This window comes from Paenibacillus sp. FSL A5-0031, assembly GCF_001956295.1.
GTDB lineage: Bacteria > Bacillota > Bacilli > Paenibacillales > Paenibacillaceae > Pristimantibacillus.
This window is the reverse complement of record NZ_MRTD01000003.1, coordinates 346,030-403,700: the sequence shown is the minus strand read 5'-3', so window position 1 is coordinate 403,700 and position 57,671 is coordinate 346,030. Positions and strand designations below refer to the sequence as shown.

63 protein-coding genes (2 of these 63 only partly in view) are annotated in these 57,671 nt (G+C 45.0%); 13 read left to right on the top strand and 50 right to left on the bottom strand.

All coding sequences use genetic code 11. The features are described from left to right. The 25 genes from spoIVB to BK120_RS08010 form a co-directional block, all read right to left on the bottom strand. Positions 1-761 carry the 5' portion of a SpoIVB peptidase gene (gene spoIVB, locus BK120_RS08130; RefSeq protein ID WP_076266964.1) on the bottom strand. 568 nt of this gene lie to the left of the window's left edge, so only the first 761 of its 1,329 coding nucleotides appear in the window; it begins with the start codon at positions 759-761; its stop codon lies off the left edge, out of view. Positions 762-884: 123 nt separating this feature from the next. Next, entirely contained in the window at positions 885-2,597 is a 1,713-nt protein-coding gene (recN, locus tag BK120_RS08125) for a DNA repair protein RecN (RefSeq protein ID WP_076266963.1), read from the bottom strand. A 16-nt stretch (positions 2,598-2,613) separates the two neighbouring features. After that, complete coding sequence (ahrC, locus tag BK120_RS08120) at positions 2,614-3,066, bottom strand: transcriptional regulator AhrC/ArgR (RefSeq protein ID WP_076266962.1); 453 nt, start codon at positions 3,064-3,066, stop codon at positions 2,614-2,616. A 16-nt stretch (positions 3,067-3,082) separates the two neighbouring features. Then, positions 3,083-3,550 (bottom strand): hypothetical protein, encoded by a 468-nt coding sequence (locus tag BK120_RS08115; RefSeq protein WP_076266961.1) that lies wholly within the window; start codon positions 3,548-3,550, stop codon positions 3,083-3,085. 179 nt (positions 3,551-3,729) lie between these two features. Next, complete coding sequence (locus BK120_RS08110) at positions 3,730-4,563, bottom strand: TlyA family RNA methyltransferase (RefSeq protein WP_076266960.1); 834 nt, start codon at positions 4,561-4,563, stop codon at positions 3,730-3,732. 16 nt (positions 4,564-4,579) lie between these two features. Continuing rightward, positions 4,580-6,478, bottom strand: a complete 1,899-nt coding sequence (gene dxs, locus BK120_RS08105; protein ID WP_076267073.1) for a 1-deoxy-D-xylulose-5-phosphate synthase — start codon at positions 6,476-6,478, stop codon at positions 4,580-4,582. Between the two features lie 117 nt (positions 6,479-6,595). Then, on the bottom strand, positions 6,596-7,510 hold the full coding sequence (locus BK120_RS08100; RefSeq protein ID WP_076266959.1) for a polyprenyl synthetase family protein: 915 nt from the start codon (positions 7,508-7,510) through the stop codon (positions 6,596-6,598). Between the two features lie 2 nt (positions 7,511-7,512). Continuing rightward, positions 7,513-7,767, bottom strand: a complete 255-nt coding sequence (xseB, locus tag BK120_RS08095; protein ID WP_076266958.1) for an exodeoxyribonuclease VII small subunit — start codon at positions 7,765-7,767, stop codon at positions 7,513-7,515. Beyond that, entirely contained in the window at positions 7,745-9,121 is a 1,377-nt protein-coding gene (gene xseA / locus BK120_RS08090; protein WP_076266957.1) for an exodeoxyribonuclease VII large subunit, read from the bottom strand. Before xseA ends, xseB begins: the two co-directional genes overlap by 23 nt. A gap of 8 nt (positions 9,122-9,129) precedes the next feature. Beyond that, complete coding sequence (gene folD / locus BK120_RS08085; RefSeq protein ID WP_076266956.1) at positions 9,130-9,990, bottom strand: bifunctional methylenetetrahydrofolate dehydrogenase/methenyltetrahydrofolate cyclohydrolase FolD; 861 nt, start codon at positions 9,988-9,990, stop codon at positions 9,130-9,132. Between the two features lie 50 nt (positions 9,991-10,040). Further along, positions 10,041-10,484: a transcription antitermination factor NusB gene (gene nusB, locus BK120_RS08080; protein ID WP_054024290.1), complete on the bottom strand. Its 444-nt coding sequence runs from the start codon at positions 10,482-10,484 to the stop codon at positions 10,041-10,043. Positions 10,485-10,634: 150 nt separating this feature from the next. After that, positions 10,635-10,865, bottom strand: a complete 231-nt coding sequence (locus tag BK120_RS08075) for a DUF2273 domain-containing protein (RefSeq protein ID WP_076266955.1) — start codon at positions 10,863-10,865, stop codon at positions 10,635-10,637. A 14-nt stretch (positions 10,866-10,879) separates the two neighbouring features. Continuing rightward, positions 10,880-11,437: an alkaline shock response membrane anchor protein AmaP gene (gene amaP / locus BK120_RS08070; RefSeq protein ID WP_076266954.1), complete on the bottom strand. Its 558-nt coding sequence runs from the start codon at positions 11,435-11,437 to the stop codon at positions 10,880-10,882. Positions 11,438-11,539: 102 nt separating this feature from the next. Further along, a complete protein-coding gene (locus BK120_RS08065; protein WP_076266953.1) occupies positions 11,540-11,947 on the bottom strand; it encodes an Asp23/Gls24 family envelope stress response protein in 408 nt (135 codons plus the stop codon). 136 nt (positions 11,948-12,083) lie between these two features. Next, positions 12,084-13,439 carry an acetyl-CoA carboxylase biotin carboxylase subunit gene (gene accC, locus BK120_RS08060; protein WP_076266952.1) on the bottom strand — a complete coding sequence of 452 codons (1,356 nt, stop codon included), beginning with the start codon at positions 13,437-13,439 and terminating at the stop codon, positions 12,084-12,086. 53 nt (positions 13,440-13,492) lie between these two features. Next, positions 13,493-13,984 (bottom strand): acetyl-CoA carboxylase biotin carboxyl carrier protein, encoded by a 492-nt coding sequence (gene accB / locus BK120_RS08055; protein WP_076266951.1) that lies wholly within the window; start codon positions 13,982-13,984, stop codon positions 13,493-13,495. Positions 13,985-14,215: 231 nt separating this feature from the next. Beyond that, positions 14,216-14,848: a SpoIIIAH-like family protein gene (locus BK120_RS08050; protein ID WP_076266950.1), complete on the bottom strand. Its 633-nt coding sequence runs from the start codon at positions 14,846-14,848 to the stop codon at positions 14,216-14,218. 32 nt (positions 14,849-14,880) lie between these two features. Further along, positions 14,881-15,513 carry a stage III sporulation protein AG gene (spoIIIAG, locus tag BK120_RS08045; protein WP_076266949.1) on the bottom strand — a complete coding sequence of 211 codons (633 nt, stop codon included), beginning with the start codon at positions 15,511-15,513 and terminating at the stop codon, positions 14,881-14,883. A 32-nt stretch (positions 15,514-15,545) separates the two neighbouring features. After that, positions 15,546-16,301, bottom strand: a complete 756-nt coding sequence (gene spoIIIAF / locus BK120_RS08040) for a stage III sporulation protein AF (RefSeq protein WP_076266948.1) — start codon at positions 16,299-16,301, stop codon at positions 15,546-15,548. A 17-nt stretch (positions 16,302-16,318) separates the two neighbouring features. After that, positions 16,319-17,563: a stage III sporulation protein AE gene (spoIIIAE, locus tag BK120_RS08035; RefSeq protein WP_076267072.1), complete on the bottom strand. Its 1,245-nt coding sequence runs from the start codon at positions 17,561-17,563 to the stop codon at positions 16,319-16,321. Between the two features lie 8 nt (positions 17,564-17,571). Then, a complete protein-coding gene (spoIIIAD, locus tag BK120_RS08030; protein WP_054024281.1) occupies positions 17,572-17,967 on the bottom strand; it encodes a stage III sporulation protein AD in 396 nt (131 codons plus the stop codon). 39 nt (positions 17,968-18,006) lie between these two features. Beyond that, positions 18,007-18,210: a stage III sporulation protein AC gene (gene spoIIIAC, locus BK120_RS08025; RefSeq protein ID WP_054024280.1), complete on the bottom strand. Its 204-nt coding sequence runs from the start codon at positions 18,208-18,210 to the stop codon at positions 18,007-18,009. 15 nt (positions 18,211-18,225) lie between these two features. Then, complete coding sequence (gene spoIIIAB, locus BK120_RS08020; protein WP_076266947.1) at positions 18,226-18,744, bottom strand: stage III sporulation protein SpoIIIAB; 519 nt, start codon at positions 18,742-18,744, stop codon at positions 18,226-18,228. Next, complete coding sequence (gene spoIIIAA, locus BK120_RS08015; protein WP_076266946.1) at positions 18,741-19,790, bottom strand: stage III sporulation protein AA; 1,050 nt, start codon at positions 19,788-19,790, stop codon at positions 18,741-18,743. Before spoIIIAA ends, spoIIIAB begins: the two co-directional genes overlap by 4 nt. Positions 19,791-19,892: 102 nt before the next feature. Continuing rightward, positions 19,893-20,159 (bottom strand): YqhV family protein, encoded by a 267-nt coding sequence (locus BK120_RS08010; RefSeq protein WP_076266945.1) that lies wholly within the window; start codon positions 20,157-20,159, stop codon positions 19,893-19,895. 136 nt (positions 20,160-20,295) lie between these two features. Between BK120_RS08010 and BK120_RS08005 the strand changes: the two genes are divergently transcribed. Then, on the top strand, positions 20,296-21,009 hold the full coding sequence (locus BK120_RS08005) for a 2-phosphosulfolactate phosphatase (protein WP_076266944.1): 714 nt from the start codon (positions 20,296-20,298) through the stop codon (positions 21,007-21,009). Between the two features lie 72 nt (positions 21,010-21,081). On the opposite strand, the gene BK120_RS08000 is transcribed toward BK120_RS08005, so the two are convergent. From BK120_RS08000 to BK120_RS07980, 5 genes are all read right to left on the bottom strand, one after another. Further along, positions 21,082-22,335 carry an aspartate kinase gene (locus tag BK120_RS08000; protein WP_076266943.1) on the bottom strand — a complete coding sequence of 418 codons (1,254 nt, stop codon included), beginning with the start codon at positions 22,333-22,335 and terminating at the stop codon, positions 21,082-21,084. A gap of 228 nt (positions 22,336-22,563) precedes the next feature. After that, positions 22,564-23,121 (bottom strand): elongation factor P, encoded by a 558-nt coding sequence (gene efp / locus BK120_RS07995; RefSeq protein WP_076266942.1) that lies wholly within the window; start codon positions 23,119-23,121, stop codon positions 22,564-22,566. Positions 23,122-23,149: 28 nt separating this feature from the next. Beyond that, a complete protein-coding gene (locus BK120_RS07990; protein WP_076266941.1) occupies positions 23,150-24,223 on the bottom strand; it encodes a M24 family metallopeptidase in 1,074 nt (357 codons plus the stop codon). Positions 24,224-24,248: 25 nt separating this feature from the next. Further along, positions 24,249-24,689, bottom strand: coding sequence for a type II 3-dehydroquinate dehydratase (gene aroQ / locus BK120_RS07985; protein ID WP_076266940.1), 441 nt, complete (start codon positions 24,687-24,689; stop codon positions 24,249-24,251). Between the two features lie 92 nt (positions 24,690-24,781). Beyond that, entirely contained in the window at positions 24,782-25,288 is a 507-nt protein-coding gene (locus tag BK120_RS07980) for a YqhR family membrane protein (protein ID WP_076266939.1), read from the bottom strand. A 219-nt stretch (positions 25,289-25,507) separates the two neighbouring features. Between BK120_RS07980 and BK120_RS07975 the strand changes: the two genes are divergently transcribed. Continuing rightward, positions 25,508-26,470, top strand: a complete 963-nt coding sequence (locus tag BK120_RS07975; protein ID WP_076266938.1) for a DUF1385 domain-containing protein — start codon at positions 25,508-25,510, stop codon at positions 26,468-26,470. Between the two features lie 31 nt (positions 26,471-26,501). Further along, positions 26,502-26,819: a hypothetical protein gene (locus BK120_RS07970; RefSeq protein WP_076266937.1), complete on the top strand. Its 318-nt coding sequence runs from the start codon at positions 26,502-26,504 to the stop codon at positions 26,817-26,819. A 68-nt stretch (positions 26,820-26,887) separates the two neighbouring features. On the opposite strand, the gene mntR is transcribed toward BK120_RS07970, so the two are convergent. Further along, complete coding sequence (gene mntR, locus BK120_RS07965) at positions 26,888-27,310, bottom strand: transcriptional regulator MntR (protein ID WP_053376766.1); 423 nt, start codon at positions 27,308-27,310, stop codon at positions 26,888-26,890. Between the two features lie 210 nt (positions 27,311-27,520). On the opposite strand from mntR, the gene splB reads away from it, so the two are divergent. Continuing rightward, entirely contained in the window at positions 27,521-28,588 is a 1,068-nt protein-coding gene (gene splB, locus BK120_RS07960) for a spore photoproduct lyase (RefSeq protein WP_076266936.1), read from the top strand. Positions 28,589-28,603: 15 nt separating this feature from the next. Here splB and BK120_RS07955 read toward each other — a convergent pair whose 3' ends face one another. The 10 genes from BK120_RS07955 to BK120_RS07910 all read right to left on the bottom strand — a co-directional run bounded on the left by BK120_RS07955 (position 28,604) and on the right by BK120_RS07910 (position 36,623). Further along, positions 28,604-29,317: a cytochrome c biogenesis CcdA family protein gene (locus tag BK120_RS07955; protein WP_076266935.1), complete on the bottom strand. Its 714-nt coding sequence runs from the start codon at positions 29,315-29,317 to the stop codon at positions 28,604-28,606. Between the two features lie 21 nt (positions 29,318-29,338). After that, positions 29,339-30,148 carry a metal ABC transporter permease gene (locus tag BK120_RS07950; RefSeq protein WP_076266934.1) on the bottom strand — a complete coding sequence of 270 codons (810 nt, stop codon included), beginning with the start codon at positions 30,146-30,148 and terminating at the stop codon, positions 29,339-29,341. After that, complete coding sequence (locus BK120_RS07945; protein ID WP_076267071.1) at positions 30,132-30,938, bottom strand: metal ABC transporter ATP-binding protein; 807 nt, start codon at positions 30,936-30,938, stop codon at positions 30,132-30,134. Before BK120_RS07945 ends, BK120_RS07950 begins: the two co-directional genes overlap by 17 nt. A 77-nt stretch (positions 30,939-31,015) precedes the next feature. Beyond that, positions 31,016-32,038, bottom strand: coding sequence for a metal ABC transporter solute-binding protein, Zn/Mn family (locus tag BK120_RS07940; protein ID WP_076266933.1), 1,023 nt, complete (start codon positions 32,036-32,038; stop codon positions 31,016-31,018). A gap of 285 nt (positions 32,039-32,323) precedes the next feature. Beyond that, positions 32,324-34,315, bottom strand: coding sequence for a methionine--tRNA ligase (gene metG, locus BK120_RS07935; RefSeq protein ID WP_076266932.1), 1,992 nt, complete (start codon positions 34,313-34,315; stop codon positions 32,324-32,326). Between the two features lie 113 nt (positions 34,316-34,428). Beyond that, positions 34,429-34,563: a hypothetical protein gene (locus BK120_RS36510; RefSeq protein ID WP_483874404.1), complete on the bottom strand. Its 135-nt coding sequence runs from the start codon at positions 34,561-34,563 to the stop codon at positions 34,429-34,431. 147 nt (positions 34,564-34,710) lie between these two features. Beyond that, entirely contained in the window at positions 34,711-34,950 is a 240-nt protein-coding gene (gene yidD / locus BK120_RS07930; protein ID WP_076267070.1) for a membrane protein insertion efficiency factor YidD, read from the bottom strand. Between the two features lie 17 nt (positions 34,951-34,967). Further along, complete coding sequence (locus BK120_RS07925) at positions 34,968-35,405, bottom strand: Fur family transcriptional regulator (RefSeq protein ID WP_076266931.1); 438 nt, start codon at positions 35,403-35,405, stop codon at positions 34,968-34,970. Positions 35,406-35,585: 180 nt separating this feature from the next. Then, on the bottom strand, positions 35,586-35,810 hold the full coding sequence (locus tag BK120_RS07920; RefSeq protein WP_076266930.1) for a hypothetical protein: 225 nt from the start codon (positions 35,808-35,810) through the stop codon (positions 35,586-35,588). Between the two features lie 387 nt (positions 35,811-36,197). Further along, on the bottom strand, positions 36,198-36,623 hold the full coding sequence (locus tag BK120_RS07910; protein WP_076266928.1) for an Hsp20/alpha crystallin family protein: 426 nt from the start codon (positions 36,621-36,623) through the stop codon (positions 36,198-36,200). Positions 36,624-36,775: 152 nt separating this feature from the next. Here BK120_RS07910 and BK120_RS07905 point away from each other — a divergent pair, with 152 nt between their 5' ends. The 5 genes from BK120_RS07905 to BK120_RS07885 are packed head-to-tail and all read left to right on the top strand — an operon-like array spanning position 36,776 to position 38,571. Further along, the gene (locus BK120_RS07905) at positions 36,776-37,003 is read left to right on the top strand and encodes a spore germination protein (RefSeq protein WP_054024261.1); all 228 of its coding nucleotides are present in this window, start codon (positions 36,776-36,778) and stop codon (positions 37,001-37,003) included. Further along, entirely contained in the window at positions 37,000-37,203 is a 204-nt protein-coding gene (locus tag BK120_RS07900; RefSeq protein ID WP_076266927.1) for a spore germination protein GerPB, read from the top strand. Before BK120_RS07905 ends, BK120_RS07900 begins: the two co-directional genes overlap by 4 nt. A gap of 41 nt (positions 37,204-37,244) precedes the next feature. After that, positions 37,245-37,913 carry a spore germination protein GerPC gene (gene gerPC, locus BK120_RS07895; protein WP_076266926.1) on the top strand — a complete coding sequence of 223 codons (669 nt, stop codon included), beginning with the start codon at positions 37,245-37,247 and terminating at the stop codon, positions 37,911-37,913. Continuing rightward, the gene (locus BK120_RS07890; RefSeq protein ID WP_144376705.1) at positions 37,913-38,125 is read left to right on the top strand and encodes a spore gernimation protein GerPD; all 213 of its coding nucleotides are present in this window, start codon (positions 37,913-37,915) and stop codon (positions 38,123-38,125) included. Before gerPC ends, BK120_RS07890 begins: the two co-directional genes overlap by 1 nt. Before the next feature lie 8 nt (positions 38,126-38,133). After that, complete coding sequence (locus BK120_RS07885) at positions 38,134-38,571, top strand: spore germination protein GerPE (RefSeq protein ID WP_076266924.1); 438 nt, start codon at positions 38,134-38,136, stop codon at positions 38,569-38,571. A gap of 53 nt (positions 38,572-38,624) precedes the next feature. Here the strand turns inward: BK120_RS07885 and BK120_RS07880 are convergent, their stop codons facing one another. Then, positions 38,625-39,647, bottom strand: a complete 1,023-nt coding sequence (locus BK120_RS07880; RefSeq protein WP_372238965.1) for a YeiH family protein — start codon at positions 39,645-39,647, stop codon at positions 38,625-38,627. Between the two features lie 200 nt (positions 39,648-39,847). Here BK120_RS07880 and BK120_RS07875 point away from each other — a divergent pair, with 200 nt between their 5' ends. Together BK120_RS07875 and BK120_RS07870 are read left to right on the top strand one after the other, a co-directional pair. Continuing rightward, on the top strand, positions 39,848-40,732 hold the full coding sequence (locus tag BK120_RS07875) for a LysR family transcriptional regulator (RefSeq protein ID WP_076266922.1): 885 nt from the start codon (positions 39,848-39,850) through the stop codon (positions 40,730-40,732). A 105-nt stretch (positions 40,733-40,837) separates the two neighbouring features. Then, positions 40,838-42,706, top strand: coding sequence for a prenyltransferase/squalene oxidase repeat-containing protein (locus BK120_RS07870; RefSeq protein WP_256710822.1), 1,869 nt, complete (start codon positions 40,838-40,840; stop codon positions 42,704-42,706). A 56-nt stretch (positions 42,707-42,762) separates the two neighbouring features. On the opposite strand, the gene gntK is transcribed toward BK120_RS07870, so the two are convergent. From gntK to glgB, 6 genes are all read right to left on the bottom strand, one after another. Next, positions 42,763-44,301 (bottom strand): gluconokinase, encoded by a 1,539-nt coding sequence (gene gntK / locus BK120_RS07865; protein WP_076266921.1) that lies wholly within the window; start codon positions 44,299-44,301, stop codon positions 42,763-42,765. 258 nt (positions 44,302-44,559) lie between these two features. Then, positions 44,560-46,545 (bottom strand): glycoside hydrolase family 15 protein, encoded by a 1,986-nt coding sequence (locus BK120_RS07860; protein ID WP_076266920.1) that lies wholly within the window; start codon positions 46,543-46,545, stop codon positions 44,560-44,562. Beyond that, a complete protein-coding gene (gene glgA / locus BK120_RS07855) occupies positions 46,527-47,993 on the bottom strand; it encodes a glycogen synthase GlgA (protein ID WP_076266919.1) in 1,467 nt (488 codons plus the stop codon). The genes BK120_RS07860 and glgA overlap by 19 nt, the downstream gene beginning before the upstream one ends. Positions 47,994-48,133: 140 nt before the next feature. Next, complete coding sequence (glgD, locus tag BK120_RS07850; protein WP_076266918.1) at positions 48,134-49,246, bottom strand: glucose-1-phosphate adenylyltransferase subunit GlgD; 1,113 nt, start codon at positions 49,244-49,246, stop codon at positions 48,134-48,136. Next, positions 49,243-50,409, bottom strand: coding sequence for a glucose-1-phosphate adenylyltransferase (locus BK120_RS07845; protein ID WP_076266917.1), 1,167 nt, complete (start codon positions 50,407-50,409; stop codon positions 49,243-49,245). The genes glgD and BK120_RS07845 overlap by 4 nt, the downstream gene beginning before the upstream one ends. Before the next feature lie 16 nt (positions 50,410-50,425). Continuing rightward, positions 50,426-52,333: a 1,4-alpha-glucan branching protein GlgB gene (gene glgB, locus BK120_RS07840; RefSeq protein ID WP_076266916.1), complete on the bottom strand. Its 1,908-nt coding sequence runs from the start codon at positions 52,331-52,333 to the stop codon at positions 50,426-50,428. A gap of 698 nt (positions 52,334-53,031) precedes the next feature. Between glgB and BK120_RS07830 the strand changes: the two genes are divergently transcribed. Further along, on the top strand, positions 53,032-53,925 hold the full coding sequence (locus BK120_RS07830; protein ID WP_076266914.1) for a helix-turn-helix domain-containing protein: 894 nt from the start codon (positions 53,032-53,034) through the stop codon (positions 53,923-53,925). Between the two features lie 2 nt (positions 53,926-53,927). On the opposite strand, the gene helD is transcribed toward BK120_RS07830, so the two are convergent. Next, a complete protein-coding gene (gene helD / locus BK120_RS07825; RefSeq protein WP_076266913.1) occupies positions 53,928-56,255 on the bottom strand; it encodes an RNA polymerase recycling motor HelD in 2,328 nt (775 codons plus the stop codon). Between the two features lie 240 nt (positions 56,256-56,495). On the opposite strand from helD, the gene BK120_RS07820 reads away from it, so the two are divergent. Then, the gene (locus tag BK120_RS07820) at positions 56,496-57,221 is read left to right on the top strand and encodes a queuosine precursor transporter (protein WP_076266912.1); all 726 of its coding nucleotides are present in this window, start codon (positions 56,496-56,498) and stop codon (positions 57,219-57,221) included. 91 nt (positions 57,222-57,312) lie between these two features. Here BK120_RS07820 and BK120_RS07815 read toward each other — a convergent pair whose 3' ends face one another. Continuing rightward, positions 57,313-57,671: the final stretch of a poly(ethylene terephthalate) hydrolase family protein gene (locus BK120_RS07815; RefSeq protein ID WP_083681722.1), read on the bottom strand. Its footprint extends 1,966 nt past the window's final position; 359 of the gene's 2,325 nt are visible here — the last part of the coding sequence; its start codon lies beyond the right edge, outside the window; its stop codon occupies positions 57,313-57,315.

The window sequence follows — 57,671 nt, the reverse complement described above, 5'->3', positions numbered from 1 at the left end:
TCCATATCCGTGATAACATGGCCTAATGCTCCATAAACACCCTGATCTGGGGCATAAAACGTTAATGTGCCTACGCCGGCTGCTGAATCACGGATATATAAACCTAACCGCCATGCCTTATCTTCCGCATCAAATACTGGATTTAAAAGCGTCTTGCCTAATTGCCCATCTCGCTTATAGGTTACTTCAAGCGGCTTCTTCTCATTGCCAGCCTTCTCACTTAGCTCCGCAATCCTGTTTACTTGATTAATGCTTGTACCATCAATCTTCACAATTAAATCGCCTAAACGCAGTCCTGCGGCCTCACCAGGGGATTGTTTCATGCCGTTGCTGCCAGCTACCTGATGATGTCCTACAACTAAGATGCCCGATGATTTAACTTTGACTCCAATCGTTTGACCGCCTGGAATGACACGGAGATCAGGTACAACATTAACCTTTACAGTCTTGAATGGAATTTTACCAAATAATTTCACTTTCATTTTCGTTTGACCGCTTTGACTCGACTGCAGTGACAGTGGTTCATTCAAATTTACGGATAAAGAATGACTGGTTGATCCGTTAATCTGAAGCATTTGAGGGTCGACCGTTACTTCAGCATGAACGGGCACTCCATATTGTAAACGTTTCAGTTGCCCGGAGAATAAACGAAGTTCATTCGGGATTGCGGCAAAATGTTGAAACGGGGTGGAGCTTCCGATCATGCAAATGAAGAAAACGAGAACCAGGCCAAACCATCGCTTCCTTTGACTGGAGTTCAATGATTTCACGCTCCCTGTATTTCCATCGCATGACGAAGAAGGATAAGTCGCCAATGGCGTACCTTTAAGTTACCCTCACCCGTTCGTTTTATGTCCACAAAAACATTCCCTAATTGGCTTCCATTACGCTCCTTTCTGTCTATGTGCCAAATCAAGCATTTCTTGTGCATGATTCCGTGTTTTTTCCGTTACTTCCACTCCGCCGAGCATACGAGCAAGCTCTTCGATACGTACAGCTTCAAGCAATTCCGATACAGATGTAGAGGTACGCGAACCAATGACTTGTTTTCTTATTTCATAATGATGATCTGCCATGCAAGCAACCTGAGGCAAATGGGTTATAGAGAATACTTGGCACTTCAATGCAAGCTGTGACATTTTCTCTGCGATAGCCTGAGCAGCACGTCCGCTAACGCCAGTATCGACCTCATCAAAAATAAGTACAGGCACTTGATCAATTTCTGCGAAAATGCTCTTAAGGGCGAGCATAATTCGCGACATTTCTCCCCCAGAAGCAATCTTGCTTAACTGCTTCAACGGCTCTCCTGGGTTTGTAGAGAGCATAAAGATCGCTTCATCCATACCGTTACTATGCAAGCGAATCTGCTTTGTTTCACCTGCTCCTCCGACTGTCGTATCGATTTGCACACGAAACTTAGCCGCTGGCATTTGAAGCTGTCCTAGCTCATTCTCGATCGCTTCAGACAGCTTTGTCGCTGCATGCTCCCGAAGCTGCGACAATTCCTGTGCCAAAATCAGCGCTTGATCATAAAGCTTAATTTCCTCTGCTTTAAGCTCTTCAAGAAGTTGATCACGGTTCTCGATCTTGTCACGATCTACAATTGTCCTCTCTAAATAAGCAAGTATATCGGGTATTGTTTCCCCGTATTTGCGCTTCATACTATTTATTAAATCAAGTCTGTCTTCAACCTGCGAGAGCTGATCAGGATCAGACTCAATTCCATCTCGATAATCACGAAGCTGGAATGCAGCATCTTCAGCTTGATAAAAGGCAGATTGAAGTTGTTCAAGAAGTGGATTTAGTTTCGCTGCATCATAAGTTTGAATATCTATCAGCTTAGCTACTGCTTTGCTAACCATATCAAGCCCTTTGCCTCCATACAAAAGCGAATAGGCCTCCGACACGGCGTCCATTCTCTTCCCTGCATACAATAGCTTGCGCCTCTGCTCTGTTAGAAGCTCATCTTCCAACGGCTTAAGCTGCGCATTCGTAATTTCTTCAATTTGAAAACGATATAAATCAAGCATTTGCACATTGTGTCTAGTCGAATTTTCCAGCTCGCGCAAAGATGCTCTTGCCTGCTGCAGCTGTGAAAATATGGTCCGATATATTTGCTTCCGTTCAATTAGCAAATCTCCAGCGAATAGATCTAGCCACTCTAAATGCTGTTCTGTTCGAAGGAGTGATTGATGCTCATGCTGACCATGAATATTGACAAGGCATTCGCCAATTTCTCTTAGCATCGTCATTGTAACGAGCTGGCCATTCACACGGCTGCTGCTCTTACCATTTGCAGACAGCTCTCTTCTTATTACTAACATCTCTTCACAGGATGCATGTACACCAAGCTTGTTCAGAACGATCCATACAGGATGATTTCGTGGAAGGTCAAATAAAGCTTCCATTTCAGCTTTATCACAACCATACCGTACCATGTCTGCGGAGCCTCTACCGCCGACCAGCAAGCTTAGCGCATCAATAAGAATCGATTTGCCTGCACCTGTCTCTCCTGTCAATACATGAAATCCATGATGAAATGTAACGTTTACTTCTTCAATTACCGCTAAATTCCTTATCGACAACTCACGCAGCATGGCTCTGACATCCTCCTTAGTTCAACAGCTCAAGTAATCGTTCTACTACTTCATTGCTTTGCTTCTTGGTTCTGCAAATCATCAAGATCGTATCGTCTCCGCAGATAGTACCCATTACTTCAGTCCATTCCATATTATCAACCAATGCACAAATGGTGTTCGCCGTCCCTGGCAAACATTTCATAACAACAAGATTATCTGTAAAGTCAATATGTACAAAATGGTCAAGCAACGCACGCTTGAGCTTATGAATAGGATTTTGCTTCTGATGCTCTTGCGGAATGGAATATTTATATTTCCCTTCACCTGCCGGCACTTTAATTAGCATTAATTCCTTCATATCACGTGATACGGTCGCTTGCGTTACTTGCATACCTGTTGTGCGAAGCGCTTCAACAAGCTCCTCTTGTGTCTCAATCACACTATTGCTAATAATTTCTTTGATTCGATATTGACGAAGCCCCTTCATAAAAAACCTCCATGAGTTATTGGTCTGCGATGTGAAACGTGACTTTGCGAATCAACTTCTCCCTTGCGTCCACGAATAAAATTCCATCGCATTCGGGCAAAAGCAGCGAATACACAAGCAAACGATCTCTTACACCGCTCGGCGACCAGTCAATTGGCATCCGGTCACGAGCTGTTTTCACTATATACGTGCAATTATTCATTTCCGCAATATAATCAATGTATAACCGGCTTCCCTTTCCAAGCGGCACATCATCAAGCTTGATTGGAATCGGAACTAAATGTTTTCCTGAAATTACTTCGTACCCAGCTTGCTCCAGCAACAATATATTCTCATCATCTACTGAAAGAGTACCGCCCTTGCCGAGCGTAAGCCGACTAACGCTTGCAGGCTCATGCAGCCAGCGGTGAAACACTCTGAACAGCCACAATACGAACAAACATCCAGCAACCAGCATGATCGCCCAATCACCATAGGTTCCCATCAGCATCCCCCATTCGCAAATGGATTGTATACTTATTCGTTCGCTATGCTGGGGGCATTTTCCTGTTTATGTCGATTGCCGAACGTTTGTTTGCTTTTCTATAGTTTAACAAATGGAGCACTATGCTGTAAAGTAAAAAAGATGCCGGCAGTTATGACGCTGCCAGGCACCTTTCTCATTTATTTATTGGTTGTAAAGGTTTCATTTGCTTGTTTCACTAGCTCCGCTAATGCGTTGTCATCGGGTACAGCTGAATTTGGTTCAGCTAACCAATGCCAATAAGCTAAAAATTCGATATTGCCTTCTCCACCCGTAATTGGAGAGAACGTAATATCCTGCAATGAAAAACCAATCTCAGCTGCTCCAGTCAAAACGGTCCGAAGTACATCTCTGTGTACGCCAGAGTCACGTACAACTCCAGATTTACCTACTTTCTCCCGCCCAGCCTCGAATTGCGGCTTAATTAAAGCTACAATACCGGAACCAACCGTTAATAACGTAGATAAAGCAGGCAATATATGTTTTAACGAAATAAACGATACATCAATTGTTGCAAATGTCGGCGGTGGTCCAACTAAATCTGCTGGCTGCGTATAACGAAAATTAGTTCGCTCCATAACATGAACGCGTTCATCTTGTCTTAGCGACCAATCAAGTTGGTTATATCCAACATCAATAGCATATACATATGATGCCCCATTTTGTAATGCGCAGTCGGTAAAGCCACCGGTTGATGCACCGATATCGAGCATAACGCGTTCGCGCAAATCAATATTAAACACTCGAATCGCTTTTTCAAGCTTTAGCCCGCCTCGGCTAACATAAGGATGAAGTGCGCCCTTTACCTTAATGTCTGCCGAACGTGCCACCTTCATACCGCTTTTGTCAACAGGCTCGTCATTTACTAGCACAAGACCCGCCATCAAAGCCGCTTTTGCCTTTTCTCTGCTTTCATAAAAGCCGCGCTCAACAAGCAATACGTCTATTCGCTCTTTAGCTGTTGTTGTTGTCATCTTTCACCCTCAGACGTTACTGTTTGCCAGTAACTCGTTTCATGCGCCTTGGCTGCATCGTTTTTAATTCAGTTGCAACTCTCTCAGCCGTTAATCCAATTTCTTTGCGTTGTTCTTTAATGGATCCGTGTTCAACGAATACATCAGGTACTCCAATGATCCGAATAGTTAATCCATAAATGCCTTTGAGTGAAAAGAACTCAAGCACTGAGCTGCCAAAACCGCCAAGCTCTGCATTTTCCTCAAGTACAATCATATGCCTGCCTTCTGCAGCAAACGATAATAACATCTTTTCATCAAGCGGCTTAATAAACCGAGCATTTACAATTTGAACATTGATGCCTTCACGCTTGAGAAGGTCTGCAGCTTCTTCAGCAACCTGCAGCATCGGTCCAATGGCCATAATGACGGTGGAGTCGCCTTCGCGTACGGTTTCCCACTTGCCTATAGGCAATACTTGCGGATCTGCTTCCATCTCTACGCCTAATCCTGCAATTCGCGGATAACGAACGGCTATTGGTCCATCATTATATTCTACGGCGGTCTTGAGCATTCGTCTTAGCTCATTCTCATCCTTAGGCATCATAATGACCAAATTCGGTATATGTCTTAAGAATGAAATATCATAAACACCATGATGTGTTTCACCATCCGGGCCAACGAATCCAGCACGGTCTATGGCAAATATAACATTCAGGTTCTGACGGCAAATATCATGAACGACTTGATCATATGCTCGTTGCAAGAAAGTCGAATACACTGCAAACACAGGTTTCATGCCTTCAATCGCTAAAGCAGCAGACATGGTAGCTGCATGTTGTTCTGCAATGCCCACATCGATCATTCGATTCGGGAATCTTGCTGCGAATGGCAGCAAACCAGAACCGCCCGGCATTGCTGGAGTAACAGCAACGATGCGCTCATCCTTTTCAGCAAGCTCAATTAGCATCTGACCAAAAACGTCAGTATATACTGGCGGGCCAACTGCTTTGACTACTTGGCCTGATTCAATTTTGTATGGCGTGATGCCATGCCATTTGAACGAATCTGCTTCGGCAGGTGAATAACCTTTACCTTTCACAGTCAATACATGGACTAAAACAGGTCCTGGCATTGCATCCGCTTGACGCATAATATCAATCACTTGCTCGATATCATGTCCGTCTACAGGACCCAGGTAAGTAAATCCAAATTGCTCGAACAAAATGCCGCTAACGAGCAAATATTTTAAGCTGTCTTTGAAACGTTCAGCCGTCTTAGCAAGCTTCCCGCCGATTGCCGGGATTTTGTTGAGCAGCTGTTGAAGCTCATCCTTAGCTTTATGATAATGACGATCTGTACGAATTTTCCCTAAATAGTGATGCAATGCACCCACATTTGGAGCAATCGACATCTCATTATCATTCAAGACAACGATTAGGTTCTTGTTCTCGTGTCCGATATGATTAAGCGCTTCTAAGGCCATACCGCCAGTTAAAGCACCATCGCCAATAACTGCAACTACACGATTGCTCTCACCCTTAAGATCACGAGCAAGCGCCATACCCATAGCGGCAGACAATGATGTACTGCTATGTCCAGCTTCCCAAACATCATGTTCGCTTTCTGAACGTTTGACGAAACCGCATAAACCTTTATATTGTCGCAGTGTATCAAACCGATCCATACGACCAGTTAAAATTTTATGAACGTAGGATTGATGGCCTACATCAAAAATAAACTTATCTTCTGGACTATTAAATAAATAATGCATGGCTAGGGTCAGCTCAACGACTCCTAAGTTAGGAGCGAGATGACCACCCGTAACGGAAAGCTTCTCAATAAGGAACTGACGGATTTCAGCGGCCAGTTGCTCTAGCTGAGCAGTTGTCAAAGCTTTCAAATCTTGAGGTCCGTTAATCTGGTCAAGCAGCACGTTACTTTCCTCGCTTTCGCGGACAGCATTTATTGCTGTCCCATGTACATCTACATTTTTCCTATTATAGCATACCGAGCTTTTTTTCCCAACCAAAATGGAAAAAGCATCACATACTCAATGATCGCGCCCAACAAGATAATCTGCAATTTCAAGCAGTCGATCTGGAGCTATGAACTCCGCTTCCAGCACGGCAGACTTCGCTTCCTGGGTAAGCCGTTCAACTTGAGCTTTGCTTTCTTCTATTCCGATAAGGAACGGATAGGTTACTTTATTTTGCTGAACATCACTGTTCGTCTTCTTACCCAGCTTCTTCTCGTCCCCAATCAAATCCAAAATATCATCCTGAATTTGAAAAGCTAGACCGATGTTGCGTCCGTAAATCGCGAGCAGTTCAAGCTGCTTTTCTGTTGCTCCGCCAATACGGCCGCCAGCCATAACCGAGAAAGCAATAAGATCACTTGTTTTATGAAGATGAATATACTCTAGTTCATGAATTGACGTAATGCCTTGCTCACCTAGCATATCGGCAACTTGACCGCCTACCATCCCCGGAGCTCCTGCTAATTTAGCCAAATCTTCGACAATGGCAAGCGCAACATCTGCTGCGACACCGCCTTGACGAGCTGCTTGTGGAATTAAATGAAAGGCATGCGTCAGAAGCGCATCCCCGGCTAATATTGCCATTGCTTCACCAAAAACCTTGTGGTTGGTTGGCTTGCCTCTGCGGAAATCATCATCATCCATAGCTGGCAAATCATCATGCACTAACGAATAGGTGTGTATAAACTCTACGGCACAAGCAACAGGCATAGCAGCATTCAATGTTTCCGGCTTATTGAAAACAGCTTCGGCGGCTGCAATAACGAGTGCTGGTCTTAAGCGTTTCCCACCTGCTTCAAGGGAATAGAGCATTGCTTCCCTCAAACGTAGGGGAACATCCCATGAGCTTGGTAACGATTGTTTTAGCGAAGCTTCAATAAGCTCCGTGGTTTGCGATAAATATGCTTTTATTGCTGCCCTCTCGCTCAAGCTTATTCCCCTTTATTCTCGATTGCATCTGCAAACGTTTTTTTCTGGAAGCCTTGCTCTGTTTCAATCAATAGTTCGATTTTTTGCTCAACTTGCTCAAGTTTACCTCCGCAAAGCTGCGAAAGCTTCATTCCTTCCTGGAATAACTCAATCGCTGTCTCAAGAGGAACATCGCCATTCTCAAGCTTAGATACAATAGAATCTAGTCGTTCCATTGCTTGCTCAAATGTGAGCTCACTTTGATTCGTTGCTGCCATCCATTTGATCTCCTCTCAATGAACCTACATGACAATCTAGCTGACCGTCCGCTACTTTCACCTTTACGATGTCGCCTACTTTCACATCGCGAATCGATTTGATTAATCGTTGCTCTTGCTCATCATACACAAGGCTGTAACCTCTAGACATAACTTTTAAAGGACTTAAGGCATCAAGCTGCTTCATAGAGGTAAAAAGCTTGTTTTTCCTGTCTTTAACAGAATTATTCATAGCACTCTCTAGCTGCTTCGTCGCTGTCTGCCACCGTTTGGCTGCGAAAGCTACCCGCTCGCCGGGATGATGGGCAGAAAGTGTAGCTTGCTGCCTTGCCAATCTTATATGACTTCGTTCTGTAATACGTTTTGTTCGCTGAACGAGCTGCTCTGACAATCGATCGAGCCGTTCTGCCTGTTCAAGCAAATACCTGCGCGGAAACAAGAAAAAAGGTGAACGTCTTATGCGCTGCAGCTTCTCCTTCTCATCGCTTACACGGTAACGAATTCCTTGTACTAGACGCTGCTGCTGGCGATTCAGCTGCTGCTTCAATTCGGAAATGCTCGGAACAGCGAGCTCTGCTGCAGCTGTAGGTGTGGCAGCACGCAAATCAGCGACAAAATCAGCAATCGTGAAATCTGTCTCATGGCCTACCGCACTGATTATCGGAATCTGCGAGTTCGAGATGCTTCGAGCAACGGATTCTTCATTGAAAGCCCACAGTTCTTCTAATGATCCGCCGCCGCGCCCTACAATTAATACGTCGGCTTCGCCGAAACGGTTCATTGCTTCTATCGCTTTTACAATAGCAGGTGCTGCCCCAGTCCCTTGAACGAGCACAGGATAAACATATATCGGTATTAATGGGTAACGGCGCTGCAAAGTAATAATAATATCACGTACAGCTGCACCCGTTGGCGATGTGATAACTCCAATAGCCTTTGGAAAAAGAGGAATCGCCCGTTTGCGCGACTCTGCGAAGAGTCCTTCATTGCTCAGCTTGCTCTTAAGCTGTTCAAACGCAAGATACAAGCTCCCAATACCGTCAGGCTGCATCGAATTAACATAAAATTGATAATTGCCGTCGCGCTCATAAACCGTTATATTCCCTCTAGCAATTACCTTTGTACCTTCCTTAGGTATAAACGGAAGCCGCTGGTTATGGGATGCGAACATAATGGATTTGATCCGGCTATCGCTATCTTTCAGCGTAAAATACATATGTCCGCTTGAATGATGTGTAAAATTGGAAATTTCACCGCGCAGCCAAATATCGCCAAGCAGTGTATCCGACTCCATTTTCATGCGAATATACCGATTAAGCTCTTTTATGGAATAAATTCGAGGCTGATCAGCCATGCCCGCCATCACTCCTTAATTCCGTTAGCCCTTTTTGCTGCTGTAATCGTATTTTTCATTAAGAGCGTAATCGTCATAGGACCAACTCCGCCTGGTACCGGTGTAATAAAGCCGGCTGTATCCAAACAATCGTCAAAATCAACATCACCCGCGAGCTTGCCGCTCTCCAAACGGTTAATGCCGACATCAATAACAATTGCCCCTGGCTTAACAAATTTACTGTCAATAGCCTTTGCCTTCCCGATGGCAACAACAAGAATATCTGCTTGTTTAGCGATTTCCTCCATGTTTGCGGTACGAGAATGACAGATGGTAACTGTAGCATTCTCACGAAGCAGCAGCATGGCAACAGGCTTGCCCACAATATTGCTTCTTCCGATAACAACGGCATGTTTCCCCGAAATGTCGACGCCGCTGCGCTTAATAAGCTCAATGACTCCTGCAGGCGTACAAGGCAGCAGGCTGTCGTCGCCAATAACCAAATTGCCAACACTTTCCGGATGGAAGCCGTCAACATCTTTTTCAACGGCAATCGCATCAATAACAGCCTTCTCGTTAATATGCTTCGGAAGAGGCAGTTGAACTAGAATCCCGTTAATCGTAGACTGATTGTTCAAACGTTCAATAACAGCAAGTAAATCCTCTTCACTTGTGTCTGCGTCTAAACGATGTACCTCTGAATAAAAACCAAGCTGCTGGCAAGCTTTTTCCTTAGAGCCAACGTAAACTTTTGAGGCAGGATCTTCGCCTACGAGTACGACTGCCAAACCTGGGATAATTCCCTTTTCTTTCAAGGCTGCAGTTTCCGTAATCATCTCCTCACGGATAAGGTCGGATATTTTCTTTCCTTCAATGATTTGTGCACACATAGCTCCAGTCTCCTTTTACATCGATGAATGTTTGATTAATTTCATATCCATTATGATTTTAATTCTTCGATTTCCAAAAGCAATTTTCCAAGTACGCCGTTTACAAACTTGCCGGATTCCTCTGTGCCAAAATGCTTGGCAAGCTCAATCGCTTCATTGATCGTTGCTTTCGGCGGAACATCGTCGCGGAATACCATCTCGTACGTAGCAAGTCTTAGAACCTGGCGATCTACGCGGGATAAACGATCAATATGCCAGCCTGTCAAAAACTGCTGAAGCATCCCGTCAATGGCTTGCTTATGCTCCATCACGCCAGCTACAATCTCACGTGCGAACGCATCTGTGCTGCCTATCTCAGCAGGATCGGCACCCATTTCATTATCTAAACTCATTTCTTCCACAAGCATGTCCACTGCATCTGAAGCCGTAACTTCATTCATTTCCATCTGGTATAAGCTTGAAATCGCTATTTCTCGTGCTAATCTACGTTTCATGTGACCTCCGCGGCAGTTTCATGCCGATAAAATGGTTTTATTCTTGTAAACTCAATTGTTCAAGCCAATATTCCAAAAAAAACCTATGATCTCCTCCCTGCCCCGAATAAGCGGCTTTCCGAAATCCGGAGTACGGAGGAGACCACAGGATCATTTAAACGGTCGAAATCTTTCCAACAACGAATACCAAAGCCGCTGCCATGGAAAAATAGGTCCGTCGCTTGTTTCCTTTTGTAAGCCGATCCAATAACCGATTGAGACGAGCAGCCCTACAAAAAGCATGTCCCAAAAACCGACAAACAAATATAGCAATCCGAAAAACAGCCCTATCGCTGCGCCAATCATACGCTTTTGATAGATGTTCCAGAATTCCCTCCACATGAGCAAACTCACCTCTATTCCACGCGACTCTTAAATGTCCCCGTTTGAATGATGTTCGCAACATATACCGCAACGTTCGTTACGGGTATACCGGCAATATCCTCTACATGCTCTTTCACCGTACGTTGAATCTCTTCCGTAAGCACCGGTATGGAACTTTCTCCATCTACTACAGCACGTATTACGATATCAAGTCCAGCATCCGTTGCCCGAATGCGAGCTCGCAAGTCCTTAACGCCGCGCTGGCGCGATGCTGCTTTCAATGTCAAATTTTCAATGGTTTCAAGAGAGATGCGAATATCTCCGAAATCAGTTCTTTGATCAATTGACGGAGCTGTAGCTGATCCGCGATAAAGAGATACGACAAAAAACCTTAGGCTAAGAATGAATAGGATGACTCCGACAACTGCGAGCGTAATTTGAATGGAGTCGATACGATATAAATCGCCTATTAAATCGTTTAATAAATCTCGCGATATCCAGCCAAATCCTATGGATAGCAGAAAAACGGATAAACATCCAATCACGATGCTATACAAAAACAAAAGCAGCTTGTCCACGACCTTAATCATGCGTAGCGCCTCCTCCTGCCAAGCCGAATGAAAACCCCCTTGCGCCGAGCGGCATGCCCATTCACGAGGGGGTTGTACGGGATTTAATTAAAACATCTTTATTTATTTAACTCGGTGCAGCACTTCTTCTTCTTCCGGTTTATCAGGCGTCTTGAAATGTACATCGTGAATATGTACGTTCACTTCAACAACGTGGAGTCCCGTCATCATCTCGATAGAACGTTTCACATTGCGTTGAATTTCCGAAGCGATCTCCGGAATACGGTTGCCGTACTCAACGATAATGGATACATCTACCGCAGCTTCGCGCTGACCCACTTCAACTTTAACACCTTTGGATAAATTTTTGCGTCCAAGAAGCTCTACGATGCCTCCTGCAAATCCGCCGCTCATTCCAGCGACTCCATCCACTTCAATCGTAGCTAATCCAGCGATAACTTCGATGACTTCAGGTGCAATTTGAATCGTGCCAATGTCCGTTTTCTCATACTCCGCAGCTATCGTACTCATGATGGCTGTACACCTCCTTAAAGTTGCGCGTACTCGGCGTCAAGGCCAAGCAATAAACCGCATCTTGTTAATATACTATAACATTCGGTAAGAAATATGACAAACGATACTACTTGTTCACATCTTTGTCGTATCTTCATTCAGGAGCGTTAATATCGTGCTCCTCAAGAAACTTAATGTCGAAGTTTCCGCTTACGAATTTCGGGTGATTCAGCAGCTTCAAATGGAAAGGAATTGTTGTCCGAATGCCATCAATAGCAAATTCAGACAATGCCCGTTTCATTCTTGCAATGGCTTCTTCGCGGGTAGAGCCCCAAACGATAAGCTTAGCAATCATCGAATCGTAATGCGGTGAAATCGTATAGCCAGGGTAAACTGCGCTATCCACACGTACACCCGCGCCGCCCGGCGGCAAGTAAAAAGGGATCAGGCCAGGAGAAGGCATAAAGTTCCTTTCGGAATCCTCTGCGTTAATCCGGCACTCGATGGACCAGCCAGTAATTTTCAAATCACTTTGTGAGAACGAAAGTGGATTGCCCTCTGCTACAGAAATCATTTCTTTAATTAAATCCACGTTAGTGATCATCTCCGTTACGGGATGCTCAACTTGGATACGCGTATTCATTTCCATAAAGTAGAACTTCTCATCAGGGCCAAGTAGAAACTCTAATGTTCCTGCACCTGAGTAATTTACAGCTAAAGCTGCGCGAACAGCTGCTTGTCCCATCTTATCCCGTAGTTCAGGAGTAAGAACAGAACAAGGTGCCTCTTCGACGAGCTTCTGGCGTCTGCGCTGCACAGAGCAATCACGTTCGAACAAATGAACAGCATTGCCATGCTTGTCAGCCATAATTTGAATTTCAACGTGCTTCATGCCCGTCAAATATTTTTCAAGATAAACGCCCGCATTTCCGAAAGCCTTTTGAGCTTCCTGTTGTGCAGTCGTAATTTGCGCTACTAGCGTTGTCTCGTCATCCGCAATTCGGATGCCTTTGCCTCCGCCGCCCGCTGTTGCTTTAATAATAACGGGGTAGCCGATTTCACGAGCGACACGGATAGCTTCATCCATATTCTCAACAAGACCGTCAGAACCCGGAATGATTGGCACATCAGCTGTTCTCATCGTCAGCTTAGCAACCGCTTTGTCGCCCATTTTATTAATGGCTTCCGGCGATGGCCCGATGAAGGTGATATTGCATGATTCGCATATTTCAGCAAAGTCAGCGTTTTCAGCTAGAAAACCATAGCCTGGATGGATAGCATCACACTCGGTTATTGTAGCTACGCTCATAATATTCGTTAAGTTTAAATAGCTGTCTTTGGATGCCGTGGGCCCGATACAATAGGCTTCATCGGCTAACCGTACATGAAGCGAATCACGATCCGCTTCGGAATAAACGGCAACAGTGCTAATACCTAATTCGCGGCAAGCGCGAATGATACGTACAGCAATCTCACCGCGGTTTGCAATTAATATTTTGTGAAATTTCACGTAGGAACCCCTTTCAAACGACAGTTTCCCTGTTCGGACGTCAACTCACTACATTATTCAGGCTTTACAAGGAATAGTGGCTGGCCGTACTCAACGAGCTGACCATTAGAAACCAAAATTTCTACGATTTCGCCTTTAACTTCTGCTTCAAGTTCATTCATCAGCTTCATAGCTTCCAATATACATACGACGCTCTTATCATTTACGCGATCGCCTACTTTTACGAAAGCTCCCGCTTCCGGAGTAGGTGAGCTATAGAACGTTCCTACCATTGGAGATACGATTTGGTGCAAATGATCCGTTGAAGGACGAGCTGGCGCCGTTTCTTGTACGGCTTGAGGCTGCGCTGCTGGAGCGGCTGGCTGAGCTTGTAATGGTGCAGGCGCGTATGTATGCGTAATTGGGGCCGCTTGCACATTCACCACTTCTGTTTTGCCAGGCTTGCGGATGAGCAGGCGAGTCCCTTCGTTTTCAATTTCCAGCTCATGAACGGAAGTTTGATCAACCAATTTGATCAACTCTTTGATCTCGCTCAATTTGAACATGAATATTTTCACTCCTTAAATTTGCGATAGCAAGATTGCTTCCATAGCTTGTACACCTAAATGGTGTCCATGCCATTATAACCAATTCTTTCACATAACGTTTAACATTATATCATAAACAAGCCTGAACACGAATCATTTTTTGTATATTCGAGCATGACAGCCAAAAAAAAGGTCTTGCCCCCTCCAGCTAATATGCCGAAGGGACAAGGCCTTTTCTTGATGGTAGAGCTATTGAGGCTGCTTAACCGCTACATATTGTACGGATACTTGGTCAGCATCGACATCAAGCGTGCTCATGACCAGCTTAATAATGTCTGCTGCTTGCTTTTTCTCAAGCTTATCGCTAGAAACCACTACATTGTATTTATCGCTTTGCTCGTCGATAACTACATTTTCGTATTGTTTCAGCAGCTCTGCTTCAATGCCTGTGAGCTTCGTGTGCTTCTCCTCCAGCATGTCAAGCTCAGCTATAGCGGCTGATGCTTCCTCCGGTTTTTTTAGCGTATCATTAACTGCTGCCATCACCCGGTTATCTACCTCGTTGTATTTCATTTCCCGTTTGGCTAGCAGTTCACTAAAAACGCCGCCTGCTGCTAATCCTTGCGCATCAATCTGTTTCAAAGTTTCTTTATCAGCTTCGCTCAAAACCGCTCCATCAACTGGCTTCTCTACCTCGTTTAAAACGATACCATTGCCGCTTGTTGCAGCTTCTGTCGCATTTTGCGCCGCTTGCTCTGTTTGCGAGCCATCCGTCAACACATCAGGCGTATCCACATCTTGCGTGAATAAATAATACGCTGATAATACCACCATTAAACTGAGCATTGATACAAGCCATACCGTTTGTCTTTTCGTGTTCATGAGAACACCCTCCCCATCATTTCAATTTGGTTTTATTGTTTGCTTGGTACAACAGAAATTCGATTAACCGGTACGTTGATGCCCTTCTCCACCGCATTGGTAATGAGACGTCTGACTGTTACGTTTTCAGCACCTTTGGCAACTATGAGAATACCGCGTATACGCGGGTTAATCGTTTTAGTTATAATTGGCTTTTGGTCTCCGGACACTTCGTACAATACGACCTGTCCGTCTTTTGTGATTGATGTAATGTGCCTCTTGCCGCCGTTCGGATCATTCTCATCCGTAATTTGCTGCGATTCTTGTGTATTTCGTTCTAGGATGCTTTCTTCTGTAGAATCGAGAGTTACAAGCACATCAACCGTTCCAACGCCTACAATTTTCTCTAATATTTCCTTCAGCCTTACTTCTAAGGAATTTTCGAGAGTGGCGAACACTGAACTTCCTGAGGTAACCGAATTGCCCCAAGCTGCCTCCGACTGAGGCGGCGGATTAGGTTCTTGCACAGATGGCTCAACTCCTTTATAGGGTAAAAATGAATTTAGAATCATTAGTGCTGCACCAATCCCCCCAATGATTAGTAAAATTCGCAGTGTCCGCACTCGCTTTGGACCGCCAGGACCGCCGCCAACCGCTGATTCTATGCCATCAAGCCATTTGGCCACCGCGCCTTACCCCCTCTCCATCTTCGAACCTTTCACTTCGCCTTTTGTTGATCCGCAGGTTGTCTTACGATGATTTGATCCTCAGCAAGCCCCCACCCCTTCGAAATCAAGCTGCTTATTGCAGCTGAAGTCGCTGGATCAGCTCTTGACCAATTCCCTTCCGTCTTTTCCGTTTCCGTAGATGCTTTCAGAACAGCTTGATCATCTATCCCGTTTGGAACTGTGCTTCCGCCTTCAATAGGCGCTATTTCAACATCTACAACAACGGGCTGTACTGCTTCCACGGAAGCCTCTTCCTTAAACGAGCTTTTTTTGTTATCTGCTGCTTTGAGTGTCACGGTTACTTCACTAATATAGGGTGTTGCTTTGCCGGAAACGGTAGTCCATTTCAATACGGCATCAACCTCTGCTATAGGTGCTTTTGTCCGCTCGACGAGCTCATTTCGAATGGAAGCTTCCAATGTTCGTTCCGTTAATTTTGCAGCCTCCAGGCTGCGTTTATCGCTCATCGCCTGAGCATCTCGCTTAATTTGGTTTAATCCGCTCATTTGCGATTCAACCTTCATGGCAGATTTGCTCCAATTATCCATTCCTTCATCCAGCTTGGCTCCAATGTCGCTTTGTATAAGTTTCAATATGGGTGAGAGTATCGTCAGAAGGATGAACAAGCCGACTACTAGCCGAGCGTAGCGCTGCATTGCTTTGTTCGGGAGCAGAAGTTCGACGAACACTGCCAGAAGAATGACTGCAATAATATCTCTCAGCCAGTCGCTTAACCAAGCAATCACAGCTCTCGTCTCCTTCCTTACCTGACCATCATCGCCGCATTGCCTGCAGTCAAAATGATCGTAACCGCAAGAAAAAACATAAGACTGACGGCAGCCAAAGCCGCAAATACGTAAATCATCGTCTTGCCGATCGTCTCTAGGCAGGTGACGATCGGTGATTCTCCCAGCGGCTGCATGACAGCAGCAGCAATGTTATAAATGAGCGCTAGCGTCAAAATTTTGATTGCAGGAAATGCGCTGATGAAGAGCAGAATAATGACACCTGCTAAGCCAATTGCATTTTTCGCAAGCATGGAAGCAGAGATGACTGTATCCGCCGCATCTGAAAACATTCTCCCTACAACAGGGACGAAATTCCCTGTTACGAACTTTGCCGTTCGCAGTGTAACGCCATCTGTAACCGCTCCTGTCGCCCCTTGTACGGAGATGACTCCTAGAAAAACGGTCAGCAGCACTCCCATCACACCTACTCCAATGTTTCGCAGCAGATTAGCTAGTTGGGTAACCTTGAATTTTTCTGATAAAGCACTTGCTATATGAAGCACGGCCGAAAAGAACAATAATGGAAACACTAGCGTGTAAATAAGTGTTCCTACGGCATGAATCATGAAAATGATCAATGGATGTAAAACCGATACGGTGACTACGTTGCCCATTGAAGCAAGCAGCGTTAGCAGCAGCGGGACCATCGCAAGCATAAATTGAATCATGCTTTCAATTGCTCCTTTTGCATAACCCATTGCGACATGGAAACTGTTTACCGCTATAATGATAAGCACCATGTACGTAATCGAGTAAGCTACCTTGCTGACCGCGTTTCGTTCAAAAGCATTTTGCAGCGTTTCAAGCACCATACTGAACACCGTCAGCATCACTATTGTCACAAGGAGCTTGCCATTATAGAGCACCTCATGCCACAAATACTTCAGCAGGCCGCTCAGCATATCCGTTAGCTTTAGGCCATCACCTCCTGGAAGAATCATCTCCATGAAACTTGGAATATGCTGCTCTGGGAAAAAACCGCCATACTCGCTTCGGAGATTGTTCCAGTAAGATTCAACAGCCCCCGTTTCCAATCCGCCAATCTGCTGAGTTGTCAGCTCCTTTGCAAGCTCATCCGCGTTAGCTTGATTATCCAAAACCGGCGCTGCGCTCTCACCGCTAATGGCATAGGTAACTGTCGGGGCGATTGATAAAATGACCATGGATACAAAGATGAACAGCAACAGCTTGGCCCGTTCACGTGCAGGAGTCAGCTTCATCATCCGCTTCAGCCCCCATCCGGCAGCAGCCCGATTACTGTCTCGACAATGACGCTGATAATAGGGACAGCCATAACAAGAATAAACACTTTGCCGGCAAATTCGATTTTTGAGGCAATTCCTTCTTGCCCTGCATCTCTGACGATCTGTGCTCCAAACTCAGCAATATATGCGATTCCGATTATTTTCAAGATCGTCTTCAAGTAAATGGAAGGGATACCTGATCGATTAGCCAGATCCTCAAGCACGGAAATGACAATTTCGATTTTGCCGATCAAATACAGGAATATAAACAATCCCGTAAACGCGGCGAGCAAAAAGGAGAACATCGGTTTTTGCTCTCGAACGACAATAATGAGTACCGAAGCCATCAGACCAAGACCAACGATTTGAATCATTTCCATTTGGCTCACCTGCTTGCAATCACTTCTAAATGATGACGTCTACTGGAACAAAAAAATTGATTTAATTTCTTGGAATAATTCATTAAGCATTCGTACAACCATAAACAAAACGACAACAAATCCGATTAGCGTTACCCAGTGCGCCATATCTTCTTTTCCCATTTGCTTCAGCACCGAATGTATCATTGCGATAACAATTCCGATTCCAGCAATTTGGAAAATGGCGCTCACATCCATATTCATCAATGCGGCACCCCACTACACCATCAAAATGACGACCAGAACGGCGATCAAAATTCCGAGACTTTTCCACATTTTCTCGTAACGCCCCTGATCGTCTCTCGCAGCGTCCTCCTCAGCCTTCAGCTGCAATAACGCAAGATGTATATGCTTCATTTGATCTTCCTTATCGCTTATACCAAGCGTCGTTCCTAAACGTATAAGTACGGCTTGTTCGTTTTTTCGCATCGAAGTTGCATCCCATTGCGACTTTATCGCTTGCTCCCAGCTATCGCTGAAGGTAAAGCTTTCGGTTTCCCAAACCCCGTTTGCTGCCTTGCGAAAAATGGTTGCTAACGGCTCCGGAGTAGCGGAAGCTGTCCTCTCCAGTGCTTCTGGCAATGGAGTATGACCATAACCGATTTCTGTCTCCAGCCTTTGCAGTGCATGTGCCAGCTGTCTTAGCTGCCTTGGACGTTCGGCGAATTTCGCTGCTTGCTGGAAGCCTATCATCGTGCCTGCAAACAGGACCAAAACCGCACCTAACAGCTTTATCACGGGTCACCAGCTCGAAATCGGCCAGAGAAGGAAGGTGCAGTATCCGCAAGTTGCCGATTAGGCGGCTTTGGCTCGCGTGCAGGAGCTCGTTCGGCGACTGCCTCAGCAGGAACGACGCGGTGCATGATACCTTGATCTGTGCGCTTCAGCTCCACCACGTAGGTGAACGCTCCTTCTTCCAGCAGCTTCAGCAGCACCGGCCTGCCTCTAGCATCCTGCAAATCGTAGGCGTGCGCGGTTGCGACTACACTAATTCCCGCGTGGCTTGCTTCTCGGATGGCTTCCGCATCCTCAGGCCGTCCAATCTCATCAATAATCATAACCTCTGGTGACATTGAGCGAAGCAGCATCATCATGCCTTCTGCCTTCGGACAAGCGTCCATAACATCGGTTCTAGGGCCAACATCAAACGTTGGAATACCGCGAACACAGGCTGCAATCTCTGAACGCTCATCAACGATTCCTACCTTTCGGCCCTGCCATCCGCTTGCTTCTAGACTTGGCCATAACCCATAGCTGACTGATCTCGCAATGTCACGCACGAGTGTTGTTTTACCTTGCTGCGGCGGAGCTAGAATGAGAGTGGAATGCAGCGTTTTTCTCGTCCGATCGATTAGTTTGGGCAGCAGAAGCGCACTCGCTCCGATCACTTCTCTAGCAACTCGAATATTGAATGCGCCAATATCGCGAATACCCCTCACAACGCCGCTGTCGAGTATCGTCCTGCCCGCTAGTCCAATGCGATGTCCGCCTGAAACCGTTATGAAGCCCCTTCTCAGTTCCTCCTCCATCGCATACAAGGAATAGTTGGTAATGCGTTCGAGCAGCTTGCGACATGTGTCTGCCGAAGGCTTGTATGCTCCGTCGGCAGCCTGACGCAGCGTCCCGTCAATCATCATAAATCGAGACTGTCCGCGGAACCCTATTTCTAGCGGTCGTCCCTCTCGAATCCGAATTTCCTCCAGCTGCTCCTGCATTTGTTCAGGAAGGCGCTCCAGCAGCGTCTTCAGCTCCAAAGGCAATAAATGTGATACGCGTGCCAGCATATGATTATCACTCCCGGATGTTTGTCCTTCGTAGTTCCTATTTGTATGCTTGTATTGCGAAAATATGTCTGCCCCATTTCATAAATGCTAGAGTTGAATCTATTATTTTTTCAAAATACCGATCATCAAGCAAATGACGCCCGCTCCTACCCAAAGAAACTTGCCTGGCGACAGCTTATCGGACATCCCGACGAGCCCCACCGTTGTTGTAGCTATTAGAATAAGCGGGCCTACTAAAGCAAGTGATGAGTTTACTACTAGCGCCTTGTCAATTTGGTTTAAACGAAGCATAAGCAGTGCAGCGCAGATCTCAATTGTTCCAGACGTCAGCCGCAGTGAAGCCATCGTTAATACGATTTTATTTAGCATGAATGGATAACCTCCCTTCAATGAAACGACTATTCCTTAATCATATGCTGGCTTGTCTGTCTTTCATGCCGGGCACAGGCACGTTGTTAGGCGCATATCATAAAGAATTGAGTTTGAGAAAGGCGGAGAAACAACGATGCAAGTGCAGGTTATATCCAGTGTGAACGAAGCGAGCTCGGCAAGATTTCATCATAAAACGGCAATTATTATTGATGTTTTGCGAGCTACAAGCACAATCGTTACCGCTATTGCTGCGGGAGCTTCATGCATCATTCCTGCTGAGACGGTAATGGAAGCGCGAGCACTTCAGCGACCGGGAGATTTGCTTGGAGGAGAACGCTTTTGCCGGAAGATCGCGGGTTTTGATATTGGCAATTCGCCAGAGGAATACACCGAGTCGGCCGTCGCTGGCAAACGAATTATTTTGACGACTACGAACGGAACAAGGGCAATCCATAAATCAATGAGGGCGGATCATGTGTTGACTGCATCGCTTCTAAATGCGGAGGCTTGCGCTCGCGCAGCGATCGAGCTGCGGAGAGATGTCGTTATTTTGTGCGCGGGGAGTCACGATGAATTTGCTATTGAGGATGGCTTGTGTGCCGGCCTTGTACTTGATAGACTTCAAGGCTTAAGCCACTTTGCTATAGAGATGGATGACTTTGGCTGTGCGATGCTCGCTTTGTACCGAAATCGCTCCACTCAAGTGAAAGAAACGATCATGAACGGAATGACCGGAAAAAAACTGATAAAGCTAGGAATGAAAAAAGACATAGAGGCATGCTCCGCTATCGATATCTATCATGAAGTACCTAGACTGAACGGTGATCAATTAACGAGGAATGGTTGAAATTCCAAGTTATTAAAAACAAAAAAAGCGTGCTCCCTAACGAGGAAGCACGCTTTTATTATTTCTATTAGATTAACGGCGATCCTGAGGGCCGCCTACAAATGCCTGCTCTGCTGTATCAAGACCATACGCAGTATGAAGCGCGCGTACAACTTCGCTGAGCGGCTCTGCATTAATAACGCAAGAACATTTAATTTCAGAAGTGCTTACCATCTTAATGCTTACACCTAGTGAAGATATGGTTGCGAACATTTTCGCTGCTACGCCTGGATTGCTGACCATGCCAGCACCTACGATCGATATTTTAACAAGATCGGATTCCGATGTCGTTTCACGGAAAGGAACAGTGCCGCGAATTCCCTCGATAACGGAGATCGCTTTATCTTTATCATCGCCTGAAAGCGTGAAGGAGAAATCGGCTTTGCCGTCCTGAACACCGCTTTGTACGATAATGTCCACATCGATGCCGTTGTTTGCTAATGCGCCGAACACATTTGCAAGCACGCCAGGAACATCCTCAACTCCCATAATGCTGATTCTTGCTACATTTTTGTCAAACGCGATGCCGCGAACGACCACGCCTTGCTCCATGACCGCTTCCTCCTTCACACTTGTACCTTCGTTTTGAGTAAAGCTTGAACGCACAACTAGCTTTACATTGTTATGCTTAGCGTATTCCACCGCACGCGGATGCAATACAGCAGCGCCTAAATTAGCTAGCTCTAGCATCTCGTCATAAGAGATTTCATTTAGCTTGCGCGCATTTTTGACTACGCGAGGATCCGTTGAGTAAATTCCGTCAACATCGGTATAAATCTCGCAAACGTCTGCGTTCATCGCAGCTGCCATTGCAACTGCAGTCGTGTCAGAACCGCCGCGGCCGAGTGTTGTAATTTCTCCCTCTTCCGTCATCCCCTGAAAACCTGCAATAATTGCTACATTACCCTCTTCAAGCGCTTTGAACACGCGCTCTGGATGGATATTAGTCATCTTCGCTTTACCATGCACCGCTTCTGTACGAATGCCTGCTTGCCAACCCGTGAAGGAAACGGCCTTTGCACCAAGCTGATGTACGGTCATCGATAACAAGGCTATCGAAATTTGCTCTCCAACTGTTAAAAGCATATCCATTTCCCGCGCCGGCGGATTTGGATTTAGCTGTTTCGACTGATCGATTAAATCGTCTGTCGTATCTCCCATGGCAGAAACAACAACAACGATATCGTTGCCTTCTTGCTGCCTCTCAATAATACGTTTTGCTACACGCTGCATCCGCTCCGGCGTTCCAACGGAGCTGCCGCCAAACTTCATCACGATTAACGACAAAGCCGATTCACTCCTAAACCTGACATATACATACAAGTCAATATTATAACACATTGCGCTTACCTATGGGTATATTCTCTTACAAAAAAACCGTCCGAAATCCTTCGGACGGTTTTAAATATAAGAATTTATAAGCTAGCACACTTATAAACAGCTTATATTTCTCCGCGAAACGAAAGCTAAGCCTCCAAGGATGGCTTTAGCCGTTTACACTAGTCAAGCTGCTTACTAAGCGCGCGAGATGTATTTGCCTTCACGAGTATCGATCAGCAAAACATCGCCTTCGTTAATGAACAGTGGAACTTGAACGTTAAGGCCAGTTTCAACCTTAGCTGTTTTTGTTGCGCCTTGCGCTGTGTTGCCCTTCACGCCCGGCTCTGTTTCAATAACTTTCAGCTCTACGCTGTTTTGCATTTGAATACCAAGGATTTCACCTTGATAGCTCGAAATGTTAACGTTCATGTTTTCTTTCAGGAAGTTAAGCTCCCACTCAAGCTGTTTCTTGTCCAAGTTAAATTGGTCAAACGTCTCGTTATCCATGAAGGTATACTCCGAACCTGAGTTATACAAATATTGCACTTCACGGTTTTCGATGATCGCGCGGCCAATGCTCTCGCCAGCACGGAACGTTTTCTCAACAACGTTGCCGTTGCGAAGGTTTTTCAGCTTAGAGCGTACGAATGCAGCGCCTTTACCAGGTTTTACGTGCTGAAAGTCTAGAACTGTAAAAATATCGGAGTCTACTTGCACGGTCAAGCCTGTTTTAAAATCGTTTACTGAAATCATTGCTGATTCCCTCCTGAATGAATAGTCCTTAACCCAGAGTGATTAAATCCTTCGGGGATGAGGTTAATATTTTAATACCGGTTTCCGTAATAACGATGTCATCCTCAATGCGTACGCCGCCGAAGCCTGGTACGTAAATGCCGGGTTCTACCGTAACCGTCATGCCGGGGGTTAAAATCGTTTCACTGAATTTGGACAACCTAGGGGCCTCATGAATTTCCATGCCTAGACCGTGTCCGGTACCGTGTCCAAATAGATCGCCATAACCGTATTTCGTAATAATATCGCGAGTTAGCGCATCCGCTTCACGACCGGTCATGCCTGGCTTAATATGCTCAAGTGCATGCAACTGCGCTTCAAGCACGATATTGTAAATCTCGAGATGCTTAGCTGTCGGAGTGCCGACCACGACTGTGCGTGTCAAATCGGAGCAATAACCGTTGTAATAAGCGCCGAAATCAAGCTTTACAAACTCATTATTCCCAATAATGCGATCGCTAGCTACTCCATGCGGCAACGCAGAGCGCTCGCCTGAGGCTACGATCGTATCGAAGGAAGAAGAAGTCGCGCCATGGCTGCGCATATAAACTTCCATTTCAAGTGCGATATCCGTTTCACGAACTCCTGGGCGAATGAGCTTCAAAATGTGATTGAAGGTGCTGTCCGCAAGATCGGCAGCTTCCTGCATAATTTGAAGTTCTGCCTCGTCCTTAATGTAGCGAAGCTGTTCCACTAATCCTGAGGCAGGCTCAAGCGTGATACCGTCTAATGTTTTCGACCAAGCTGTAAATTCACTGTATACGACATGGTCTTGTTCAAAAGCCAGCTTCGACAACTTATGTTGTCTTAGCAGCTCAAGCACATCCGCAAGCGGGTTCGAACCATGCTCAACAATTTGAAAATTGACCGCCTGCTGCGGCGCTTGTGTGCGGTAGCGGAAATCCGTCAGCAAATAGCTTTCGCTTAGCGTAATCAACACCATGCCTGACGAACCAGTGAATCCGCTTATGTAGCGACGGTTATACTCGCTTCCAATCAGTATCGCTTCAAAGCGATGTTCTTCCATCAGCTGCCGAAGTCGTTTTACTCTATCGTTTGCCATAACCGCTTCACCCTCTCTTAACTTATTACTGTTTGTTCAAGTGACGCACGAGCGCAGTTAGACCAAGCTCATAGCTGTCAGACCCGAAGCCGGCAATTTGACCGACTGCAATCGCAGCAACGACGGACGTATGACGGAACGCTTCTCTCTTGTGAATGTTCGACATATGCACCTCGATAATCGGCAAATCAACGGTGCTAAGCGCATCGCGAAGCGCGTAGCTGTAATGGGTCCAAGCACCAGGATTGATGACAATGCCGTCTGCTTTGCCGTACGCACTATGTATTCGATCAATCATATCGCCCTCATGATTCGTTTGGAAAAATTCAACGGAGACGCCAAGCGCCTCAGCTTTATCCTTCAAGAGCGATTCGATGTCTGCAAGTGTTTCTGTCCCGTATACGCTAGGCTCACGAATGCCGAGCATATTTAAGTTCGGTCCGTTTAAAACAACAATTTTGTGCATGAATGCACCTCCCAAGCAACCGAATCCATCATAGGTTCAAAGATCATTAGCCATTTTACCACAAATGTCTGCCGCTTGAGAAGTAGAACTCGCTACTGAGCTTTCGCAGGCTCCCTCGATGCTTCATCCGTGAACTCAAAAGCAATCGAATAACCAATGAATACGCCCCATAGAAGAAAGACACACAACTCTGTGTAAAGCGTATTCCAGCCCGCTTTAGTGATACCTGGCATAACGCCGAGCAGCGGTCCCACCGCAATAAACAAAATCGCCCACCAAACCAAACCGTATATGATACCCGGCCAAGGTCCTCGCAGCTTCCCAAGTATAACTTTATATAGAAAGGCAGCCACAATTGAAAAAATAATAAACGCACCAATACTTACAACTTCTCCCCATCCCGTTTTTAGAAAAGAAGCTTTAAAAAAAGGATCTGCCACAAATCCGGGAAGCACCTTCGTAAAATTCATCTCAAAGAACATCCAGCGTACTACGCCCCATATTAAGCCAGCAAAAAAACCGATTTTGATTGCGTAAAGCCACGGGTTTGTTACATGATCCTGTTTATCATATTGGTTTCGTTGTTTATTGTTAGCCATTACGCTAAGCCTCCACTCTTATTTCCATAGTTGTCCGAATTAGTATGTGAAATAATAGCGATGGATAACCATACTTTACCGTCAACTTGCCTATCCCTTCCTTTATGTACGCTGACGTTGGCAATTGACTGATAGATCAAGTACAATAGACATACAAAGATAAGGTACATTCGTCGCAACAGCTAAGGCGATATTCCAATCAAGGAAGGTGACAAGCACTTGCCGCAAGACTCCCGAAGCATATATGGCGGACAAGCGGTTATTGAAGGCGTTATGTTTGCTGGCAAACACGTTAACGTAACAGCTGTCCGACGCAAAAATGATGAAATCGTATTTTATGAAGTACCTCGCACAACGAAGAATTGGATTCAAGCATTGAAAAAAATCCCTCTCGTTCGAGGCGTTGTCGGTATTCTTGAATCAAGCGCCAAAGGCTCCCAGCATTTGAACTTCTCTATGGAAGCCTACGCTGAGGATGAAGCCGGTGAGGGTAAAGAAACAGACAGCAATCAACAACCCGCTGCAGTAAAGGAAGAGAAAAAGCAAGGCTGGAGTCTCAGCATGATTGTTGGCGTGGCTGTCGCCGGCGTGCTTTCCTTTATTTTCGGCAAACTTATTTTCACTGCTGCACCCGCAGCGCTCGAGGAACTTCTTTTCTCAGGGGTATTTGAAAATAAAATCGGTCATAACTTATTAGAAGGACTTATCAAAATTATTTTGCTGCTTTCTTATTTGTATTTCATTTCTATGACACCGTTAATTAAGCGGTTGTTCCAATATCATGGAGCTGAGCATAAAGTAATTAGTACTTATGAAGCTGGTGAAGAGCTTACGATTCAAAATGTACAGAAGTACAGCCGCCTTCACTACCGCTGCGGTTCAAGCTTTATCGTGTTCACCGTTATTGTAGGAGTTGTTGTCTACTCCTTGCCTTTCTTTACTTGGGACACCATTTGGGAACGCGTCTACATCCGTATCTTACTGCTTCCACTCGTTCTTGGCCTCTCCTACGAAGTGCTTCGCTGGACAAATGCTTTGCGTGAAATTCCAGTGCTGCGCTACCTCGGATATCCGGGACTATGGCTGCAGCTTCTAACGACCAAAGAACCGCGTGATGAGCAAGTTGCGGTATCCATTGCTTCCTTCAAGCGCATGCTTGAACTAGACAAACAAATGAAATAATTTCTATTGAAAAGGGAAAGGCGGAATTACAATGAGCAGAATACCAAGCAAATGGAATGTTTGGTCCATATCGTTTTTGGCGCTGCTGTTGATCGGTCTCGTTTACAGCGTTATCCAAAGCCCAATAACCTTTCTAATTCCCATTGTGGTGCTTGGCGGCATTTTCTTGCTATATAAATATCCGCCTTCTTTCTTAAGAGGTTACAATACGCGGCAAGGAGGAGTCCATGTCACACAAAGACGTGCTCCTGCAAGCAAAACGAGGACGAACAAAAACCGCTCCAAGACCGTGCCGTTTCGTGTCATTGAAGGCGGCAAGGAAGATGACGAAACACCTAAATATCATTAAAATCAAAGAAAAGGACCGAGGCATAATTGCCTCGGTCCTTTTTGCTTTCTCGTACGTATCGATATGTATTACTCGCTGTCCATTTCCGCACGCACGGCACGAAGCTCGTCCATACGCTGAGAATCTCTTCGGAAATATTCAACTAAAGTTTCAATACAGGTTATAGAGTCCCAGCTAAGATGATGCTCGATTCCTTCAACATCCTGATAAATATTCTCGTCCTGTACGCCAATCGTCGTTAGGAATGACTCTAACAATTGATGCCGATCAACAAGCCTTTTGCCCATTTTTTTCCCTTTATTGGTCAGGACCAGCCCGCGATACTTCTCATAGATCAAATAATTATCTTTATCAAGCTTTTGAATCATCTTGGTGACCGATGAAGGATGCACCTCTAGTCCTTCTGCAATGTCCGAGACACGCGCATAACCTTTTTCATCAATCAACTTATAAATTCTTTCCAAGTAGTCTTCCATGCTCGGTGTCGGCACTGAAGAACCCCCTAACCATACTTCTTCACCTATTTCACAGGCGTTACTTATTGTATCATACACTGTTCATTGTGTTCACTGCAACCCAAGCTCATCTCCAAAATAGATAAAGAAGCGCAAATAACACTTGAACTTACCAGTTTCAGCTTCGCTCATCCTTCACACAATAAGATGATGTTGATTGTGATGAATCTACAGGAGGAATGAGCTATGAGCACTGCAATTATTGATCGTCCTAAACCAGATCGCTCCACCCTCTCCTTTGTTCCCGAGCTTGTTTATTTTGAACCATCTGCGCTCGATTATCCCAAAGGGCAGCGTATTTTTGAATGGGTCAAAAAAGAAGGCATTCCTTATCGAATGACAACCTCACATAACCGAATTACGAACTTACCTGGCGATACCGAGCTTGAACAATACAAGATCGCCAAAAGAACGCTTGTCGTCGGCATACGCAAAACCTTGAAATTTGATACTTCGAAGCCTTCAGCGGAATACGCCATTCCGATAGCAACCGGTTGTATGGCTCATTGTCATTATTGTTATTTGCAAACAACGTTAGGAGCAAAACCTTATATCCGTGTATATGTGAATATAGACGATATTCTAGAGGCAGCTCAGGGGTACATCGACGAGAGAAAACCGGAAATTACCCGCTTTGAAGCCGCATGTACATCCGATCCCGTTGGACTGGAGCCCATTACAGGCAGCCTTCGCGAGCTTATTGATTTTATGGGGGAACAAGAACATGGACGACTTCGGTTTGTGACCAAGTTTCACCATGTGGATTCCCTTCTTGATGCAAAGCACAATGGACATACCCGTATCCGATTTAGCGTAAATGCCAAATATGTAATCAAGCATTTCGAGCCTGCTACATCTAGCTTTGATCAACGCATTGAGGCCGCCGCAAAGGTCGCTAGGGCAGGTTATCCAATGGGCTTTATCATTGCCCCTATTATTTGGCATGAAGGCTGGGAGGAAGGCTATGGCGAGCTTATAGCCTCACTTGCAGACAAACTCCCGCAGGATGTGACCAAAGACCTTACATTTGAACTCATTCAGCATCGTTTTACAAAAACGGCAAAAGCAGTTATTGAAAAGCGGTATCCGCGGACGAAGCTTGAGATGGATATTGAAAAACGCAAATATAAATGGGGACGCTGGGGTCAAGGGAAATACGTCTATCCCGATGAACAAGCAAATGCGCTCCGCATGTATTTATCGGAGCGCATCTTTGAACATTTTCCCGAAGCAAAAATTGAATATTTTACGTAAGAGATCCATATCAGCTTAAAATTTCAACCATTCCGGCGTAATCATATTAAGCCAGATCGTAATTTTGGTCATTTGATCGGTAAACAATAATACACCCATCAAAATCATAACAGCTCCGCCAACCTTCATTACGCTAGCTGAATATTTCAGTATCCATCTTGCCGTACCAAGGAAAAAGGCTAGTACAAAAAAAGGTATCGCAAAGCCTAATGAATAGGCAGTCGTTAGCTGAAACCATGTGCCAGGTTCCGATGCTGCAAGACCTAAAATCGCAGTAAGCGCGGGACCTGTACATGGAGTCCAGCCTGCGGAGAAGCCGATTCCAAAAATAAAGGAGCTGACATAGTTCGCTTTTTTCGGAATAAGATTCATTCTTCGTTCCTTCATCAGGAGCTGCGGCTGAAATAATCCAATTAGAAATAGTCCCATTAAAATAATCAATATCGCTGATAATTGCCTAATCAGATCTCGATATTCACTGAAAAATTCAGCAAATACATTCGTTCCGTAGCCTAATGCATAATACACGGTGCAGAAGCCCAAAATGAAAAACAGCGTGTGTGACATCGTTCGCATGCGTTTTTGTTTGGCATGTGTATTGCCCTTCAAATCCGCTACCGATATTCCCGTTATGTATGATAAATACGAAGGATAAAGCGGTAAGCAGCAAGGTGATATGAACGATGCAAAGCCAGCCCCTAAGGCCAGCCAAATGTTAATGTCGGACAAACCCTCTCACTCCAATCCTCATTAACTGCCTGGTCGCATGCCACGGCGGAAAACGAGCAGCAACAGCAGCACAGCAATTAGCAATAATACAATAGTACCGCCTGGTGCCAAATTCCATACACCCGCGATTAGTAAGCCTAATACAACGGCAATTTCGCCAATAATGACGACCGTTATAACGCTTTGACGGAAACTGCGGGCAATGATCAAGCTGCATGCGGCTGGTATAGTCAGCAAGGCCGATACAAGCAGCGCACCTACAATTTTGATAGAAACACTAATAACTAGAGCAGTAAGCACGCTAATCATAACATTATAAAATTTGACGGGCAAGCCGCTCACTGCTGCCGCGTCCTCATCGAACGTAAGCAGGAATAGCTCCTTTACTTGAAGCCTAATCGCAATAAGAACAATTAGTGTAACGACGCCTATTACGTAAAGATCAGTGGTGCTCAAAGTATAAATACTTCCAAATAAGTAACTATTCACATTGCTGTTGAATCCTTTGCCCATTGTGAATAATAATGATGCGAGCGCGACTCCGCCTGACATGATAATGGCAATGGACAGCTCTGCATATGATTTATATGCTTTCCGAAGCTTCTCTATAGCAAATGAGGCAATAATCGCAAACACAAATCCCATAGCAATTGGATACACGCCAATCAAGAAACCTAGCGCTACTCCAGCAATAGATACATGCGATAATGTATCTCCAATCATTGAAAGCCTGCGCAGCACAAGAAATAAGCCGATTAGCGGTGCCGTTACCCCGATTAGAAGTCCGCCAATAAGAGCCCTTTGAAAAAATTCACTAGTTACGATCTCCAACCAAAACAACCTCTTTCCTGCTCTCCATTTGTTCCCTTAGCCCTTTCAAGCTGTGTGCAAGATCATTTTCTACACAATCCTGCGTTTCGTGCGAATGTTTAATATGAAACTTGAGCTTTCCGTTTCCACTGGCTGGCTCTTGTCCTAAATAAGAGCGAATCATGTCAAGGTCATGAGAAACCATTAGAAATGTAATGTTATGATGCTGATGCATATGCTTGATCATATGAAAGAAGCTTTCCTGTGTCTCCGTATCTATCCCCACAGTCGGCTCATCTAGAATAAGCAGCGATGGGTTGTTAATGAGCGCTCTGGCAAGAAATACACGCTGCTGCTGGCCGCCCGACAACTGCCCGATACGTTTATCCTTTATATCCTCAATCCCCATTGCTTGCAAAGCATCGTCACATTTTTGATAATCCATTTTGCTTAATTTCTTAAACAGCTTGCTTCGCCCATAAAGGCCTGACAAGACGACCTCCCGAACAGTAGCTGGAAACAACGGATTTAATGTGTTTTTCTGCGGGACATATCCGATGCGCTCCCACTGCTTAAATTTGTCTACTTTCTCACCAAACAAACGGATCGTTCCGCTCGTTGGCTTTATCAATCCAACGATCATTCGCAGCAGCGTCGTTTTTCCAGCGCCATTCGTGCCGATCAATCCGATAAAGTCCCGTTCCTTCACCGCGAAGCTTAGCTTTGATATAACCGTCTGCTGTTGATAAGAGAAGGAGACGTCCTCCAATGAAATAACCTCTTGGTGACAGCTTGCATCCGCATTTGTCATTCGATTTGATTGCGCCATAATTTATCTCCTCACAGCAATGCGGAGCATAAATCAGCTCCGCAGGTTTGCCTTTTGCTCTATTGTAATGCTTGCACAAGATTTTGCAAGTTTCGTCCCATTAGGGTTAAGTACGTGTCTCCCGCTTTTTCTTGATCCGGCGTTAGGCCTTCGAGCGGATTAAGCACCATTGTCTCAACGTCCGCTTCGCCTGCAAGCGTTTTGGCAAGTTGATCTGAAACTAATTCTTCGAAAAAGATATATTTTACATCGTTTGCTTTAACAAACTTCGCAATTTTGAGCAAATCCTGTGCACGTGGCTCAGCGTCAGGGCTAAGTCCCATGATTGAAATTTGCTTCAATCCGTAATCACGAGCTAAGTAACCAAACGCTTGATGCGAGGTAACGATGTTTTTGTTCGATGTTTGTGCAAGCTTTGCCGTGTAATCCGCATCGATTGCTTCGAGCTTTACTTTTAGTGCCTCGTAGTTTTTCTCATAATCTGCTTGGTTTGCGCTATCGGCTTCAATTAAGCTGTTTTTCACATTTTCAGCTAATGTAAGGGCTGATTTTGGACTAACCCAAGTGTGCGGGTCCAAGCCGCCATGTTCATGCGAATCTTCATCCGCATGTTCTTCTTCATGTTCATGATCATGCTCATCTTCATTACCCTCAATTAATGGAATGCCTTTGCTGATTTCTTTGGTCACGACTTTGCTGTCTTTGGACAGGCCTTTCAGGAATCCGTCAACCCAGCCTTCAAGTCCCGCTCCATGGTACAGAAACAGCTGAGCCTTCGACGCTGTATCAAGATCGCGGCTCTTTGGTGTCCAATCATGCGGCTCTACGCCTGAAGCTACTAGATTAACCGCTTTGACATGATCTCCGCCAATTTCCGATGCTAGAAAATATAATGGATAGAAGCTGGTAACGACACTTACTTGTTTCCCCTCTGCTTGACCAGTTCCCGTGCTGCCGTTCGCTGGTTGGTTTGATGAGCCTGAATTATTCGTATTATTGCCGCAAGCCGCTGCAAAAAGCAGCATTGCCGATAAAAGAAAACTAAGCGCCATAGGTCTTGTCAATGATTTCAGTCTATTCATTTTGATTTCTCTCCATTCATCTTTCTCTCTTGTTCGTAATCGTTATGATTACGTTTTGTATTATACGATGACCAGAAATAGACTGTCAACCTTATTTCTTAGCAATAGATAGTAGAAGTTTCATACCTATCATGACTCACAGCTGCAATTTAATCATATAGATTATCTTTATTGACCAAAATGTTATGAATTATGATTGAAGCTATTTTTGAAGAGCAGCAAAACATAAAGGCACCCCAGAAGTTAAACAACCTCAGGGGTGCCTCCGTATATGAACAAATGAATTTACTTCACAACAGCGCCGTTTGGCATATTGTCAGGAACCGTTGCAAGTGTCAGCTGATCACCATGTGATGCTGCAAGAATCATTCCTTGCGACATTTCGCCGCGCAGCTTAACCGGCTTCAAGTTTGTAACGCAAATAACTTTCCGTCCAACCATTTGCTCCGGAGTGTAAAACTTAGCAATGCCGGAAACAACCTGGCGCTGCTCATACCCAAGATCCAATTGAAGCTTCATCAGTTTATCTGCTTTGAGAACTGGCTCTGCAGAAATAACCTGAGCAACGCGAAGCTCTACCTTTGCAAAGTCATCAATTGCAATTTCATCCTTGCTCTCAGGTGCAGCCTGTGGCGCTTCATCCGCTGCCTTCGCAGCATTTGGCTGCTCAGCCGGCTCCTCTGACTGTGTACCGCCGCTCATTGCTGCTGCGATAAAAGCAGACTCCTCTGCCGTATCGAGGCGTGGGAACAATGGTGTGCCCTTGCTTACTCTCGTTCCACCCGGCAGCGAACCGAATTGCTTCGTACTCTCCCATGAAGTTAGTTCACCCTGCTCAAGCCCAAGCTGCTTCCACATTTCCCTCGGAGAATGCGTCAAGAACGGCTGCAGCAGAATCGATACGATTCGCAGCGATTCCGCCAAATGATGCATAACCGATGCTAACTGTCCATTTTTCGACTCATCTTTAGCAAGCGTCCATGGCTGTGTCTCGTCGATGTATTTGTTCGTGCGGCTTACAAGCTGCCAAAGGGATGACAGCGCAACGGAAAACTCCATATTTTCAAGCGCTGACTCTACCTGAACGATCGTTTCACTCGCAAGCTTCTGCAACGATTCATCAAATTCGGTTACTCTGCCTGCAAATGGCGGGATCACTCCGTCAAAGTATTTATCGATCATCGCTATCGTTCGGTTAAGCAGATTACCAAGATCGTTTGCCAAATCGAAGTTGATTCGTTCTACGAAATTTTCTGGCGTAAATGTTCCGTCTGCACCAAACGGCACTTCGCGGAGCAAATAATAACGAAGCGCATCCAGTCCGTAACGATCGATCAGCATTACTGGATCGACAACATTGCCTTTGGATTTTGACATTTTGCCATCCTTCATCAGAAGCCAGCCATGTGCAAAAACCTTCTTAGGCAGCGGCAAATCGAGCGCCATCAGCATAATTGGCCAATAAATCGTATGGAATCGAACAATTTCTTTTCCGACCAAGTGCACGTCAGCCGGCCAGAAATCACGATATTTCTGATCATCGCCTTCATTTCCGTAGCCTAATGCCGTGATATAGTTGGAAAGCGCATCAATCCACACGTAAATGACATGTTTAGCGTCTCCAGGCACTTTAATACCCCAATCAAACGTTGTACGCGATACAGCCAAATCCTCAAGGCCCGGCTTAATGAAGTTGTTGATCATCTCATTCTTGCGTGATTCCGGTTGAATGAAATCTGGATTGTCTTCATAATATTTCAGCAAACGATCAGCATAATTGCTCATGCGGAAGAAGTAGCTTTCTTCTTTTACAAGCTCAACCGCACGTCCGCAGTCTGGGCATTTGCCGTCAACCAGCTGACGCTCGAGGAAAAATGATTCACAAGGCGTACAGTACCAGCCTTCATACGTGCCTTTATAAATATCGTCCTGTTTGAGCAGCTGAGCAAAAATTTTCTCAACGACAACCTTATGACGATCCTCCGTCGTACGAATGAAATCATCATTGGAGATTTCCAGCTTCGCCCACAGATCTTTAATGCCTACAACGATATCATCAACAAATTGCTGCGGAGTTTGATCCTTTTCCTTTGCTTTGCGTTCAATTTTCTGTCCATGCTCATCTGTACCCGTCAAATACCATACATCATAGCCGCGCAGACGTTTATAACGTGCCATTGCGTCACCAGCCACCGTCGTGTAGGCATGTCCAATGTGGAGCTTATCGCTCGGATAATAAATCGGCGTTGTAATATAAAACGTATTTTTTTTCGTCATTTTTACTCCTCCTATTGCATTAGTCTAAAAAAACGCAAAAAACTCCCGTCCATCATGGGACGAGAGTTTGAACTCACGCGGTACCACCCAAATTTCAATCCGGAAATGAGCGGTTAAACCGTCACTTCAAGAAAGCTTCGTGTGCCGCCTGTATGGCGGCTTGCGCCGTTAACGCCAGCTTCGCGTCGCTCCCTTACCCAGCGCTGCCGCTGAAGCTCGAAAGCGAATCCTCCCGGACCATTTTCCAATGGAGTCCCTTACCGGCTTGCACCATCTTTCCCGGCTCTCTGAAAAGGTTCTGCTATTGTACTTATCCATTCCTCGGATATATAAATAAAACCAAAACTTATTTTACCACTTATAAATCAAAATATACCCAAATAGAGCCCCCTCTGTCAAGGAGCATCTATGTTGCTGTCTTTTGCAGGCGGAACGGGATCATAGCCACCAGCATTAAAGGGATGGCACCTAGCAATTCGCTTCATAGCAAGCCAAGAGCCCTTAGCCGCTCCATGCTTCTCGATCGCTTCGAGCGCATACATTGAACAGGTCGGATAGAAACGGCATGATGGCGGGGTCAAAGGTGAAATCACTTTGCGATAAAAGAGAATCGGAGCTTGAGTCACTCTTCGCATTACCCGTTTCTCTGGCATTAGGCCTCGCTAACTGCTGACTCGTCTTGTATGCAGTCTTTGCAATATCCGAACACCTCGAATTTGTGTTTCACAACTCGGAAATCATCAGGAACATTCGTTTGCTCCATTGGGCAGAAGGTAATGGGATAAGTCATCCCGCACTGCAGGCAAATCATATGATGATGATGTTCATTCTCTCTGCAATGCAGCTTGAACTTACCGCCATCCTCAAAAATAACCTGCTCCAGCACACCGAGTTCTTCCATCACTCGCAAATTGCGATATACGGTATCAAAGCTTAATCCCGTATACGATTTCCCCATATATTCATAGACTTCCTTCGGAGCCAAATAACCTTGTGTCTCAGAAAAAAGCTTTGCGAGCGTTTTCCTTTGATCCGTTATTCTCAATCCTTGACTAGACATGCGTCGTATAATGTCTTCCATCGTATGCATATGTCGAACCTCCGGACTAAAAATTGTTTATCTCCATAATGACGAACAAACTTAAAACGGCTAAAGCCGCCTATGGAGGCTTAGCATTCGTTTCGCGGAGAATTATATAAGTCCATTATAAGCAATAAAACTTATAAAGTCTTATATTTAAAAAAAGCTCTCGTCAATGAGAGCCTCCATTTAACCATTTAATCTCATGTTAATCATAAAACTAGCTGACATCGCTACAAATAACAAGATACTAATAATGCCAACCAGCTTTCGCCTAGTATTGAGCTTATTAATTAACGCGGAATCATTGGAGAGCCGTTTCGACTCCGAGTACGAGCGATGCATAAACATATAACTGATAATGGAAACGACGAACAGCATGTTAATAAAAAACCATATAATTGTCCAGGTCAAGCCCTTACCTCCGGTCGTGATCAGCTATAAAAAACTATAGATACCACTTATTTAATATGTACATGAAGACTACAAAACTCACGACCGCTCCTGCAAAACTAAACCAGCCTGTACGAAATTTTTGCTGAAACATCCGCAGGATACCAAAGCTCAGCAAACCGAAAATAAGCATTAAAAAAACGATTCCAAGTATGAATAACGAAGCAGAAACACTGCTTACATCGACTAAGGACACTGAACACACTCCCTTTTTACTAATATGTACATGTTCATTAGACATTATAAGGGATAGCGAAGCCTTTAGCCAGCTGTAATACCTGTCGATTTCGTGACAAAAAGAGCACATCTCATCTAGATTTGTGCCCTTCCTGTTCCTCCATACGTTAACTACCAACGAATTATCGCTTCATGATAGGTACGATTGGTTGGCCGCTTCTGAAGCTTCACGTGCATAAAATTGTCTTTCACTAATGTTTTGCACACCTTAGGCTTCACAAACTTAGGCAGCTTGATCGTCTCCGGCTTACCGCTCGGCAGTCCATCCAGGCGCAGCCGGTCTTCCCTTACGAACAACCGAAGCTGCTCTTTATCAAAGCCTTCCGGCAATGTAATCTTCACATTCAAAAAATGACGCGTCTCGGAAAAGGCTGCTGAGCCTCCTCCAATCATAACACCAGCCGCTTCGGGCAGTGCTTTGGTCATCATTTTACGCACATATTGCTCTACCCAAGCCGGTTCGCGCAGCAGCTCAAAGCCTTTTGGCATCTGCTGCTTCTCCATCCACCGTTCCATATCATCCCATTTAGATGCCACAGCAAACACCCGCCTTCCAGCACTTCTACCAGCATATGCGCCTTGAGGGTTTCAGGATACTTTCTGGATAGTAACCTCTGGGCGAATGCCGCATAAGCTATACCATAAACATTCCATATATCAAAAATCATCTATACAAAGGGAGGATGCTCATGCCAGCTGTCGTAGGTTTTGTCAAAATTGTTAGCGTTGGCTCCGGCTCCATTATTCAATTTGGAGACGCCCTGGAAGTGTCGCCAAATAGCACTTCCAAGACGTATGCGGGATCAGGATCATTCCTAACCGGAAGCTTAACGAACTCAAATAACGCTGTCAGCGCAACAAACACTCTTGATCCGGATGTGCAAGATAGCTCGAATAATGATGTGAGTGCAATATGAGCCTGACCATTCATCAGCAAATTACGATCCATCAGCTTCGTGTCGACAGCGTATCAAACAGCTCCGTCCTGCAGGTCGGCAGTGCCGGGTCCATACGTTCATTGTCACAGCTCTATAATTCGGGCGGGTTCACTGAGCCTGCTCCAGAGTTATCCTCAGATAATCCGCTTTCTTTCGTCCCACTGCCTAACCCTACTTAAGCGGAAAATAGAACTCATTACGAGTAGGAGGTGCAAGTCTCATGCAGCAAAACAATCCACTTTCCCCGTGGCAAATATGGTCACTTGAAGTACAAAATAAGCTTAACGAGCATTGTGAGCGGCTTGATGCACTAGAAGCAAAGGTCAACGCTTTATGTGAACAAGTAAAGCAGCTCGAAGCGCGCCCTACTTACCATATAGACGGCATTCAATATCATTTTGATCAATTGAAAGTTGAGAAGCTTGACGGCACACTGAATATCGGGATGACCGCGCCAGGCATCGGAGATGATTCTATCCCTGGAAGCATTGAACAGATGACCGTATCAAATACGCCCACTTTCCCAACTGCAGCTTCACCTACACCGCCGCAAAATGGGCTATACAATGATATTTATGCTGGGATGACTCGTTATTTGGATATGGAAGCTCAGCAAAAGCTGCTCTCCTACGAAAACGAGCTTCAAATTCCACTAGATCCTTATCATCGGCAAATTATTATAAATGATGTCCGCAAACAAGTTCCTGCTCGCATTCAGTACTATATGCAAAAAACAGATCGAGGCAGCGATGCTCAACCAGCCGCGATTGATAACAATGCGGTCACAGCTACCGTTCTGTCCAAAACAAAAAGGGATGCCGACGCTGCATTGCTCGCCTATATGCGAGAGCTTCAAAACAACTCCCCATCTACCGGAGGAATGTCATAATGCTGTATTTTAAAGTCGTTAATCATCTGCTTAGTGTTGGTCAAATTGAAGTGCTCGGCGTATCCAGTGCATCGATGCTGCAAGTTGGGGACACCGATAACGTAAATTTATATTCGATGTTCGATACACCGCCTGAATCTGTCATCGTTGGACCGATTGCTCCGTTTCCGCTTCCGGAAGAAGAGTCTAGCGGTACTTTCGGGGGAAGCTAGGTGGCATCATGAATCGTATCAATGATCAATCTATCAATACCTTTCACGTTCGAACCGCAACTGTTGGGTTCTTGCGTATAATAACCGTTGGTCAGGCAGGTATTGTACAGCTTGGTGATCGTGCTGTGACGAGCGCCAAGCTTCGAGCGCTAGCGGTGCAGCGGAAAGAAGATCATCTGACTTCAGGCGAAGTTTTTTTTGAATCCTATGAGCTTTTTTCCCGCCCGCTGCCCGTTATCAGTGATCCGGAATTTGATAATGCTGGCGGTATTGAGCTGTTTCGAACCAATTGTGCGCCGAATATTACAGTCGGATACATACAAGTCATTGCATCCGGCTCAGCAGCGAGCATTCAGATCGGCAACGGAGTGACTCTGAACGGAGAATCACGAATCAAGCATATTCGGCAGTACCCCCGTCAAAATACCGCGCTCTCTCAAGGATGAGCAATAAAGTCCGCTAAGGCGCTGTATGCCTGCGGACCTTTTCTTGTCTTTTTTTATGCCAAATGAAAAATATGCACGAGCAGCAGTCCGAGCCCAGCTAGCAGCACAGAGCCAATGAATCCCGCAATAACTGGTTTTTTTCCAAGCCTCTTAAATACGACAAAATCGACGCCGAGACCAAGTCCAGCCATTGCCATTGCAATGAGAAAATAAGCGGCTACAATCAGATTCGCAGTAGCTGCGGTAGGAATTATGCCTAACGTATTAACTCCGCTCATAGCAAGAAATCCAACGATAAACCATGGAATCGGCAATTGCTTTAAGCTCATTTTTTGTGCTTTATTAGCTTTGCGGCCATTCCAAATTCCAATAATAATCGCGACTGGGACAAGCAGCGCTACGCGAGTCATCTTTACAATAACAGCCAAATCAATCGCTTCTTGTCCTCCAGGAGCCGCAGCAGCAATAACATGCGCAATTTCATGCAATGTTGCACCCGAGAAGATACCATAACCTGCGTTGCTTAAATCAAGCACGGGGTACAATACGGTATAGGCTAGCGTAAATAGTGTTCCTAAAATCGCAACCGTTGTCGCACTCACTGCTGTTTCATTTGGACTTGCCTTCAATTGTGGAGCTATCGCTACAACAGCTGCTGCACCGCAAATAGCTGTACCGCAGGCTGTGAGCAGGCCTAAATTTTTATCTATTTTCATCCATTTGCTTATTCCATACACAACAAATATCGTAAATACAATGTTAATAACGGCAAGCACAAATACTTTTGGCCCTGCATGTAAAATATCATTTAAATTCAGGCGAAGACCCAGCAGAATAATTCCGAATCGCAGCAGTTTTTTGCTTGAAAACGTTATGCCGCTCGTCGCTTGCGCCGGCAAGCCTATCCAAGCGCGACAGGCTATCCCTAATAAAATAGCGACAACCAGCTGACCCATAACGTTAAAAAAAGGAAGCATCGCGATTCCTTTCGCTGCTATCGCAATACCCATCGTATACGCTAATCCTTGTATAAAACCAAAACCATTATTCGAATGACGAATAAAAACATTTTTTATAATCATCGATTTCACCTCTGCATCTTGTGTTTAGCAAGTGTTCCCGTTGCATTCACTATAAGGCTCGGAGCAGACAAAGTGAAATACCTATTCCCTATCCTTATCATCAGGAATCCTAATGATTGAATTGCCATTCTTTCTTTTTTTCCTTATAGTTACGTTATATTCAAGAAAATCGCAATCAATAATGAGGGATAATGATGATCATTGAGGCACTTCGAGTATTCGTTACCGTAACGGAGCAAAGCCATTTTTCAAGAGCTGCAGATCTATTGAATATTTCTCAGCCAGGGGTAAGCCTGCATATTCGAAATTTAGAAAATGAACTTGGAGCGAAGCTGCTGCATCGCTCTCCTAAGCAGGTTCGGCTTACCGAAGCTGGTGACATTATGTACCAACGGGCGAAGCAAATTTTATCTTTATATGAGGAAGCGAAGCAGGACATACAGCTTTTACAGGATAAGGTGACGGGCAGCTTGCAGATTGGAGCCAGCTTTACGATTGGTGAATATGTTCTCCCAAGCCGGCTTGCTGAATTTGCTGTTCAATATCCGCTCGTTACTATCCAAACAACAATCGGGAATACGGAGGAAATTGTTCAAGCAGTGAGATCCAACGAACTGGATATTGGTCTCATTGAAGGCGATGCAAGCGCGGCAGATTTAGTCGTTACGCCTTACATGAAAGATGAAATGATTCTGATCGCTCCTTCTACACATCCGCTCGCAGCGGAGCGCTTCATTGATGCCGAAATGCTGCAAAACCAAGTATGGGTACTGAGAGAAGTCGGATCTGGCACTCGCGCTTTTAGCGACCAGTTCATACGTGATGCGCAAATAACCCAAAAACGCTCTTACATTTTTAATAGCAGCCAAAGTGTCAAACAATCTGTGGTATCCGGTTTAGGAATTGCGATGCTCTCACGCTGGGTCGTAAAGAAGGAATTAGAATCGGGAGAACTGATTCAGCTTCGGTTGAGCAAACAGCGCTTCGAACGTGATTTTTCTATTATCCGACATAAAGAAGGAGCAGCTACAATGGCTGTATCTATGCTGCTGCAACGGCTTCTAACCCTTAATGAATAAACAGTGTGAACAAGCCCTCTATTCCTATTAGGCGATCCTCGACTGTGCTTGCTGATTTGCGCATATATATTAAGCAACGACAGTTGCAAAGGATGATTGCGCCACATGGATATGAAACGAATCCGCGCAAGGATAGATGCAATGACGGAAGAGCTTATTCACCAGCAGTCGCAGGACGGCGCATGGCGGATGTGCTTCGATTCTGGGACGATGACGGATAGTTATTTAATCATTTTGCTGCGCCTGCTAGGCAGAGCAGATGAGCGTTTGATTCACATGCTTGCAGCTCGGATTGCCTCAAAACAAGAGGAAAATGGCGCTTGGAAGGTTTATCCTGACGAGTCCGAGGGCAATTTGGACGCAACGTCTGAGGCTTATTTTGCACTGCTTTATGCAGGTTACTACTATGAAGCTGATCCGCGTATGGTAAGAGCTAAGCAATTTATTCTAAAGCGCGGCGGTTTATCCGAGGTTAGATCCTTGCTAACGCAGGTTATCTTTGCCGCAACAGGTCAAGCGGAATGGCCGCGTATGCTGCGCATTCCACTCGAAGCTTTTTTCTCCGATCTCGGAATCGGCCTTGATCTATTCTCCCTCTCTGGTCATGCGCGTGTCCACCTTGTACCGACTATCATTATGGCAAACAAACAATTTGTCCGCAAAACGAGCACAATGCCCGAGCTTTATCAACTATTTGTTAACGACTCGCGCAAATTTTCGAATGATACCACCTGGATATCTGCGTTGAATGAATTTATATCCAGCTTGCCTTTATCCAGTCTGCTTCCACCCAGCTCCTCAACGTCGTATGAGAAGGCTGAAGCCTTTATGTTCGAGAGACTTGAGCCAAATGGAACACTTCTTACCTTCTCGACCGCAACAATATTGATGATTTTATCTCTGCTTTCGCTGGGCTATTCCACGGATTCACCCGCCGTAAATCGATTATTGGCAGGTATACTTTCAGTCATGTGCGTTGACAGGCCTCATCTTCAAGTCGCATCTGCTGAAGTTTGGGACACCTCCATGCTGACTTACGCTCTTCGTGAAGCAGGAGCATCACCAAGCATGCCTGCCCTCGAGAAAGCTGGGGTTTATTTGTTAGCAAGGCAGCAGGTTCGTTTAGGAGATTGGACTAGACGTTTGCCGAACACTCCTGCAGGAGGTTGGGGATTCTCCAACGTAAATACGCTGTATCCAGACGTCGATGACAGCGCTGCTGTTCTGCGCGCAATTCGGCCTTACACTACCGAAGCAAATGGCTTACACGCCAACTGGCAACGAGGTTTAAACTGGGTGCTAGCGATGCGAAACGAAGATGGCGGCTGGCCTGCATTCGAACGCGAAGGCAACCAGCTGCCAGCCAGCTTCTTTACTTTTGAAGGCTCCTCTGACATTTCTACCGATCCTTCTACTGTCGACTTAACCGGCCGTGTACTTGGTTTTCTTGGGGATGAGCTGGACATGACAATCGGCCATCGCTGGCTTGATGATAGTGTGCAATGGGTGCTCTCCCAGCAAATGAGGGATGGTAGCTGGTACGGTCGCTGGGGTATTGCCTATACGCATGGGACAGGTGCTGCAATAAAAGGAATGACAGCAGTTGGGGTGCCAGACGACCATCCCGCCATTCAGAAGGGAATCAAGTGGCTGCTATCGATTCAAAATGAAGACGGCGGCTGGGGTGAGTCCTGCTTGAGCGACAAAGTAAAGCATTATGTCCCGCTCCATGCCAGCACCCCCTCTCAAACCGCTTGGGCGCTCGACGCATTAATCGCAGTTTATGCTAAACCTAATGCCGCAATGGAAAGAGGCGTAGAAGCATTGCTTCAATCACTTGAGCGACGAGATTGGACCTACACCTATCCAACAGGAGCAGCTCTTCCAGGCAGCGTTTATGTTCATTATCCGAGCAACAACTATATATGGCCGCTGCTTACGCTGTCGTCGATTTTGAAGAAATACGGCACGTAATACTATACGACTTAAAAACAGCCGGCATAGCTGCTCGGCTGTTTTTGCGATATGAATTAAACATATTTTTGTTGAAACGCTGCAATATTTGCGTATTCCTCGGTTAATAAACGAGAAACTCGGATGTAGATCCGCATGAGCTCGGCATAAATTTCAGCATTTTGTTTATTGGGCAAATGAAAATGCGAGCCTCCTACCATATCCGCAACGACGTCCAGCGAATCCACCTCGCCCAAGCTGTATAACCCCAAAATAACCGCGCCAAGACAAGAGCTTTCAATACTCTCAGGCACATGCAATTCTTGATCAAATATGTCAGCCATCATCTGGCGCCAAAGCTCTGACCTCGCAAAACCGCCTGTTGCTTGAATTTGAGTAGGTTTACCCGTTAATTCTTCAAGTGCCATGAGTACGCTGTATAAATTATAAATGACTCCTTCTAACGCTGCGCGAACTAAATGCTCTTTCTTATGATGCAGTCCCAGCCCAAAATAAGAACCACGCGCATTCGCATCCCAAAGCGGAGCACGTTCACCTGACAAATAAGGATGGAAAATAAGACCCTCAGAACCCGGTTTCGCCTTCGCAGCGAGCTCCGTCAGCAGCTCATAGGGATCGATACCTCTTTCTTTAGCCGTAATAACTTCTTCCGTACCGATCTGATCGCGAACCCAGCGAAAAATCATTCCTCCGTTATTCACTGGTCCCCCGATAACCCAGTGCTTCTCAGTTAAAGCATAGCAAAAAATTCGGCCCTTCGGATCAGTTACAGGCTTGTCCGTTATTGCTCGAATAGCACCGCTCGTACCGATTGTAACGGCAACTACGCCAGGCTTAATCGCATTGACACCCAAATTGGAGAGTACGCCATCACTAGCGCCTACAATAAATGGTGTGTTTGACTGCAAATTCATCTGCTTCGCAAACTGCTCTTCCAATCCCTCCAGCTTATACGTCGTCGGCACAAGCTCCGATAGCCGATCTGCCGTAACGCCAGCAACACGAAGAGCTTCCTCATCCCATTGCAAATTGTTCAAATGGAACAAGCCTGTTGCTGATGCAATCGAATAATCGATGACGTAACGTCCGAACAGCTTGAAGAACACGTACTCTTTTATCGAAATAAATTTGTATGTACGATCGAATAACTCCTTATGATCATGACGCAGCCAGGTAAGCTTGGATAACGGAGACATCGGGTGAATGGGAGTGCCAGTACGCAAATAGATTTCATGGCCATTCCATTCATTTTTAATTTTATTCGTCCATTCGATACTCCGATTGTCTGCCCATGTTATGCATCTTGATATTGGCGTCCCTTCTTGATCCACAGCGATCACGCTATGCATAGCCGAACTGAATGAAACACATAAAATATCTTCTTGCTGCACGTTGCTTTTTGCAACAGCTTGACCAATAGTGCCTAAGACAGCATTAAAAATTTCATCTGGGTTCTGCTCCGCAATAGCTGGCGAAGGAGAATGCAGCGGATATTCAATACCATGGCTTGCGACTATGACACCATTAGCCGTAAAGAGTACTGCCTTCGTGCTTGTCGTTCCTATATCAACACCGATAACATATTTTGTACTCATCCTTGTACCTCCGCATACAATTGCCAAATCAGCATCTGGCTTTAAAATCGTTTACCCTGTAATTGCTACAATATCGTTATTACCGTAATTATTCAACCCGTTTCTATACGAATGAACAGCATGTGATCAATAGATTGAGAAGTAATTCTTTTTTTATTCAGCGATTCTCTTTCGTGAAAAATAGAACAAAAAAGAACCTGAATGCGAGATTACAGCACTCAGGTTCTTCATTTCATTTCGCTTCAAGTTATGAAAACTTTAAAGTAAACCGTTAGCCTCCGCTTCCATACGAAGACGTTTATATTTCTCAGCATATTTGCTCACGCTGTGTACGACGGTTGCATGCGACCAAGTTAGCGGCGCTACGGATAGCGGCGTTCCGTCGTAAGGATTAAGCTGCTCCGGCAGCAATCCGCTTTGCAGTGCATGATCAGATACCCATTGCAGCGTACTGCGCGGGCTTTCCAGCTCTTGAAGCGTTTTGGCGGAATCAATCTCAAAGTTAGCTACCCATAGCGTACAAATAATCCAAGGGTTTCCTGGAACCTTGTCAATTTCACCTGTTTGCTGGAAATAATAATCGTTCGTATAACGGGCGATGCCTCCGATATGGGTTTTGACCTGCAGCCCTTCCTTGATGGCATGCATCGTCTGCACGACGCGATAATCATCAACGGGAAGCACGCCAAATTCCAGAACGCCAAACAAGCTGCTCTCGAGCGTCATATCCTTCACCCAGCGATTATCCTTCTGAATAAGTCCTCTGGCGAATCGGCCGGTTTCTTCATCCCACAAATTAGTTACAATGCCATGTTTAATTGTTTCTGCTGTGCTTTTGTAAAGATCGCTGCGCTCATAATCGCCAAATAGATCCGTGAAAAACGATGCAGCCATTAAACCGCCATATACAGATGCGGCGGTGTATGTCCAGATGCCGTAGCGCTCCTCCCACAAGTCATAGCTCGGTTTCGGCAGTGACAAGGAAGGCTCCATGTACGAGGTCAAAAAAGTAGCAGCCTTGCGAATCAGGTTGCTATATAAGGACTGCGGCAGCTCAATCACTTGATTCCGCGAGTAGTCCTTCCACAATGCGAATAACACGAGTGCGGTTTCATCCTCTTGAATAGGCAATCTTCTGCTGCCCTGCACGATATACGGATGCCAGCTTGAGCCGACTGTTCCATCTGGATTATATTTGTGATACAAATACCCTTCAGGCGACAAAGCCTGTGCGCAAAAATGGAAAAAAGGAGCTATTACACTCTGATACCCTGCCATAGACATTGCATCTGCAATAAGAGCGCCGTCACGCGGCCACATATAGCTGTAGTGGTCCCGATTGTATTGCAGGATATCCGTATCATTGGCAGCTAATATAGCGCCTCTTTCATCCACCTGTGTTCTTACGAGAAGCAAGCTTTGTTTGAACATCTTCACCACATCATGCGGCAGATCGCCAAGGTCTGATTCTGCTCGGCGAAGCCAGTGCTTCCAGTAAATAACCATCCGGCTAAGCAGCTTCTCCGGATGATTCTCCTGAACATATTGGTTCAGCTCTTTGACTTCCTCAAGATTTTGGCCGATTGACATCCAATAATAAATGGTTTTTTCGCTGTTTGGAGCAACGACGGTTCGGAAGCTGATCGTGCTGTCAACGGAACCCTGGGCAATCGAATTGCCCATAAGCACGCCGTCCTCCGCGTCGCGCCATGTTCCTTCAGCGGACTGGAACCTCTTGATTCCTGTAGAATACTGCGTCATGCCGCCTTCATCTGAGAAACCGTTGAACATAAAGTAATTATTGCGTTTGTAGTGATACAGCGTGTGATTTTCAGGATAATAAACAGCGGTATCTCCAACCTCTGTTCCGTCTATCATCAAGTCCTGATGGAAAAACAAACGTACTTCTTTTGTATCATTCGTTTTATTACGAATGACTACCCGTTTGATATAAATGCATTCCCGCTGATGAATCCCGTCGTTCATATAAAGCTCGATGCCTAAACCATCGTGCTTAGCCGTAATATTCGTAACCAAAGAATCCTCAATATAATCTAGATCAAACTTCCATCCCGGCTCATCCAGCCAGCTAAAGGCACCTTCTACCCATACGCCTAAGCGGCAATATTGTCCGCCTACGTGATTTAACTGCCCAACGAATGGATAATAAATATCCCGAATAAAACAATGTTGATCCAAATTAAGGAGCATCTTTCCGTTGCCGATTACAAGATGACGGGCCATGATTCTTCGTTCTCCTTTCGATGCGCTAAAAGTTGTGAGTAAACGGATATATAGGCTTTGGCAGACCGATTCCAGCTGTAATCCTCGTTGCTGCCATTACTCACGATTTGCTTCCAGACTTCCTGATTACGATAAAGAGCCAGCGCTCTGCGCACGGTATTCATATAGTCGTGCGCATTGTAATTCGTAAAGCTGAAGCCGTTACCTTCGCCAGTATATTCGTTATAGGCTTGTACCGTGTCCTTTAGTCCTCCTGTCTCACGGACAATCGGGACGGAACGATAGCGCAGCGCAAGAAGTTGACTCAAGCCGCATGGCTCGAATTGCGAAGGCATGGCGAACATGTCCGAGCCTGCATAAATTCGGCGTGCTAGTCTATCATCATAACCGATCCATACAGCAACCTTACCCGGATGACGAGAAGCGGCATCATTGAAAAATTGCTCATATTGCCAATCACCCGCACCCAATATTACAAATTGCACGTCTTCTTGGAGCAGTTCTTCAAATGTTGCCGTAATTAAATCAAAGCCCTTTTGCTCCACCAATCTTGAAACGATTCCGATAAGCGGTATATCTTCGGACTGCGGTAGCCCTAGCTCACGCTGGAGCTCCACTTTGTTTTTTCTTTTGCGATTCAAGGCATTTCGGAAAGGAATGGCAATAGCTTCGTCATTCATCGGATCAAACAGCTCATCATCAATGCCATTCACTATCCCAATTAAATCGCCTGAACGATACCTGAGCAAAGAATCTAGCCTCTCGCCGAAATAATTGGTTTGAATTTCTTGAGCATACGTACCGCTCACAGTCGTCAGCTTGTCGGCATACACGAGGCCGCCTTTCATACAGCTGCCTGCTCCATGAAATTCCAAGCTGTCCTCCAGAAACATATCATCACCGGCTCCAAGCAAATCCTTCAGGAGATCAATTCCAAATAAACCTTGATATTTTAAGTTGTGAATCGTAAATACGGATTTGGTATACGCCCAAGCCGGATCATAATAATATCTTGTCTTTAGGAGAAACGGAATGAGTCCCGTTTGCCAATCGTGGCAATGAACGATATCCGGATGGAATTCCATATACCGTACCGCTTCCATCACAGCAAAGCAGAAGAATACAAACCTTTCCGCATCATCCCCGTAACCATAAAGCCCATCTCTTTTAAAATAAAACTCGTTATCGATTAAATAATAAGTAATGCCTTCAAACTCCGCTCTAAGCAAACCGCAATATTGATTGCGCCAGCCAAACGACACGTTAAAATGAGTGACAAGCTCAAACTGCAAGGTAAGTGCAGCAGGAATTTGTGCATACTTCGGCAATACGACTCTGGTATCAACGCCCCGCTTATTCAGCGCCTTGGGGAGCGCCCCTGCAACGTCGGCGAGACCGCCAGTCTTCGCAAGCGGTACAGCTTCTGAGGTTGCGAACAAAATGTTCATAGGATTCTCCTTTCTCATGGACGCCGCATCAGCAATGCATGAACCCAACTGGAATCTGATTTTATTTTCCGATCGTGGTAAATTGCATTTTTTCGCGGCAAATAAAAGTTTGAATAGGATGAGCGTAACGATTGCTTATATTAAATAATTTTCCGTTTTCCTGCTAAGAATGGCGAGCTTGCCGCTCCCCTAATATCACGATCCGCTTCAACGCGGACGTCTTTGTCCAAAATACTGTGCTGTAAAAAGCTATTTTCTCCGATAACGCCATTTTGCATAACGATACTATTGCTTACGATAGCGCCCTTCTGTACATGTACGCCGCGGAAAATAATGCTGTTCACTACGGTACCTTCAATACGGCAGCCGTTTGCAATTAACGAATTCGTAACTTTGGAATTACCCAAATACCGGGCAGGCGGCTCATCCTTAACCTTCGTAAATATAGAACCCGGCTGATAAAATAGTTCCTTCCAAACATCCGGATCTAATAAATTCATATTATTGCGATAATAGCTGCTAAGCGTATTAACTACACCCAAATATCCCTCATACATATACCCATATACATTAAGCTGATTCAATCTAGAGAATATCGCGTGGCGAACCAGATGATCCTGGCCTTGAGCAAGCGAGGTCTCTACTAATTCCATCAGCAGCTCTTTGCGCATAACGTACATTTCCATAGAATTGATGTCACTAGACATCCGGCCATAGTGATCTTGAATGGCAGTGATTCTGCCTTCGTCATTCAACTTCACTTTACGAGCTTTGCCCATTAATATATCAGCCTGCTGCTTGCACACAACGGTGATGTCAGCTTCCCGCTCCAAATGAAAATCGATAACCTTCTCGAAATCGATATTGCAAACCATGTGGCTGCGTGTAATGACAACATAGTCGAGTGATGACCGATTAAAATAATCACGCTGTTGATAGAAATGATACAAATCTCCGCGGCTAATTTCTTGAATGTCGTCTGTTGCTGGCGGTAGCACAAATAATCCGCTTTGACGATGCTGCAAATCCCAATGTTTTCCTGAACCCAAATGATCCATAAGTGAGCGGTATTTCGTATGCGCAAAAACGGCAACCTTGGAGATTCCCGAGTTAACCATGCTCGACAGTACAAAATCAATCAAACGATATCTCGCGCCAAAGGGGACAGTAGCAAGGCAGCGGCTTTGTGTTAAATGTTCCAGCTCGTCAGTTTCATGAATTAAATTGATGACGCCCATGACTTTATGCTTCATGAGTGCTCCACCTCCTGCAGCAAATGTTCGTTCGTCACATATTGATCCACTGCTATAACGGTAATGGCATCATCATCTGGGCTTCCAATCGTTACACCCGCTTGAATGACGGCTCCTTCGCCAATAATCGCTCTATAAATGCGTGCGCCTTCGCCTATTCTTACATTAGGCATGACGACTGATTCCGTAATGACTGTGTTTTTGGCTGCTTTGACGCCATAGAACAATACCGAGCGATCAACAACCCCTTCAATCATGCACCCTTCTGTTATTAAAGAAGAAGAAACCTGTGCACTTGCGCCAATATGTTGTGCTGGTTGATTTGGACTTACCGAATAAATGCGCCAATCGGCATCGGCAAGCTCAAGCGGAGGTTCATCAGCAAGTAAATCCATATTCGCTTCCCATAAACTCTCGATTGTACCAACATCTTTCCAATAGCCCTTGAACGGATATGAATGCAGCCGTTTCCCGTCTCTCATCATGGCTGGGATAAGATCCTTGCCAAAATCGTGACTGGAGCTGCGGCTTGCTTCATCATAAATCAAATACTTTTGGAGCTCGGACCATGTGAAAATGTATACGCCCATGGAAGCGATGTTGCTAGTCGGGTTTTTCGGTTTTTCCTCAAAAGCCGTAATTCGATCCTCATCATCGATATGCATAACACCAAAACGGCTTGCTTCTTTCCAATCTACCTCAATCCCGGCAATCGTCACGTCTGCTCCTGAACGCTTATGATGCTGGAGCATTAAATCATAATCCATTTTGTAAATGTGGTCTCCTGAAATGATAAGAACATACTCAGGATTGTAAGGTTCAATAAAGGACATATTTTGATAAATTGCATTTGCCGTGCCTTTATACCATACGCCGCCCTTTTGTTTCATAAATGGCGGCAAAATGGTCATGCCGCCATCGCGGCGGTCAAGTCCCCATGGACTGCCAATGCCAAGATAACGATTGAGCTCCAGCGGTTGATATTGCGTTAGTACGCCCACAGTGTCAATTCCCGAGTGTGCGCAATTGCTTAACGTAAAATCAATTATTCTGTATTTACCGCCAAAATAGACTGCAGGCTTAGCTAAATCCTTTGTTAGCACGCCCAGCCTTTTCCCTTCGCCTCCTGCAAGCAGCATAGCGATCATTTCTTTTCGGCCCATGGACACCAACTCCCTCTCAAATTGTGTTCCCCGGATCTAAGCTGAAGATCTGGAATGTCAGGGGGGGTAAGTGAAGCGTAATGCTTTGATTGTGACCGTGCCAAGCGACGTTTTCACTGGTGTATCCTTGTGGTGCCTGTGTTACCGTTCCGCCAAATGGCTTCTCATTGCTATTTATTAAAGAGCTGTAGAAACCTGGCTCTGGAACACCAATACGGAACTGTTTGTAATCGTTCCTAGAAAAATTAGCAATAACAACGGAGAAATCAGTATTTCCGCGGCGGATAAAGGATATGACGGATTGTGCTGCATTATGAACATCAATCCATTCGAAGCAATCCGCCTGGCTGTCTCTCTCCCATAATGAAGGCTGATCAGTATAGATATGATTAAGTGCTTTCACATAATGGTGCATGCTGCGATGCTTATCATATTCGAGCAGCATCCAATCCAGCATGTCGGCGTCCTTCCATTCATCGAACTGCCCCCATTCACTGCCCATAAACAACAGCTTCTTACCAGGATGCGTAATCCAATAGCCGTAGAACAAACGTAATTGTGCAAATTTCTCTTCGTAGCTTCCAGGCATTTTGTTTAGCAAAGAACGTTTGCCGTGGACAACTTCATCGTGCGATAGAGGCAATACATAGTTTTCCGAAAAAGCATAAAGGAGTGAAAATGTAATGAGATGGTGATGATGCGAACGTTCAGCCGGATCCAGTGCCATATAACGCAGCATATCGTTCATCCAGCCCATATTCCATTTAAAATTAAATCCGAGGCCGCCTTTGTAGGTTGGTGATGTAACAGCGGGCCATGCGGAAGAATCTTCTGCAAGCATCAAAGTATCGGGGTAATAATGAAACACGGTTTCATTAAGCTTCTTAAGGAAGCGGAGAGCATCTAGGTTGTCTGGGCCGCCTAGGTAGTTGTATGTATGCATTTCCGGCGGTTTGTCCATGTGTAAATTGATCATGCTGGCGACAGCGTCAACACGCAACCCATCAATGTGAAATAAGTCCATCCAGTAAATGGCGTTTGAAATAAGAAAGCTGACAACTTCTTTTTTCTCGAAATCGAAGGCAAGCGTCCCCCAGAGCGGCTTCTCCGCTCGATTGGCATCTGCCCCTTCAAAAATGGGTGTACCGTCAAAAAGTCGCAGCCCATGATCATCTTTGCAGAAATGTCCGGGAACCCAATCCAAAATAACACCGAGTCCATGTTGGTGGCATTTATCTACAAATCGCATCAGCTGCTTCGGAGATCCGTAACGACTCGTCGCTGCATAAAAGCCAGTAATCTGATAGCCCCAAGATTGATCTAGAGGATGCTCAGACAGCGGCATAAGCTCGATATGCGTATAACCCATTTCAGCTGTATACGGGATCAAGTCATCTGCTAATTCCTCGTACGTGTAATAATCCTCTTTGCCTTTAATTTTCCACGAACCTGCATGCACCTCATAAATGAGCAGCGGGTTCGTGTATGGAGGAAGCTCGCGCTTCCTCTCCTGCCACTTTGCATCATCCCATTTGTAGCCTTCTAAATCTGAGACAATAGATGCCGTTCCTGGCCGACGCTCTGCAAAGAAAGCGTACGGATCAGCTTTTCTAATGATTTTGCCTTCTATGGTTACAATCTCATACTTGTATAATTCGCCTTCACCAATGCCAGGGACAAACAAGCTGTAAACGCCAGTCGTTCCAATCCTTGCCATTGCATGCCGATTGCCAATCCATTTATTGAATTTGCCAATAACCCGAACCTCAGCTGCGTTTGGTGCCCAAACTGTAAATCGAACACCTTTTTTACCATCCAATTGAACACGGTGCGCACCCATAAAACGGTAGCTGTGGTATGAACTTCCTTCGTTGAATAAATAAAGATCTTTTATGGATAATCCGATAGGTGCCGTTTGAACCATTCTTGGTTTCACCCCCTGTTGGATGATTAATTACAAGTACTTTAATCATCTGAACACGAATCACTTTATCCACATTATACATGGTTTTGAAAAAAAACACAGTCGTTTTCATAGATTTCGACAATAATAATTAATCCATGTCAGATTACGTAACATCAATCTTTTTCCGGACTCAGCGTTCGCTGTATGTAATAATGTTTAGCACAAAAACCTTTCGTTTTTGAGAGTTGAGTACATTTAATCCATTTGCAATTTGTAATTTGTTTAACTCTGCGCGGTCTTACAATGGAAGGATCACCGTGACGCAGCAAACGTTGGTGGTGCATTGCACATAAATCTTTGGCTTTGATCGGCTTCGTACAGTTTTCTATGATGCAATGGTTCATATTCTGTCTCCCCTGTGTGTTAGCCTGCTGCTCTTTTTTTCCACTTGAGGCTGTCTGCTTTCATATTATCGGGAAACCGAATGAGAATAAAGCCTGCTGGCGGAGTGTTACAGGTGATTTTGAATCAACTTATGACTATTTGCACCATAAAGGTATCGTTTCAGCGATCAAGTTTAATTAATTAAACTTATGAAACACTTTTGAAACATAATACGAAATGCCAAATTCATTGACTTGTTTGTTTAGAACGACTATTTTATACTTTTATTTGATTATAGGGTCGTGGAATGGGTTTAAGAGGAGTGTTTCGTATTGTCGGTTTACAATCATATTTTTCAAATCATGAATCAGCCTATGCTGCTAATGAGTCAAAATGAAATAGAGGTGCGCATAGAGGACGCGAACCAAGCTTTCCTTAGGTTATGCGGTTATACGCTAAAAGAGCTGCAATCCAAAAAAAGCAGCTATTTGCTTCATAAATACAAGATCAACATTTCAAGGCAAGTGATGAGAAGCGAAGTTATTATTTACACCAAATCGAAACGAAAAATTTCTGTACGCATTGACCTGCAGCCTTTGCCAAGGAGCATTGATAATAAACTCCTTTATGCCTTCATTATATTCGAAGATCTATCACCATACAATTGGATTGAACAGCAAGCAGAAAGAAATAAAGTGTTGATTAGCGGAATTATTGATAGACATCATCATGTGCGTTTTCTAAGAGACAGGCTTGCTCCCTTTCAAATTGAGCCTAACCAGCAAATGCAGGACGAAACGCTGCTGCAATTTATTGCGGAAACGGATCATGGAAAAATTTTAAAAATAATACAAGAGGCTCACCTGCAAAAAAAAGAGCGGAGTCTTACGATTAAGACAAGCAAGCTAAGCGGAATCGAGTTTGAGTTGTCTGTTTCGTTTACACCCATCATTGACGGATTTGGCGACGTACTTGAGTTTGCATTCGTCATCTGGGATCTGCGTCCTGTCGATGATTGTATCGAAGCTTCGATGAAACTGCGCATATGGATGGCCAAAAGAGATATAACCGTCGGTTATCTATCCTCATCAACCGGTATTTCCATTCAAACCATTTCCAAGCTCCGCAACGGGAAAATATTGAAGCCCCAAAGACTTACAGCAGAGCTGATAGCTTCGGAGCTTCAAGTGGATGTTCATGAAATTTGGTCAGAGATTAGAAAATAAGGTTATTTGATGAACGGCGTGAGCTCTCCCGTATAGAAAATATGGAGCTCATGCATCGCTCTCGTACATGCGGTGTAAAACAGCTTTCTTTCGCTTTCGCGTGAATAGATCTCATTGCTAGCATTGCTAATGACAACTGCATCAAACTCGACGCCCTTGGCTAAATAAGTAGGAATCACAATAATTCCTTTTTCAAACGTAACGGTTTCCTTCTCTACAAGGCGGAGCTTAGGAAAGTATGGCTGCAAAGACGCATGCATGCGTTTGCTTTCTTCCGCCGTCTTACATATGACCGCAATTGATTGATAACCGCCCAGCAGCAGCTGATTCATTCTCTCCTGCATTCCCTCTATGAGCTGCATTTCGCTATCTGCTTTAGTGATTGTTGGCTCAGCGCCATCTCGGTTGAAGGCCTCGATTTGATCACCGCCTTCAATCATCCGACTCGTGAATGACACAATCGGCTTCGTCGAGCGATAGCTTCTTGTTAAAATGATCTTCTCTGTCTCCTCCTCGCTATACAGCTCTGATAACGGCTCAAAACCATTACCTGTTACAGCGTGAGCAAATATGGACTGATTGAGATCACCCAGCACGGTCATTTTGCAGTTGGGAAAAATACGTTTTAAATAGTGATATTGAAAAGGTGAATAATCCTGCGCTTCATCAATAAATAAATGTTTAACCAATGTATTCGTTTGAAATCCTTCAAGCTTTTCTTTTAAATATAAATACGGAGTAGCATCCTCATAATAAATCTCTTTCTGATTGAGCTTTGCAATCGTTTGCTCACTAATTTCATTCCATTTTTCAGGCAATTGATGATCGCTGTTTTTAAATCGCTCCAACATATTCGCATTATCCTCGAATAGTCTCTTATAAATCGCAGGCACATCCAAAAACAATAATTGCTTCACTCGTCTGCGCAGCTTCTTGAATTTTTTCTGTACAACCATCGCGGCTAAATAATCACGTTCGGCGTCAAAATCGTCAAATGTATTTCCTGCAAAATGTTTTTTCCGTTCCAGATCTTCAAATGCCTTCGCATACGCCTCTTGATCTAGAAGCTCGATCTGTTCCTGAACCCAGTCCTGATCACGTTCTTCGCGGCTTAACCGCGTCAGCTCTTTCAGAATCCATTCCGCCGTAAGACGTATCCGGTTTCCAATGGAAGACGAACGCTCCAAACTGTAAAACTGCTCCGAGATTGCTGCAGCAGAAATCAATTTTCGTCCCATAAACGTAATTGCTTTAAAAGCTAGCCCCTCTTGACCAAGCTCGGCAGCATAATGATCAATCAAATGCATAAACGAATTGCTTGATTTATAAGTAATTCCAGCTATTCTCGCATCATAGCCTTGTTCATTAACCGCTGCGAGCGTATATTCCATTTGTGAGAATGGGTCCTCTAAGGCAAACGTTTGTCCTAACCTGTGCTCGAGATACTGCTGATAGGTCGTTTGCTGCATATTTTGCTCGCCAAGCTCAGGCAATACGGTCGCCACATAACTGTTGAACATTGGGTTTGGTGAGAATAAAACGATTTGGTTCGCATTTAACCAGCCGCGATACCGATAAAGCAAATAGGCCACTCGTTGAAGCGCGGCTGACGTTTTTCCGCTGCCCGCAGCTCCTTGAACGATAAGAAGCCTAGCGCGCTCGTTGCGAATGATACGATTTTGCTCACGCTGAATCGTAGCTACAATACTTTTCATTTGGGCATCAGACTGCTTGCCTAACACTTCCTGAAGCAGCTCATCCCCGATCGTGACTCCCGTGTCGAACATACTGCGAATTTCAGCATCACGAATAATAAATTGACGCTTAAGCGACATTTCGCCTTTAATCGATCCGCTTGGCGTTTCGTACTGCACAGGACCCGGGCCATAATCGTAATAAAGACTCGATACGGGAGCCCGCCAGTCATAGATAAGGTACTCATATCCGCTATCATCCAGCAAGGAGCCTACACCTAAATAAATCGGCTCTGATTCGGACTGCCCCTCCTCCTGAAGATCAATTCGACCGAAGTATGGAGAATGCACAAGCTTATAAAGTGTTTTTAGCTGTTCCTCAGCATGGCGGTGGCTTCTTTCACGCTCTGAGAGTACCTCTGCTTGCTGCTTCATGCTGGCATGCGACTCTGCTGATTCCGCCGCATCCTCAAAATTTAGTGTTACATCATCCCAAAAATTACGTCGGAAATCAACGATATCCTCGCGTATGCCGCCCAGCTGATTGTTGAATTGTTCTATCCGAGTGCGGATGAGATCCGTCACGTCAATGACACGCTGCTGCTCTTGTTCCAATTGTTCGTTAGAATTAGTCACTTTACCACTCCTTAACTATTAGTAAGGTTAACCAAGTCTTTGGCATACCATGTTTTAAAACGTAACATCCATTTTACCATCTTCTGCCGCCTAAATGAAACAACAATCAAAAGTTATTGCTCCGCTCCTAAGAAGCGTTTATAATGACAAAGGCAGAAAAACAACTCAGAAGTCTTATCAGTCAAGCAATTCGCGGTTCGAAAACTCCCGCGTTATCAAAACTAGGAGGTAACAAGCAACATGTTTAATTTATGGTTTGGCGCGATCTTCATGCTCGTGCATTTTTCGTTATTTCTTCTTTCGTATCGTTTTTTTGGCCGGATAGGCATTTACGCTTGGATAGGAATGGCTACCGTGTTAGCCAACATTCAAGTCGTCAAAACAATCGATATCCATGCCTTCGGCATGATTATTGCTATAACGCTTGGCAATACGATGTACGGAACTATCTACTTGGCGTCAGACCTTCTTAATGAAAAGTATGGCGAGAAAGCGGCCAAAAGAGCCGTTTGGTTCGGATTCTTCACGCTTATTACTTCGACCATTATTATGCAGATGGCGCTTCTTTTTAATCCGTTAAATGAAGAATTTCCTCTGCAGGTTCAAGGTGCTATGGAAACGTTATTCGGTCTAATGCCAAGAATTGCACTAGCAAGCTTATGCGCATATTTTGTGAGCCAATTTTTGGACGTCAAAATTTACTCCACTTTAAAACGTTTATGTCCGGCTCCTAATCAGCTCTGGATTCGTAATAATGGGAGTACTATGGTAAGTCAGCTAGTCGATACGTTCATATTTTGCACCATTGCTTTTGCAGGCGCACCAGGCTATAGCAGCAAGCTTTGGCTCTCAATTTTCTTATCGACTTATGTCATCAAATTTATCGTATCCCTTTGTTCGACACCATTCTTATATGCTGCAAGAAACTTTACCTTTAAAGAAGAGAAGGAAAGTCTTCCGGGCTGATGCCATCTGGACAAGCTCGTAACTTATGATTCATATAAGGTTGTAAAAGCGGGATGCCAACTGCCAGGCATCCCGCTTTCCTATTTGCTCGCTATGATGTAAACCCAATATCATCAATCATTACTTTTCCTGGTCCACTTACAAAACGAAACGTAATTCGGCTAATCTCATCCGCTTTTATCGCTAATTCGTCTGAGCTGAACAGCTCAAGCGGCAGTGTGTAGGTTTGAAATATGGGCTCCGAAGATTCTTTGTATTTCTCATCCTTAATGCGCTCCTCCAGCCAAGGAAAAGCCATAAAAGCAGTATACGTTGGCGGCGCCACAGGCATAACTTTATCTAAGCCTAGCTCTATACTCTCGCCTTCAGTCGTCGTAAGCTCAATCTCTATGACCGGCAGCGGCGGCGGTTCAGTGAGTTCTAATGCGTTATTAGCAGCATCCGCTTTGT

What these genes read in the sequence shown, in the direction of transcription:
- recN (WP_076266963.1), bottom strand. Translation starts at nt 2,597, where the DNA reads ATGCTGCGTGAGTTGTCGATAAGGAATTTAGCGGTAATTGAAGAAGTA.
- ahrC (WP_076266962.1), bottom strand. Translation starts at nt 3,066, where the DNA reads ATGAAGGGGCTTCGTCAATATCGAATCAAAGAAATTATTAGCAATAGT.
- BK120_RS08115 (WP_076266961.1), bottom strand. Translation starts at nt 3,550, where the DNA reads ATGGGAACCTATGGTGATTGGGCGATCATGCTGGTTGCTGGATGTTTG.
- BK120_RS08110 (WP_076266960.1), bottom strand. Translation starts at nt 4,563, where the DNA reads ATGACAACAACAACAGCTAAAGAGCGAATAGACGTATTGCTTGTTGAG.
- xseB (WP_076266958.1), bottom strand. Translation starts at nt 7,767, where the DNA reads ATGGCAGCAACGAATCAAAGTGAGCTCACATTTGAGCAAGCAATGGAA.
- xseA (WP_076266957.1), bottom strand. Translation starts at nt 9,121, where the DNA reads ATGGCTGATCAGCCTCGAATTTATTCCATAAAAGAGCTTAATCGGTAT.
- folD (WP_076266956.1), bottom strand. Translation starts at nt 9,990, where the DNA reads ATGTGTGCACAAATCATTGAAGGAAAGAAAATATCCGACCTTATCCGT.
- nusB (WP_054024290.1), bottom strand. Translation starts at nt 10,484, where the DNA reads ATGAAACGTAGATTAGCACGAGAAATAGCGATTTCAAGCTTATACCAG.
- BK120_RS08075 (WP_076266955.1), bottom strand. Translation starts at nt 10,865, where the DNA reads ATGTGGAGGGAATTCTGGAACATCTATCAAAAGCGTATGATTGGCGCA.
- amaP (WP_076266954.1), bottom strand. Translation starts at nt 11,437, where the DNA reads ATGATTAAGGTCGTGGACAAGCTGCTTTTGTTTTTGTATAGCATCGTG.
- BK120_RS08065 (WP_076266953.1), bottom strand. Translation starts at nt 11,947, where the DNA reads ATGAGTACGATAGCTGCGGAGTATGAGAAAACGGACATTGGCACGATT.
- accB (WP_076266951.1), bottom strand. Translation starts at nt 13,984, where the DNA reads ATGTTCAAATTGAGCGAGATCAAAGAGTTGATCAAATTGGTTGATCAA.
- BK120_RS08050 (WP_076266950.1), bottom strand. Translation starts at nt 14,848, where the DNA reads ATGAACACGAAAAGACAAACGGTATGGCTTGTATCAATGCTCAGTTTA.
- spoIIIAE (WP_076267072.1), bottom strand. Translation starts at nt 17,563, where the DNA reads ATGAAGCTGACTCCTGCACGTGAACGGGCCAAGCTGTTGCTGTTCATC.
- spoIIIAD (WP_054024281.1), bottom strand. Translation starts at nt 17,967, where the DNA reads ATGGAAATGATTCAAATCGTTGGTCTTGGTCTGATGGCTTCGGTACTC.
- spoIIIAC (WP_054024280.1), bottom strand. Translation starts at nt 18,210, where the DNA reads ATGAATATGGATGTGAGCGCCATTTTCCAAATTGCTGGAATCGGAATT.
- spoIIIAA (WP_076266946.1), bottom strand. Translation starts at nt 19,790, where the DNA reads ATGCTGGCACGCGTATCACATTTATTGCCTTTGGAGCTGAAGACGCTG.
- BK120_RS08010 (WP_076266945.1), bottom strand. Translation starts at nt 20,159, where the DNA reads ATGCTAAATAAAATCGTATTAACGATGGCTTCACTGCGGCTGACGTCT.
- BK120_RS08005 (WP_076266944.1), top strand. Translation starts at nt 20,296, where the DNA reads ATGCAAGTGCAGGTTATATCCAGTGTGAACGAAGCGAGCTCGGCAAGA.
- efp (WP_076266942.1), bottom strand. Translation starts at nt 23,121, where the DNA reads ATGATTTCAGTAAACGATTTTAAAACAGGCTTGACCGTGCAAGTAGAC.
- BK120_RS07990 (WP_076266941.1), bottom strand. Translation starts at nt 24,223, where the DNA reads ATGGCAAACGATAGAGTAAAACGACTTCGGCAGCTGATGGAAGAACAT.
- aroQ (WP_076266940.1), bottom strand. Translation starts at nt 24,689, where the DNA reads ATGCACAAAATTGTTGTTTTAAACGGACCGAACTTAAATATGCTCGGC.
- BK120_RS07980 (WP_076266939.1), bottom strand. Translation starts at nt 25,288, where the DNA reads ATGGCTAACAATAAACAACGAAACCAATATGATAAACAGGATCATGTA.
- BK120_RS07970 (WP_076266937.1), top strand. Translation starts at nt 26,502, where the DNA reads ATGAGCAGAATACCAAGCAAATGGAATGTTTGGTCCATATCGTTTTTG.
- splB (WP_076266936.1), top strand. Translation starts at nt 27,521, where the DNA reads ATGAGCACTGCAATTATTGATCGTCCTAAACCAGATCGCTCCACCCTC.
- BK120_RS07945 (WP_076267071.1), bottom strand. Translation starts at nt 30,938, where the DNA reads ATGACAAATGCGGATGCAAGCTGTCACCAAGAGGTTATTTCATTGGAG.
- BK120_RS07940 (WP_076266933.1), bottom strand. Translation starts at nt 32,038, where the DNA reads ATGAATAGACTGAAATCATTGACAAGACCTATGGCGCTTAGTTTTCTT.
- metG (WP_076266932.1), bottom strand. Translation starts at nt 34,315, where the DNA reads ATGACGAAAAAAAATACGTTTTATATTACAACGCCGATTTATTATCCG.
- yidD (WP_076267070.1), bottom strand. Translation starts at nt 34,950, where the DNA reads ATGCGAAGAGTGACTCAAGCTCCGATTCTCTTTTATCGCAAAGTGATT.
- BK120_RS07925 (WP_076266931.1), bottom strand. Translation starts at nt 35,405, where the DNA reads ATGCATACGATGGAAGACATTATACGACGCATGTCTAGTCAAGGATTG.
- BK120_RS07905 (WP_054024261.1), top strand. Translation starts at nt 36,776, where the DNA reads ATGCCAGCTGTCGTAGGTTTTGTCAAAATTGTTAGCGTTGGCTCCGGC.
- BK120_RS07900 (WP_076266927.1), top strand. Translation starts at nt 37,000, where the DNA reads ATGAGCCTGACCATTCATCAGCAAATTACGATCCATCAGCTTCGTGTC.
- gerPC (WP_076266926.1), top strand. Translation starts at nt 37,245, where the DNA reads ATGCAGCAAAACAATCCACTTTCCCCGTGGCAAATATGGTCACTTGAA.
- BK120_RS07890 (WP_144376705.1), top strand. Translation starts at nt 37,913, where the DNA reads ATGCTGTATTTTAAAGTCGTTAATCATCTGCTTAGTGTTGGTCAAATT.
- BK120_RS07885 (WP_076266924.1), top strand. Translation starts at nt 38,134, where the DNA reads ATGAATCGTATCAATGATCAATCTATCAATACCTTTCACGTTCGAACC.
- BK120_RS07875 (WP_076266922.1), top strand. Translation starts at nt 39,848, where the DNA reads ATGATCATTGAGGCACTTCGAGTATTCGTTACCGTAACGGAGCAAAGC.
- BK120_RS07870 (WP_256710822.1), top strand. Translation starts at nt 40,838, where the DNA reads ATGGATATGAAACGAATCCGCGCAAGGATAGATGCAATGACGGAAGAG.
- gntK (WP_076266921.1), bottom strand. Translation starts at nt 44,301, where the DNA reads ATGAGTACAAAATATGTTATCGGTGTTGATATAGGAACGACAAGCACG.
- BK120_RS07860 (WP_076266920.1), bottom strand. Translation starts at nt 46,545, where the DNA reads ATGGCCCGTCATCTTGTAATCGGCAACGGAAAGATGCTCCTTAATTTG.
- glgA (WP_076266919.1), bottom strand. Translation starts at nt 47,993, where the DNA reads ATGAACATTTTGTTCGCAACCTCAGAAGCTGTACCGCTTGCGAAGACT.
- glgD (WP_076266918.1), bottom strand. Translation starts at nt 49,246, where the DNA reads ATGAAGCATAAAGTCATGGGCGTCATCAATTTAATTCATGAAACTGAC.
- BK120_RS07845 (WP_076266917.1), bottom strand. Translation starts at nt 50,409, where the DNA reads ATGGGCCGAAAAGAAATGATCGCTATGCTGCTTGCAGGAGGCGAAGGG.
- glgB (WP_076266916.1), bottom strand. Translation starts at nt 52,333, where the DNA reads ATGGTTCAAACGGCACCTATCGGATTATCCATAAAAGATCTTTATTTA.
- BK120_RS07820 (WP_076266912.1), top strand. Translation starts at nt 56,496, where the DNA reads ATGTTTAATTTATGGTTTGGCGCGATCTTCATGCTCGTGCATTTTTCG.